Consider the following 53,145-nt stretch of genomic DNA (forward strand, 5'->3'; position numbering starts at 1 on the left):
GCAGGGTGAAGGCGCCGACCACCCGCGCGGCGCTTTCGAGCATGAACCCGACACCCCAGATGATGCCGGCCCGGCGCAGGACGGTGGCGAACCGCGCGTTGCCCTCGAGGCGTTCCCACGCGGCTTCGTGATCGGCCTTGCCATGGGTGAGGAACGGGCGCATGGCCTTGGTCATGATCGGCTGCGCGGTGAACGCGGAGATCAGGATGACCAGCCCGATGAACCCACTCCCGATCGAGTCCTTGGCGATCATCATCCGCGCGTCCCCGGCGACGAAGGTCAGCAGCATGCCGACGACGTTGGTCACGAGGACGACCAGCGCGAGGCCGTTGATGGTGCGGTTCCGGGCGAACTGGAAGAGGGTGCGGGCGAGCGGGACCACGCCGAAGAGGGCGAGCGCGGTGAAGTCGTTCACCCCGAAGGCGTGAAGCCCGTAGTAGACGCCCAGCGGCACGGCGATCTCAACGCCGAGCGTCCGGAGGAGGGAACCGAGGCCTGCTTCGTTCGTGGTCATGGGAAAAGCTTGTCGCTGGAAGGGGTTTCGCGGAGATGCGATCCGCCACGATCGGGGGATGACAGATGTCACGACCTCACGTTCGGCCCGGCTGCGTCGTCGAACGGGTATGGCGACATTTCTGCGTTTCACGATCGGCCTGCAGACCTTGGCCGTGTTTCTCTCGCCGGTTACGGCCGGCCTGTTGTTGACCACGCCCAACGGGCATTCGCTGCACAGCGCGGCCGCGTACACGGTGTTCGTGGTGGCGATGGTGCACGTCGTGGCCGCGGTTCTGGCGTGGCGACCGGGCGGAGGCTCACCCCGGCCGATCGTCTCGGCGGGGGTGTTCTTCGGGCTGGTGCTGGCGCAGGTGGTGCTGGGCATTGCGCACGTGACCGTGGTGCACGTGCCACTGGGAGTGGCGTTGTTCGGGTTCAGCCTGCTGCAGCTCAGCCGCCGCTCAAGAGTTCCGCTCGCGTCGAGGCGGACCACTGGCTTCGCGGCAGGAGGTGCTGGAGCACGGTGAGGCTGCGCGAGCACGACGAAGGGCCAGGCGGGCGTGCCCGGCGAGCAGGTCGTGGCGGTGACCCGGTTCAGCCTCGACGCCGATCATCCTCGAAGGCATTCTCGGCGTGGTCCGCTGGAGGCCGATGCCGCGCCGGCCCGCAGCCGATCACGTTCTCTGCTTCGGTGTTCGGACCGGGCAGGCCCGCCGGCTGCGTCAGGTGCGTCGTCGGCAACGGCTCCGGTCGAGCGTGGTCGGGGTCAACGGTGCCGTTCAGACAGGCCTGCTTCGAGCACCGTGAGGTCGCGCACCGCGTAACGGTGGTGCTCGGCTTCTTCCTTCAGCACCACCTTGAGGCAACGGCGAACCACGTACTCCTGGTCGGGATACATCTCGGCAGGCTTGCGGCCGCACACCCGGTCGAGCTCGGCAGCGGTGAGCCCGTCGACGACACGCCGCATCGCGGCCATGCGGGCGAGCCTGGGCGCGAGCACCTCGTCGAGTTGCGGGTCGGCGCTGAGGGTGAGGCCGAGCTTCGTCGCCTCCTCGGGTGGTGTTCCTCCGGCCGCGAAGCCGAGCGGGTGGTAGGGCGCGTCCTCTTCGAGCACGGCGTTTCCAAGCCAGGCGTCGGAGGCGAACAGGAGGTGTCGTTGGGTTTCGACGAATGACCACTCGCCGTCGACCTGCTCGTGCAGTTTGGCCTGGGGCAGCAGTCTCGCCCGGTCGAGCGTCGAGCTCCACGCGGTCTCGATGGCGTCCCAGGCAGCCCGGTAGTCCTCGGGAGAAGCCGCGTTCCGCGCCAGCACCCGCGCAGGGTGCCGGGCGTCGAGCTCACCCTCGACGTAGGCGGTCACGTCCACGTCGTTGACGACGAGGCGCTCGAAGTAACCACCGAGGTAGACGTCGCTGCCGTAGCAGTCGACGATCTTCAGGCCGTTCACCTCGCAATCGCGGATTTCGAGGCCGGCGAGGTCGCACAGGTGGATGCGAGCACTCCGGAACTGGTCGCTCTGGACGTATTCGGAGACCATCGATGAAGTCTCACCCATCCGCTCCGGCCGCGCCATGTTCGGCAGCAGCAGCGGTGTCGGGCCAGTTCCAGCGAAGCCCGAAACACCCCGGGCGCACGTTGCCCGCCGCGGCCGCGAACTCCGTCGCGGTCCGCCGGACGCCCCGGTGCGGGCCGGGTGCCACGACGGCGACCGCGGCCGGTGTCATCGGTGGTGTGAACACCGCCGTCAGCCGCAGATCCCGCACCGTGCGGTGGGTCCGGAGGAACCAGTGGTCATTGCGGACGTCGTCGTCGAACAGCACCTCGTACTCGATCCGGCCGGTTTCGGCCGCGAGCAGCGGCCGGTCCAGCTCCAGCTCCATCAACGCGAGCCCTTGCCCGGCGACGACCCGGTAGCTGCGCAGGACACAACCGCGCGTTCTGCCGAGCACGGGAATCCGCTCACGCGAAGCACCTCGCACCAGCACGACGGCACTGCGGGCTGCCCCCGCGGCGAGCAGCGTCACGGCCGCGACCAGTCGCTGGTTCACGCCCTCGCGGTCGAGGTACAGGGTGTCGTGACGGGTGACCGTGCGCACCGGCGGCACAGCGCATTCGGCCAGCGCGTCGCGCAGGGAAACCGGTGCGCCCCAGGCGTTTGCCATCCGGTGTACGTCCTGAGTGGACCGTGCCGCCCGGCCCCGGCCACGGCGGGCGCCGAGCAACGCGGACAGTTCGCCATCACGCAGCCGCAGAACCTCCTCCAACGCGGCCAGCGCCGAATCCACGTCACGTTCGGGCCGGCTACGACCGCTGCCCCAGTAGCTCAGAGTCGCGACGCTGACCTTCGTCCCCCGCATTTCGAGGGCACGCTGGAGCTGGCGCAAGCTGAGCCCGGCACGGCTGATGGCGGTGCTGAGCGCGCAGGCGAAGGACGTCTCAGGCATGCGTCGATGATCCACGTTTCGGTCGCGGAGTACGAGTCCCGAATAACTGTTAACGACTTTCGCGGGGTACCTCGCCGAGGCGACGCTCGTAGCATCGTTGACGTCAAAACCCGCTGCGGCACAACGAATCGCCGCCGATCACGAAGGACAACACCATGCGGAAAACCGTTGTCACCCGCGTCGCTGCGTGCGCGCTGGCCTGCGTCGCCGTCGCCGCGGGAGCCGCCGCGCCCGCCTCGGCGAGCGGGCTGCCGAGCTTCGAGACCTGGCTCGCCGACGTCCACCAAGCCATGGCCGGCGGGACCGGCTACCTCGACACCCGGGTTTCGCGGGGCGGTTCGAAGCTCGCCATCGTGACCGACATCGACAACACCGCCCTCGAAACCCACTACCGGCCCGGCCACGCCACCCAGGACGTCCTCGACTTCGCCCGGCACGCCAAAAGTCTCGGCGTCAGCGTGCTCGTCGCCAGTTTCCGCAGCGACGCATCGGATGCGAAGGAGGCTCTGACGAGCGTCGGCTATCCCGTCGACCGGGTGTGCGTCCGCAAGAGCGGCGAGCAGCACGCGACCGACACGAAACAGCGCTGCCGCAAGGAGTACGCAGTCGCGGGCTACACGATCATCGCGAATGTCGGCAACCGCCCGGGCGACTTCACCGGTGAGAACTACGAAAAGGGCTTCAAGCTGCCCGACTACGACGAGCAGCTGTCCTGACTCGTGCGGGTGGTTCAGCCGCCGGAGTGCATGTCTTCCGCCTCGGGGACGCAGTCGTCGTCCGGGTCGTCCAGCCAGCCGTGGGGCAGCGTGACCTTGCCCGGCGATCCCTGGCGGCCTCGCGGGCCGTCGGCGTTGTCGGGGAACGGCGCGTCGTGGTCGAGGCGGCCGATCAGGTCGTCGAGCTCGGTCAGGCTGGACACCATCGCGAAGCCGCGGCGGAGCTCGGAGCCGACCGGGAAGTTCATGAAGTACCACGCCATGTGCTTGCGCAGATCGCGCAGGGCCTTGGTCTCGCCGTCGTGCCCGATGAGCAGCTCGGCGTGGCGGCGCAGGACCCGCGCGACCTCGCCGAGGTTCGGCGGTGTCGGCAGGGCACGGCCGGCGAAGGCCGCCTCCAGCTCGCCGAACAGCCACGGCCGGCCCAGGCAGCCGCGGCCGACGACGACGCCGTCGCAGCCGGTTTCGGCGACCATGCGCAGGGCGTCGGCGGCGCTGAAGATGTCGCCGTTGCCGAGCACCGGGATGCTGGTCACGGCCTCCTTCAACGCCGTGATCTTGGTCCAGTCGGCCTGGCCGGAGTAGCGCTGGGCGGCGGTGCGCGCGTGCAGGCTGACGGCGGCCGCGCCCTCGGCCTCGGCGATGCGGCCCGCATCGAGGTAGGTGCGGTGGTCGTCGTCGATGCCGATGCGGAACTTGACCGTGAACGGCACGTCCCCCGCCGCGCGGGCTGACTCCCGGACGATCGCCTCGAACAGCTTCCGCTTGAACGGCAGCGCCGCCCCGCCGCCCTTGCGCGTCACCTTCGCGACGGGGCAGCCGAAGTTGGAGTCGATGTGGTCGGCGAGCCCCTCGCCGACGATGATCCGGACGGCTTCGGCCATGGTCTTCGGGTCGACGCCGTAAAGCTGCATCGACCTGGGCTTCTCGTCGGCCCCGAAGGTCATCATGTGCATGGTCCCGGGATGCCGTTCGACCACGGCGCGGGCGGTGATCATCTCGCAGACGTAGATCCCGGCGCCGTACTCGGCGCACAGCTGCCGGAAGGCGACGTTGGTGATGCCGGCCATCGGAGCGAGCACGACTGGGGGATCGACCTGGTAGGGGCCGATCTTCAGGGCGGGCTTGCTCAGGGTGGCGGTCACGTCTCCATTGTCGCCTGTGGTGTCGATCACGTCGACCAGGGGCCGGATCGGCTCACGCGATGAGGTCGTCCCAGCGGACCAGGATCGCCGCCGCGAGGACTCCGGCGGCCAGGATCTTGATGATCACCAGCCCGCCGCTCACGCCGCTGAACGACAGGAGGTCCAGCACCGCGCCGACCACGAACGCCACGCCGAACACCCGCGCGCCCCAGCGGCGGCGGAAGGCCAGGGCCACCACCGCGACCAGCTGGACCGCGGTCGCGAACAGGGCGAGCAGGAACCACGGTGACGTCTCGCCGCCGTGGGCGAGGTCGTCGGCCAGGACCGTGGTCCCGGCGACCAGCAGGACGATCGTGCCCAGGCCGAAGACGACCAGCATCACCGGCAGGAAGATCCGGCCGGCGCCGGCCGGGGTGGCGCGTTCAGGCAGACGACGACGAGGCACGATGAGCCTCCGAGCGAGTCGGGAACCCCCAACCCTGCCCCGCCTCACGGCCGGCGTCCACGGTGCTTTTGCCGCCACCGCCGTAGGGTTCGGACCATGACGAACGAACCCCTGCGCTGGGGAATCATGGGCACCGGCGGCATCGCGGGCGCCTTCGCGGAAGACCTCCGGCTGACCGGCTCCGGCGTGGTCGCCGCGGTCGGGTCCCGGACGGCCGCGAGCGCGGACCGGTTCGCCGACCGGCTCGGCGTCACCACCCGGCACAGCAGTTACGAGGCCCTCGCCGAAGATCCCGGCGTCGACATCGTCTACGTCGCGACGCCGCACCCGATGCACCACGGCAACGCCCGGCTCGCGCTCGAGGCCGGGAAGCCCGTGCTGGTCGAGAAGCCGTTCACGATGAACGCCGAGGAGGCGCGGGACCTCGTCGCGCTGGCTCGGGCGCGCGGGCTCTTCCTGATGGAAGCCATGTGGACGCGCTTCCTGCCGCACATCCGGCACGTGCGGGAGCTGCTGCCGCGGCTCGGCGACGTCGTCACCGTCACCGCCGACCACGGGCAGTGGTTCGCCGAGGACCCCGAGTTCCGGCTCTTCGCCCCTGAACTCGGTGGTGGTGCCCTGCTCGACCTGGGGATCTACCCCGTCTCGTTCGCGTCGATGGTGCTCGGCGCGCCCGACCGGATCGCCGCCATGGCCACCCCCGCCTTCACCGGCGTCGACGCGCAGATGTCGATGCTCTTCGGTTACGCGGGCGGCGCGCAGGCGCTGCTCGGCTGCACGCTGAGCGCCGTGTCGCCGACCACGGCGGCCATCGTCGGGACGGCCGCGCGGATCGAGATCGAGGGGCCGTTCTACGCGCCCGCGTCGTTCACGTTCATTCCGCGCGAAGGCGATCGAGCCCGCTACGAGTACGTCGACGAGGGCTTGGGCCTGCGGCACGAGGCCGACGAGGTCGCCCGGCTGCTCGCCGCCGGGGAGACCGAAAGCGCGCTCATGCCGCTGGACGAAACCGTGTCGATCATGGTGACGATGGACGAGGTGTTCGCCGCGACCAGGACGTGACCCGGGTTTGAGTAGTGCTACGGATCCGCAGGTGGGGGCTCATGGCCGACTCTGTCCGGTATGACCACCGATGCAGATGTGCTCCTCCGGCTCGCCGGCGAGATCGACGACCTGGGGCGTCGTCTCGCCCTGGTGGGCTCCGAACTGCGGACCGCCCGCGCCGAACAGCCGAAACCGGCCCCGGAGCCCGAGCAAGCCGCGCCGCAGCCGCAACAGCCGCAGCCCCAGCCGCAGCAGTCTCAGCCGCAACAGCCGCAACCCCAGCCGATGCCGCCGCCGCAGCAGCAGATGCCGTGGCCGCAGTACCAGTGGCAGCCGCCGCCTCAACGGCCGTACTTCCCGCCGCCGCAGCCGCCGTACCAGCCCGTTCCGCGTCAGACGCTGGGTGAGAAGCTCGGCAAGGAGGGCGCGGGCAGCCGCGTCCTGGCCTGGGTCGGTGGCGCCGTGACGCTGCTCGGCGTGGTGCTGCTGCTCGTGCTGGCCGTCCAGCGGGGGTGGCTCGGGCCGCTGCCGCGGGTGTTCGTCGGCGCCGCGTTCGGGCTCGCGCTGACCGGCACCGGTGTCTGGCTGCACCGCAAGCCCGCCGGCCGCACCGGGGCCTTCGCGCTGGCCGCCACCGGCATCGCCACGCTCTACCTGGACGTCGTCGCGGCGACAACCCTCTACGACTTCCTGCCGGTGCTCGCCGGGCTCGCCGCCGGGCTGGTGATCACCGTCGGCGGCCTGCTCGTGGCCGTGCGCTGGGACTCGCCGCTGCTCGCCTCCGCCGTGGTCATCGGGTGTGTGGTCTGCGCGCCGATGACCACCCGAGGGTTCACCCCCGAACTGGTCACGTTCCTGCTGATGGTCCAGCTCGCGACGGCGCCGGTGCAGCTGCGCCGCGACTGGTCGTCGCTGACCCTGTCCGCCGGCCTCCCGCCGCTCTTCGCCGCCGTGATCAGCACGGCGGTCGTGGGCGGTGGCGGCAGCTGGGCCAACACGGCCGCGGCCGGCGCCGTCTCGCTCGTCGGTGTCACGCTGGCGCTGATCGTCGTGCGCCGCCGCGAGAACGACGCCGCCGCGCTGTCCGTGCTGGCGACGTCCGTGCTGCCGACGCTCATCGCCGCGGCGCTGTTGCCGAAGGTGCAGGCCGTGCCGATCGCGGCCGGCGCGGGCGTGGTGCTGCTCGCGGTGTGGGCGGCGCGCCGCTGGTGGCCCGGGCTCGCCGGGCAGCTGGCCGGGCTGGCCGGGTTGCTGGCGATCCTGCAGGCGACGGTCACCCAGTTCGACGGTCCCGCCCGCGCCGCGGTGCTGCTCGGCGAGGCCCTGCTCCTGGTCGTGGCCGCGCTCGGCGGGCGCAACCGGTTCGCGCTGGGCGCCGCGCTCGGGTTCGCCGCGCTCGGCGGCCTGATCGGCGTCGTCTTCGACGTCACGCCCGTGCTGCTGATCGTGTACCGGACGCAGACGGCGGGTGACCTCGCCGGCGCGCTGGCGGTCGCCGCGCTGCTCCTCGCGGTGTCGGTCGCGCTGCCCTGGGCGGCGATGCGGCTGGCGGTGTTCCGCGGGCCGTCCGACGACCTGCCGGTGTGGCTCCTCGCCGGCGTCGCGGCCCTCTACGGCGCCGCCGGCGTGGTGCTGTGCGGTTCGCTGCTGGCGATCCCGGGCCGCACCGGGTTCCTGGTCGGCCACGCTCTGATCACGGTGTCCTGGACGGTCGCGGCGCTGGTCCTGCTGCTGCGCGGGATCGAGGTCGTGGCGCTGCGGGTGACCGGCCTGGTCCTGGTCGGCGCGGCGGTGCTGAAGCTGGTGCTGTTCGACCTGGCTGCCCTGGACGGCCTGGCCCGGGTCGGCGCGTTCCTCGGCGCCGGTCTGGTGTTGCTGGCCGCGGGTTCGCGGTACGCGCGGCGCGTCGCCTCCCGGTAGACCGGGAAGAAACTGTCAGTGCCCCGTGGTTGTCCTGATCACACGACCGACGACCAGGGGGCACCGACATGGCCACACCGAAGCTTTCCGACCGCGCCGACGAGAAGATCGGCTGGCTGACCACCGTCACGCCGAAAGGGCGGCCCGCGCCACGACCGGTGTGGTTCGTCCTCGACGGTGACGACGTGCTCGTCTTCAGCCAGCCCGGCACCGCCAAGCTCCGGCACCTCGAAGCGAACCCCGAGGTGAGCTTCCACCTCAACAGCGGCGAGTCCGGCGGCGACATCCTCGTGGTGAACGGAAAGGCCGTCGTCGAGGCGGGCAAGGCTTCCGAGGCGCCCGGGTACCTCGGCAAGTACGCCTCGTCCTACCCCGGCATCGGCTTCACGGCGGAGTCGTTCGACGCCGAGTACTCCGTCCGCATCCGCGTGGTGCCCGAGCGCTCCTGGGGGTTCTAAAAGGCCACGTCGAGGCAGGCCAGCCGCGCGCCCGCCGTTCCGGCGTGGCCGGGGTCGGTGTGCGTGTGGGTTTCGTGCACGACGACGGAGCCGGCCCGCCGCGCGCCGAACGTCCAGTCCACTGTGGACCGACCGCGGCCGGTGCCGAGGCGGTCGGTGGTGAAGTCGAGCCAGATCTCGTTGCGGGGGTTGGCGTAGGCGGGGTCGACCGACGGCTTGACCGGGTCCGGCACGTGCTGGAAGTGCGGCCCGGCCGCGTCACCGGTGGCGCCGCACGGCTTCTCGTGCGCGTGGGCGCCGTAGGCCCGGTTCGGCAGCAGGCCGGTGACCACGAGGGTCGTCTTCGTGCCCGAGCCGGCCGACAGGCTGAAGACGTGCGCGCGGGCGCCGGCCGGGACGAGGTCGGGGCGGTAGGTGGTCAGCGGGCCGTGCGCGGTCACCACGCGCACGGGCGAAGCGGAGGCGACGGCAGGGGCCAGCACAACGGCGGCAGCCGCGAGAGCGAGAGCGGGGAGAAGACGCATGGTCCTTCTCTAACCAGCGCGAACGAGCGCAGCCATGATCTTCACGCGAAAGAGTGACCGCTTGGGGAGATAAAGTCACTTTTCTCCCATTCAGTGGGAGGTTCTCGACGAGGTTATGGTTTCCGGATGGCCGAACAGACCGGCGAAACCCGCAACCAGCAGCTGACGCGCAACATCGGCGAGCTGCTGCAGGAGCTGCGGGTTGCCCAGGCGGGCGTGCAGATCCTCTTCGGCTTCCTGCTGTCGGTCGTGTTCACCGACCGGTTCCACGACGCCAGCGGGTTCGAGAAGTCGCTGCACCTGGCCGCGGTGGTGCTCGCGGTGGCGGCGACGGCGCTGCTGACCGCGCCCGCGGCGTGGCACCGGCTGCTCTTCCGCACCGGCAGCCGGGAGCGGATCCTGACCGTCGGCAACCGGCTCGTGCTGGTCGGGCTCGTCTGCCTCGCGCTCGCGATCACGTCCACCGTCGCGCTGATCGCGAAGGTGGTCTACGGCGAGGCCGCGATGATCGTCATGGCCGTGCTTTCCCTGCTGCTCTTCGGGATCCTCTGGTTCGTCATGCCGGTCAGGCTGAACCCGGAGAACGGCGATCAGCCGACGGGACCGCCGAGGTAGAGCGTGTCCTCCTGGACGAAGCAGAGCGGGTTGCCGAACGGGTCGTCGGCGTAGAAGGAGCGTTCGCCCCAGAACTGCGTCTCGATGGTGTCGTCGATCCAGCGCGGGTGGGCGGCGCACACTCGCCGGAACGTCTCGTCGACGTCGTCGACCGCGAGGTAGACGATCCGCGGGTCCTTCCGCGGCCGCGGCTCGCGGTGTTCGAGCGGCGCCTCGACGCAGGCGAGCACCACCCCGCCGCAGGTGAAGTAGTGGCGGTTGAGCGCGATCCGCTCACCGGGGTCCCCGAAGACACCCGCGTAGAAGGCGGCCGCGACCTCGATGTCGTCGACGGGCTGGATCAGCCGGAAGACCCGCGGTCCGCTCATGCGCGCACAGTACCGCTGTTCATCCCTCGTTCGGCGGCCGTTGCCGGTGCGGACGGCCGGCGCCCGTAGCTTCCGGCCCGTGACTGACACCTCTCGCCGGACCTTCCTCCTCGGTGCGGGCGCGGCCGCGGCGGCGACCCTGCCGAACGTCCTCGCCGCGCCCGTCGCCGAAGCCACCGGCCGGCACCGCCCGGACGCCGAAGATCCGCGGTTCACGCTCGTGGTCATGCCGGACACGCAGTACCTGTTCGACGAGGACCGCGGGGACGCGGCCCCGCTGGACGCCTCGCTGCGCTACGTCCTCGACGAGGCGGATGACAACGTTGTCTTCCTCGCCCACCTCGGTGACCTCACGCAGAACGGCCGCGCGGACGAGTTCGCCCGCATCAGCCGGTCGTTCCAGACGCTCGACCGGGCCCGGTTCCCGTACAGCACGCTGGCGGGCAACCACGACATCGACGGTTCGAAGGACGACCAGCGCGGCCCTTCGCCGTACCTCGACGCGTTCGGCCCGCAGCGCCAGCGCTCCTCGCCGACGTTCAAGGGCGCGTCCAAGGACGGCTACAACACCTACCACGTCTTCCGCGGCGGCGGCCGGGACTGGCTGCTGCTGGCGCTCGACTGGCGGCCCTCGGCCGGCGGCCTGAACTGGGCGAAGCAGGTTCTCGCGCAGCACCCGACGCTGCCCGCGATCCTCACCATCCACGAGCTGGTCTGGGCCGACGACGACCACCAGGCCCAGTTCTCGACGTTCGGCGAGCTCGTCTGGAAGGAGCTCGTCGACGGCAACGACCAGATCTTCCTGACGCTCAACGGCCACTACTGGCCGACCGGGCGCACGGTCCGCAAGAACGCCGCCGGGCACGACGTCCACGTCCACCTCGCGAACTACCAGGACCGGTACTACGGCGGCAGTGCGATGATCCGGCTCTACCAGTTCGACCTCGCGCGTGGTGTGGTCGACGTCCGGACGCTGTCGCCCTGGCTCGCCGCGCAGGACCACCTGAGCGAGCTGCAGCGGATCGAGGTCGAGCGCAGCGGCGCGGCCGACTACTTCAGCCTGGAGATCGACTTCGCCGAGCGCTTCAAGGGCTTCGCGCCGGTGCCGGTCCCGCCGGCGCGGCCGGCGAAGCAGCTGCTCGTGCCGGGCACGGTCGCGTACTGGCGCTTCGAGGGCGGGCAGGACGGCAAGCCGGTGCCGGACGACGTCGTCGTGCGCGACCAGAGCGGCCGCGGCAACCACCTCACGCGGGTCACCGCGCCCGGTAGCGGACCGGACGCGCTGAAGTTCTCCAGCGAGTTCTCGCCGCGGCAGCCGTCGCGGGCGAGCCTGCGGTTCGACGGCGGCCGCGACCCGAGCCGCGGCGCGTACCTGCGCACGGTCGACGTGGCGCCGATGAACCGGCTGAAGTTCGAGCGCGGGTACACCGTCGAGGCGTTCTTCCGGCTGCCTGCGAACTTCAAGGACGGCCACCACGGCTGGTGCGGGCTGTTCGCCCGGCAGGGCAGCGGCGCGGCCGCCGGCAAGACCGGCGACGACCCGAAGGAGCCGGCCGCCACACTGTCCCTTTCGGACGGTGGCGAGCTGCAGTGGGCGGTGTTCCCGCTCAACCAGGACCGGATCTCGACGAACTGGGGCCACGAGCTGCCGGTCGAGAAGTGGTGGCACGTCGCGGTGGTCAACGACGGCCGCCGCACGACGGTGTTCGTCGACGGCTGCCCGGTGGTGCGGAACCCGGCCACCCCGGCGGTCGGCCTCGCGAACCCGGGCGGCTCGTGGCTGGTCGGCGCTTCGTCGTACGAGGGGAAGGTCGACCGGAGCTTCGCCGGGCTGCTGGGTGACGTGCGGGTGGTGGACCGTCCGCTGAGCGTGCGGGAATTCATGCTGGGCTGAGCTGCTCTTGACAGCGGGTGGACAATAAAAAATCGACGTGCCTTCCGAGAACAATAGGAAGACCCGCCGAATGTAGCGTCAGTCTAACCGCTGTGAGGGGAATTTGTCAAACCAGGGGTACGACGAGGAATTGCGGGCCGAGCGCGCGTACGTCGAAAGGTTGTACGCGCGCCTCGACCGCGAACGTGAGCAGGCGTGGGCCCGCTACCGCACCGCGCTCGGGGAACCGGGCACCACGCTGGTGGAGCGCGACGCCGACGTCCGGATCCGGGGCCGGGAGACGGCCCGGCTGAACGTCGCCGACAACGGGCTCTGCTTCGGCCGGCTGGACGCCCTTTCGGGCGACCGGAGCTACATCGGCCGGATCGGGCTTTTCGACGGCGAAAACGACTACGAACCCCTTCTGCTGGATTGGCGGGCGCCGGCGGCGCGGCCGTTCTACGTCGCCACCGCGGCGTCGCCGGAAAACATGCGCCGCCGCCGTCAGTTCCACACGATGGGGCGCCGGGTCGTCGATTTCACCGATGAGGTCCTCGGGCGTCCCGGTGACGGCGAACGCGGGGACGCGGCGCTGCTCGCGGCCGTTAACGCGCCGCGCGGGGAGGGCATGCGGGACATCGTCGCGACGATCCAGGCCGAGCAGGACGAGATCATCCGGCTCCCGCACGCGGGTGTGCTGGTCGTCGAAGGAGGCCCGGGCACCGGCAAGACGGCGGTCGCGCTGCACCGGGTCGCCTACCTGCTCTACACGCAGCGCGAGCGGATGTCGCGCAGCGGGGTGCTGGTCGTCGGGCCGAGCCCGCTGTTCCTCGACCACATCGGGCGGGTGCTGCCCTCGCTCGGCGAGTCGGACGTCGTCTTCCGGACGACCGGCGGCCTGGTGCCCGGGCTGAGCGTTATCGCCGAAGACCCGCCGGAGGTGGCGGTGCGCAAGGGATCGCTGAAGATCCTCGACGTCCTCGCGGCCGCGGTCGCCGACCGGCAGAAGGTGCCGGAGGAGCCGGTGCCGGTCGAGCTGTCCGACGTCACCGTGGACTTCGACGCCGGGATCGCGGCCGAGGCCCGGCTCGAAGCCCGCCGGTCGGGCCTGCCGCACAACGAGGCCCGCGCGGTGTTTCGCGAGCACGTCGTGGCAGGTGTCGCCGAGCGGGCGCTGGCGAAGATCGGCGAAGGCTGGCTGACCAGCGAAGACCGGGGCGCGTGGGCCGATCTGCGCATCGACGTCCTCGAGGAGCTGGCGGACCACGAAGAGCTCGGCGCGGTCCTCGACGGGCTCTGGCCGGAGCTGACGCCGGAGACGCTGCTGGCGCCGCTGTACATGTCACCGCGGCGGCTGCGGGCGGCCGGCTCCGACCCGTCGCTGTTCCGCGCGGACGGCGCGGCCTGGACGGTGTCGGACGTGCCGTTGCTCGACGAGCTGGCCGACCTGCTCGGCCGGGACGAGTCGGCCGAACGCGCGGCGGCGCGCCGGCAGGCGGAGGAGGACGCGGAGTACGCCGAAGGCGTCATGGACCTCATCAAGCTGGACCGGGAAGAGCAGGACGAGGACCTCGGCTTGGTCGCCACCGACCTGCTCTACGCCGAGGACCTGGCCGGCCGGTTCGCCGAGCGCGACACGCGTGACCTCGCCGAACGGGCGGCCGCGGACCGCGACTGGACGTACGGGCACGTGGTCGTCGACGAAGCGCAGGAACTGTCCGAAATGGACTGGCGGGTGCTGATGCGGCGGTGCCCGAGCCGGTCGTTCACGATCGTCGGCGACCTCGCGCAGCGCCGCAGCGCGGCCGGGGCGACGTCGTGGGACACGATGCTGGCGCGCTACGCCGGCGACCGCTGGGTGTACCGCGAGCTGACCGTGAACTACCGGACCCCGGCGGAGATCATGGTGGTCGCCGGCGCCCTGCTCGCGCAGTTCGCGCCGGGCGCGCGGCAGCCGGAACCGGTGCGGGCGAGCGGCGCCCGGCCGTGGTCCAGACGAGTTGCGGACGGCGAGATGCAGGACGCCATCGACGATTTCGCCCGCGACGAAGCCGGTCGTGCGGGCACCAGCGTCGTGCTCGGCCCGCCGGGGGTGCCGGGCACGATCCCGCCGTCGGCCGCCAAGGGCCTCGAGTTCGACGCGGTCCTCGTCGTGGCGCCGGAGCGGATCCTGGCCGAAGGCGCGCGTGGCGCGGCGGAGCTGTACGTCGCGCTCACCCGCGCCACGCAGCGCCTCGGGGTGCTGCACCGGGATCCGCTGCCGGCGGCGCTGCGCGGGCTCGCCGAAGCGGGGGCGCCGGTGCGGGCCGGCCATCGCCGGTTCCTGTAGACCGGCCGGGGGTGGCGGGCGAGGGCCCGTCATCCCCGGCCGGTCACGCCGTGAGCCGGCCCCAGGCGTAGTTCTGCTTGGCCAGCTTGAGGTACACGAACAGCTCGGTCCCGGACACGCCCTCGATCTTGCGGATCTCGTCACCGAGGACTTCGAGCATGTGGTCGTCGTCCCGGCAGACGAGCTCGGCCAGCAGGTCGTAGCGCCCGGCGCACAGCACGACGTAGTGCACGTTCGCCAGTTCCGACAGCTTGTTCGCTACCTCGCGCGGATCGGCGCCGTCGACGCTGATGCCGACCATGGCCTGCCGGGTCAGGTCGACGTTGGCGGGGTCGGTCACCGCGACGATCTGCATCAGGTCGTCGCGCAGCAGCCGCTGCACCCGCTGGCGGACGGCTCCCTCCGAAAGCCCGACCGCCTTGGCGAGCGCGGTGAACGAGGCCCGGCCGTCCTGCTGCAGCAAGGCGATCAGCGATCTGTCCGTATTGTCCAGCGCGCGCGCACGTGATTCGTCACCCATGCCGTCCCTCCCTGTGTTTCGGCATGTGATTTGTCAAGTGCGCAGCGTATCGAGACCTGACCAGAAAGCGAGACCCTCAGGCCAGCTTCACGTGATCCGGCGCCAGGATCGCGATTCGCCGAGGAATCGGTGGCGACGCCGGGGCGTCACGAGGCATTCCGAGGCGGTTTGCGGGCACGTGCACCGGCTTCGGGGCGTCGGGGCGGAGGTTCGGCACCGGGACGGCGTCGATCCGCTGGGCCTGGGGGTGCTCGCCCGGCCGCCGGAGGCCGCCGTGACACCGTCCACATCGGACTTGCGCGACGACCTCAGCCCAAGTCACGGCGGCTGAGGTCCTCCTCGGTCTCGCGGCGCACCAGCAGCGTCGCGACGCCGTCCCGGACCCCGACCAGCGGCGGCCGGCCGACCTGGTTGTAGTTCGACGCCAGCGAGTGGTGGTACGCGCCGGTGCACGGCACGGCCAGCAGGTCACCGGCGTGCAGGTCGCCGGGCAGGAGGATGCCGTCGGCGAGGACGTCGCCGGACTCGCAGTGCCGGCCGACCACGGTCATCGGCGTGCGCTTCGCCTTCGACCGGCGCCCGACCAGGCGGGTCGTGTAGCGCGCGCCGTAGAGCGACGGCCGCGCGTTGTCGCTCATGCCGCCGTCGACCGCGACGAACGTGCGGCTGCCGCGCTTGACCGCGCAGACGCGGTAGACGGTGATCCCGGCCGGCCCGACGATCGCCCGGCCCGGCTCGATCGTCAAGCGGGGCAGGGGAAAGCCGTGTGTCGCGCACTCGTAGCCGAGGGCGACGCGCAGCCGTCGTGAGTACCCGCCGAGGTCGAACGCGGGCTCACCGCCGACGTACGGCACCGCGTGCCCGCCGCCGAGGTCGAGCTCCCGCAGCGTGAGGCCGTGGACGTCGCGGATCCGGACGAGCACCTCGGCCATCCGCCGCGCGGCCGCCTCGTACCGGTCGACGCGGGTGACCTGCGAGCCGATGTGGCAGTGCAGCCCCGCGAGCCGGAGCCCCGGCTGGGCCCGAACCGCCCGCACGGCCGCGTCGACGTTGTCCGGGACGCCGTCGAGCAGCGAAAACCCGAACTTCTGGCCCTCGGCGCCGGTGCTGATGGCGCTGTGCGCCCCGGCCGCGACACCCGGCGTCACGCGGATCATCACCTGCTGCGCGCCGTGGGCGAGCGTGCCGAGCTGCTCGATCTCGTCGAGCGAGTCGACGACGATCCGCCGGACGCCGTACTCGAGAGCGGCCTTCAGGTCTTCGGGTGTCTTCGCGTTGCCGTGCAACAGCATGCGCTCCGCGGGGAAGCCGACTCCGCGCGCGACGGCGATCTCGCCGGCGGAGCAGGTGTCGAGCGCCAACCCCTCTTCGGCGACCCAACGCAGTACGGACCGCGTACACAGCGCCTTGCTCGCGTACGCGACTTCGACGTCCGGGAGTGCGCGCCGGTACTCGCGCGCGGTGTCGCGGACCTGCTGCTCGTCGATGAGGTACGCCGGCGTTCCGAAGCGGGCGGCGAGGTGGCTGACCTTCGCGCCGGCGAGGAGCAGCTCGCCGTCTTCGCCGAGTCGGGTGCTTCGCGGCCAGACTCCTGGCTCGAGGTGATCGGCGGCTTCGCAGCCGAGGCTGGGAAGAAGCTCGCTGAGCGTCACGGGTGCCTCCGGGCATCACGACGGATCGGACTCCGTCAGGACACCGCCCTTCGTGCGCCCGGAGATCACCCGTGAATGCCGTCCTGACGGCTTTCGGCAGGCCGCTGACGCCTTGTTAACGCGCGAGTAACCTCGGCCACACGTCGGCTGACCTGCGAAGAACTCCCGGTCGTCAGCGTGTCTTCGCGGCGGGGGTGCCACACACGCAGCCGCGGTCGGTCGCCTGGCTCGCGGCGGTGGCAGCGCAGTACCGGCGGGCGATCGCGTCGTGCGTGCCGAGCGGGTGCGGGCAGCTCGGGCACCCGGTGCCGGGGTGTGCCACCTCGGGTGCGTCCGGCGCCGGGGTGGTCACGTCGTCGGCTCCGCCCGCTGGCGCCGAAGGGGTTCGCTCGCTTCGTGCAGGTGCTGCAGCACGTAGCCGTAGGACCGGGCCCAGCTGCACTGGGCGTAGGAGATCGAGTGCCGGGCGCAGAAGTCCCGGACGATCACCTGCGCGTGCTTGAGGTTCGGCCGGGCCATGCTCGGGAACAGGTGGTGCTCGATCTGGTAGTTCAGCCCGCCGAGGGCGAAGTCGACCACCGGGCCGCCGCGGATGTTGCGCGAGGTCAGCACCTGCTTGCGCAGGAAGTCGAGCTTGTGCCCGGCCGACAGCATCTCCATGCCCTTGTGGTTGGGCGCGAACGAGCAGCCCATGTACAGCCCCCACAGGAACTGGTGCACCAGGATGAAGATGATCCCGGTCAGCGGCGAAAGCACGATGAACACGGCGGCGAGGTAGGCCACCAGGTGCGCGATCAGCAGCGCCGACTCCAGCTTGCGTCGCCGGAGGTCCTTGCGCAGCACGGCTTTCACGCTCGACACGTGCAGGTTGAGGCCTTCGAGCAGCAGCAGCGGGAAGAACAGGAACGCCTGGTACTTCGCGACCCAGCGCAGGAAACCGCGCTTCTGCGCGCTTTGGGCCTTGCTGAAGGCGAGCGCGGCGATGTCGACGTCCGGGTCTTCGTCTTCGTGGTTCGGGTTCGCGTGGTGACGCGCGTGCGTGCCGATCCACCAGCCGTAGCTCAGCCCGGTGAGTCCACCGTGGACGAACCCCGTCGCGTCGTTCGCCTTGCGGCTGCTGAAGATCTGCTTGTGCCCGGCATCGTGGCCGATGAACGACAGCTGCGCGAACATCATCGCGAAGAACGCAGCGAGGAACAGCTGCCACCACGAGTCCCCGAGGAACACGAACGCGACCCAGCCGCCGCCGAAGGCCGCGAGGTTGAGCCCGATCCGCACGGCGTAGTAGCGCCTTCGACGGCGCAGGAGACCGGCGGCCTTGATCAGTCGCGACAGCTCAGCGAAGTCACTGCCCGCCGTCGCCGGCGAATCCGGAACCTGGATGGATGTCATCGGCGTCACCGCTCTGGGATAAGTCATTGAAGGCTTGTCCAGCAACGGTTTCCGGCCCCGACGGGGTCCGGGTCCGGTCCGGGAAAGGGCACTGGGGCCTGGTCGCGGTGGTACCGCGTCCTCCGCCCAGCGTCCCACCCCACCGCCCGATTGGCAATCGCCCGCTGGCCGCCGAAGAGGTGTACAGTCGGCCACATCGGGATTGACGGTGACTTACGACACACGTGACCTTCCGGTCGGATCGCTCCGGCCGGGGACAGGAGCCGAGCCCGGGCCGGGAACCCGCTCGTACTGCAGCCGTGCCGGTCGATCGACCGGCGAGCAGCCGCCCGCAGTCGCGTGGAGTGACGCCCGAGGTGCCCAACCAGGTTGCCACAGCGGGGTTTCTGGTCGGCTCAGCCCTTGTCGGTGGCTCGCCGGCGGTCCGGCGTCACGACGCCCGGACGGACCGGCGAGCTGCCGCCGTCACGAGAGTCCCCACGAAGAAAGCAGGCCGAAGAGCTGCTCCCGCTCGCCCGCGGTCAGCAGCCGGCTCGGCGGCCGGACGTCGGGGCGGCACAGCCCGAGCTGGCCGAGCGCGTCCTTGACCACACTGACGTTGTTGGCGTTCCCGTTGGCGGCGCGGAGCTCTTCGAACGGACGGATCCGCTCCCAGACCGTCATCGCCGCCGGATAGTCCCCTGTGGACAGTGCGCGGAACATCTCCAGCGAGATCGCCGGGTCGACGTTCACCAGACCCGAAGTGAAGCCGGTGGCGCCGACGGCGAAGTAGCCGGGCGCCGAAAGCTCGGCCAGGCCGGCGATCCACACGAACCGCCCGAAGCCCGCGTCGCGCGCGACCGAGCCGAACCGCACGGGATCCGGCACCGCGTACTTCACCCCGATGACGTTCGGCGCGGCTTCGCCCAGCGCCCGCAGCTGCTCGCCGGAGATCGCCGGGTTGCGGACGTAGAGCACCACCCCGAGCTCCGGCACCGCGGCGGCGATCGCGGCGTGGTAGTCGACCCAGCCGTCACCGGAGATGTACGGGTGCACCGGCTGGTGGATCATGATCATGTCCGCGCCGGCGTCCCGCGCGTGCGCCGCGGCCCGCGTCGCCGACGCGACGTCGTGCCCGATCCCGGCGAGCACGCTCGCCCGGCCGGCGGTGGCTTCGACGGTGGCTTCGAGGCATTGCCGCGCTTCGTTGGCGTCCAGCGCGTAGAACTCGCCGGTGTTCCCGTTCGGCGTCACGACCTCGATGCCGCCGGTGATCAGCCGGTCCACGAGCTTCGCGTACGTCGGGCTGTCGACGGCGCCCTCGGCGTCGAACGGCGTGACCGGAATGGCCACCACCCCGGAAAGCCGCCGCTTCTGCTGCTCGAACGTCATCGAGCCCCCTTCGGATCGTCGGTCGGTGCGGCACGCTCGCCCGTGAGCCCGAAGGCGACCCGGTCGAGGAAATCCGTGATGTGCCTGCGCAGCAGGTGTTCGGTCTGCCGGGCGTTCCCGCTCTCGGCGGCGGTCAGGATCGCCCGGTGTTCGGCGGCTTCACCCTGCCACGTCGGGCTGATGCCCCAGCCGGTGACGGTGACCAGCGCCGCCTGGTCACGCAGCCCGTCCAGCGTTTCGACCAGCAACGGGTTCCCGCACCCGGCGTAGAGCGCCCGGTGGAACAGCCGGTTGGTCAGGCTGGCCTTCGCGCGGTCGACGGCCGCCGCGCCGGTCCCGACCTCGACCAGCACCCGCCGCGCGCCACTGAAGTCCGCCCCGCGCTCGACGGCGCGCCGGACGGCTTCGGGCTCGAGCAGTGCGCGGAGGTCGTACACCGCGCACGCGCTCTCGGCGTCCATGACGCGGACCGCCGCCCGCTTGTACGTGCTCATCGTGACCAAACCGGAACCGGCCAGGATCCGCAGCGCCTCGCGCACCGGCGTCTTCGACACCCCCAGCGAGGCTCCGACCTCGGCCTCGACGAGCGTTTCGCCCGGCCTGAACTCCCCGCTCAAGATCGCTTCCTTGATCGTGTCGCGGACAAAATCGGTGCGCGAGACGGGCGGCGGCGGCCTCCGCGCCGAAGAAGTGCTCGCCACTGGCATGTCCGATCTGATATACGATGCGACATACAACATTATCACGGACCCAGGGAGCAGCCATGCAGCGTCGCACCGGCTTCCGATTCCGACGAGTGCTGCTCGCGGCCGGCCTCGCCGCCGGGCTGGCAGCCTGCGGCGCCCCGGGCGGTGACGGCGGCCAAGCGGCGAACCCGTCGGCCGTGCCCGACAAGCCGGCCAAGCCCGTCGACCTCAACATCCTCGACATCGCGGGCAACCTGCAGCTCACCAAACAGATGATCGAGAACTTCAAGGCCGCGCACCCCGAAGTGCTCTCGAAGGTCACCTATTCGACGGCGCCCGCCCCGAGCATGGCGGGCAAGCTCAAGGCGGAGCAGGACGGCGGAGTCGCCCAGACGCACCTGGTCCTCAGCGGCACCGACGGCCTCTCCGCCGGCATCGCGAACGGCACCCTGGCGAAGGTCCTCCCGGACTTCGCCGGCCGGTTCCCGAACCTGATGCAGAACTACCTCGAGCCCGCGGCCAAGATGCAGGAGCTGGCCAACGGTTACGGCGTCGAAGTCGTCTACTACCCGTCCGGCCCGCTGCTGGAGTTCAACCCCGGCGCGGTGCCCGCGGCGCCGGCGTCCCCGCAGGAGCTGCTCGACTGGGCCAAGGCGCACCCGGAGAAGTTCCAGTACGCCCAGCCGTCGAACTCGGGCCCGGGCCGGACCTTCCTGATGGGCCTGCCGTACCTCCTCGGTGACAAGGACCCGAAGGATCCGGACCAGGGCTGGGACAAGACCTGGGCGTTCCTGCAGGAGCTGGGCAAGTACGTGAAGTACTACCCCTCCGGGACGACGGAGACGATGAAGAACCTCGCGTCCGGTTCGGTGGACATGGTCATGTCGACGACCGGCTGGGACATCAACCCGCGCAAGCTCGGCACCGTGCCCAACACCGTCAAGACGGCGATCATGCAGCCGATGCACTGGGTCACCGACGCCCAGTACGCCCTGATCCCGAAGGGGCTTTCGCCCGACCAGGAGTCGGCGATCCTGCAGCTGATCGCGTGGATGCTGAAGCCGGACCAGCAGGCCATCGCCTACGACGACGGCTACTTCTACCCCGGACCGGCGGTCAAGGACGTCACCCTGCAGATGGCGCCCCAGAAGAGCCAGGACACGATCAAGCAGTTCGGCCGCCCGGAGTACGAGCAGTGGATCGCCCAGTACCCCAAGGAGACGTCGCTGCCCGCCGAGCAGCAGGTGAAGGCGTTCGACAAGTGGAACCAGCTGGTCGGCGGCTCGAAGGTCGGCAAGAAGTGACGTTCGGGCAGCTTCGCCTGGACGGTGTCTCGCGCAGCTTCGGCTCCGCGAACGCGCTGAGCGGCCTCGACCTCGCCATCACCCGCGGCGAGTTCGTGGCCCTCCTCGGCCCGTCCGGGTGCGGCAAGTCGACCGCGCTCAACTGCCTCGCCGGCCTGCTCCCGCTGACCGGCGGCAGCATCTGGCTCGACGACACCCGCATCGACGGCCGCCCACCCGAGCAGCGCGGGTTCGGGATGGTCTTCCAGAACTACGCGCTGTTCCCGCACCTGTCCGTGCGCGCCAACGTCGGCTTCGGCCTCAAGATGCGCAAGGTCGGCCGGGCCGAGGCCCGTCGACGGGTCGACGAAGCGCTCCGCCTGGTCCAGCTCACCGAGCACGCGGCGAAGTTCCCCGCCCAGCTTTCCGGCGGCCAGCAGCAGCGCGTCGCCATCGCCCGCGCCGTTGTGCTGGAGCCGGCGGTCGTCCTGATGGACGAGCCGCTGTCCAACCTGGACGCCAAGCTCCGGCTCGAGATGCGGATGGAGATCCGCCGCCTCCACCAGACGCTCGGGCTCACCACGGTGTACGTCACCCACGACCAGGAGGAGGCCCTTTCCCTGGCCGACCGCCTCGTGGTGCTGCGTGACGGCGCGGTCCAGCAGGTCGGCACCCCCGAGGAGGTGTACGCCCAGCCGGTGAACAGCTACGTCGCGTCGTTCATGGGCTACCGCAACCTCCTGGACCTGACGGTCACCGGCGCCTCGGGGTCGTCGGTGACCGTCGAGGGTGACGGAGTCCGCCTGTCCGGCCGAGGCGCGCTCGCGGAGGGCCCGGCGAAGGTCGCGATCCGCCCCGAGGACTTCGTCATCGGCGACGCCGCGGAGAACGCCCTCGACGTCACGGTCGAGATCGTCGAGTACCACGGCCGCGAGCTGTCCGTCTCGGCCCGGTTGCCCACCGGGACACCGGTCTACTTCCGGACCGACAAGCGCCTCGCCCCCGGCGACACGGTCCGGATCGGCGTCCCGGCCGACCGCGTCCTGGTGTTCGCGCCATGACCGCCACCGGCGCCGCCCGCCCCGCCCTGCGTCACCGCCTGGCCGAACGCGGCATCGACCGCACCCTGCTCCTCCTGGTGCCCGGTCTGCTGGTCACCGCCTGCCTCTTCCTGTCCCCCTTCCTCTACGGCCTCCAGTTGTCGTTCGCCCCACGCCAGGGCGGTGTCTTCGCCAACTACGCGCGGTTCTTCGGCGACCCGTACCTGCGCAACACGGTCTGGACGACGCTGGGTATCGCGCTGCCCGCGACGTTCATCAACGTGCTCGCCAGCATCCCGATCGCGTACGTGATGCGCGGCCGCGTCCGCGGCAAACGCCTCCTGACGACGATCCTGGTCGTCCCGATCACGCTCGGCACGGTGCTCACCGCGCAGGGCCTGATCATGTACGGCGGCCCGGCGGGCTGGCTGAACAAGGTGCTCACCGTCCTCGGTGTCACCGACCAGCCGCTCCCGCTGATCCACAACTACACCGGCGTGCTGCTGTCGCTGGTGATCACCGGCTTCCCGTTCTCCTTCCTGCTGACGTTGTCCTATCTGTCGGGCATCGACCCCTCCCTGGAGAAGGCCGCCGCGACGCTCGGCGCGAACTGGGTCCAGCGCTTCCGCCGCATCACGCTGCCCCTGCTGGCGCCCGGCCTGGCGATCACCTTCTGTCTCTCGTTCGTCATGGCGTTCTCGGTGTTCCCCTCCGCGCAGCTCGTCGGCGACCCGGCGAACGAGACCCGCGTCATCTCGATCGCGGCCTACCACGCCGCCTTCGAGGAGTACGACTACTCGATGGGCTCGGCCGTCGCGATGCTCATGGCGGTGGTCATGCTGATCGTGATCGGCCTGGTCATGGCGTGGCGCGGCACGCTGTACCGCGGAGCGACCGGAGGCAAGGGATGACCGGTTGGGTCGCGCGTCCCGGACGTTGGGTCGTCTGGGCCGTCGTGGTGTTCTTCTTCGTCAACCTCGCTGGCGTCGTGCTCTCGGTGGTCGTGGACTCGTTCGGCACGCAGTGGTTCGGCTCATGGCTCCCGGACGGCTTCACCACCCACTGGTACGCCGACGCCTGGCGCGAGTTCGGCCTCTCGGACGTCCTCCTCACGACGGCCGTCGTCGCGCTCGTGGTCATCGCCGTCTCGGTGGCGGTCGGCGTCCCGGCCGCCTACGCGCTGGCTCGCCGCTCGTTCCCCGGCAAGCGCCTGGTGATGCTGCTGTTCGTGCTGCCGATCCTGATCCCTCCGATCACCTACGGCATCCCGCTCGCCACCGTGCTCTACAAGTTCCACCTCGCCGGCACGACGACCGGCGTCATCCTGGCGAACCTGGTGCCGTCGGTGCCGTTCGTCGTGCTGACCATGACACCGTTCATCGAGCAGATCGACCCGAAGATCGAGGCCGCGGCCCGCATGTCCGGCGCGCGGACGGTCTCGGTGTTCACCCGGATCCTCGGCCCGCTGCTGCTGCCCGGGATCCTGGCCGCGTCGATCCTCGTGCTGGTGCGCACGGTCGGCATGTTCGAGCTGACGTTCCTCACCGCCGGCCCGGACTCGACGACGCTCGTGGTGGCGCTCTACAACTCCGTGTTCGCCGCGGGCATCCGGGCCAACCAGTCGGTGGACGCGATGGCGACCATCTACACGGCTTCCATGCTCGTACTCCTCATCGTCGCGTTGCGGTTCGTGAACCCCACCCAGCTGGTCACCAGGATCCGGGAGGAGGCCTAGGTCGTTCGCTCATGTGATCGACTGTACCGCCGATCATCGAACAAGTGATCGACACGATCGGGTGTAAGTCAGGCTTGCGGCTCCCCCGAGGGGAGGTGCCAGGCTGGCGGCATGCGGTATTCGATCGGCGAGCTGGCCGGGCGCACCGGGCTGACGACCAAGGCCGTCCGGTACTACTCCGACCGCGGCCTCCTGCCGCCGTCGGGGCGCAACACCGCAGGTCAACGCCGTTACGACGACGCCGCGCTCGCCCGGCTCGACCTCATCCGCACCCTCCGCGACCTCGGCCTCGACCTCGCTTCGATCCGCCGGATCACCGACGGCGAGACCACGGTCGCGGAGGTCGCGGCGAGGCACGCCGAGGCCCTGGACGTGGAGATCCGCGTCCTGCGAATGCGCCGCGCGGTGCTCACGGCGGTGGCCCGGCGCGGCTCGACCCCCGAGGAGACAAGCGTGCTGAACAAGCTGGCCCAGCTGTCCGAAGTGGAGCGTCGACGCCTGGTCGCCGACTTCCTCTCCGACGCGCTGGGTGACCGTCCCGACCTCGCCGGCGTCGCCCGCACGCTGACCCCCGAGCTGCCCGAAAACCCGAGCCCCGACCAGATCGAGGCCTGGGTCGAGCTGGCCGAGCTGACGCAGGACCCGGGGTTCCGCGCGGTCCTGCGCCGGCTCGTCGAGCAGCACCGAGGTGGCCTGCGCCGCGACCTGGCCGCCGACGTGCGCGACGCCGTCACGCCCGCGCTCGAAGCCGGGCTGACCCCGGCTTCGGCGCAGGCGGCGGCGATCGTCGACGGCCTCGGGCGCACCCCCGCCCAGCTGCGGGACTGGCTCGGCACCGTCAACGACCCACGCCGTGAGCGCTACCTGGAGCTGCTCGCGGTGGTCAACGGCTGGGCCGCGCCGGAAAGCCTGACCCCGGCGCTCGACTGGCTGGCCGCCGCGACAGCTCGCTGATCCGGGCCAGCGCTTCCGCCACGGGCTGCGCGTCGAGCCGGCTTCCGTCGCGCAGCCGCAGGGAAAGCTGTCCCGCGGCGGCCTCCGCCGGCCCGATCACGGCTTGGAACGGCACCAGCCGTCCCTCCCGGATCCGCGCGCCCAGACTGCCTTCCGACACGACCTCCGCGCGCAGTTGTCCACAGCCGTCGAGAACCTCGTATGCGTAAGGCAGTTCCGCGTCGGACAGCGGCAGCAACCGGAGCTGCACGGGCGCGAGCCACGCCGGGAACGCACCGCCGTGGACCTCGACGAGCTGGGCCATCGCGCGTTCCACACTGCCGATGATGCTGCGGTGCACCATGACCGGCCGGTGTTTCGCCGCGTCCGCGCCCACGTATTCGAGGCCGAACCGCGCGGGCTGGTGGAAGTCGACCTGCACGGTGGACAGGGTCGACTCGCGACCGGCGTGGTCGGCGATCTGGACGTCGATCTTCGGTCCGTAGAAGGCCGCTTCGCCCGCGACAGCGTCGTAAGACAGCCCGCTGCGGTCAAGCACCGACCGCAGGATGTCCGCGGCGCGGTCCCAATCACCCTCGACGTACTTCTCGCCGTCGCCGGGCAGGGAAAGGCGGTAGCGCGCCGGGCTGATGCCGAGAGCGTCGTAGGCCTGCCGGATCAGCGAGAGGGCGGCGACCGCCTCGTCCTCCACCTGGTCGAGGGTGCAGAAGATGTGCGCGTCGTTGAGCTGGATCGCCCGCACCCGGCTCAGCCCGCCGAGCACCCCCGACAGCTCGGCGCGGTACATCCCGCCGACCTCGGCGATCCGCAGCGGCAGCTCGCGGTAGCTGCGGCCGCGCGAACGGTAGATCAGCGCGTGGTGCGGGCACAGGCTCGGCCGCAGCACGAGCTGCTCACCGCCGACGTCCATGGGCGGGTACATGTCGTCGCGGTAGTGCGCCCAGTGCCCGGAGATCTCGTACAGCTCACGTTTGCCGAGCACCGGCGAATGGACGTGCCGGTAGCCCGCACGCCGTTCGAGGTCGCGGACGTACTCCTCCAGGCTGTGCCGGACGAGCGCGCCGTCGGGCAGCCAGTAGGGCAGGCCGGCGCCGATGAGCGGGTCGGTGTCGAACAGGCCGAGCTCGCGGCCGAGCTTGCGGTGGTCGTGCATTGTGGACTCCTCGTGACGGGCGAGGCGGGTGACCACAAGACGAAGCCCGGGGCAACCGCCCCGGGCTTTCGTGACCATGGATCAGCGCGCCGGGACACTCTCCGGCGTCGTCGTGTTCGCAGCGCGCTTCATGGGATCGACGGTAGCAGCAACCGTGATCCCGGTCCCGGTTCTTTTAGGGCTTGGTTGCGTTGTCGGTGGTCCGAAGTAGGGTGCGGGTCGGGCACGTTCCGTCAGGGTGATGGAACTCGGGGTGAGGGGGTTGGGATGGGTGACGTGGTGATGCGGTCATGACCGCACCGCACCGCGATCTGGGGCTGTTGCAGCGACAGGCCGCCGAACTGGACACGCGGCTCGCGGCTGCCCGGCACACCGCGAAATCAGCCGATCAGCTGGTCACCGCGGTCGTGACGGGGCAAGCGAAGCTGCTCGACCTGAGGATCGACGATCGAGCCTTGACCGGGCCGCACACCTCGATGCTGGGGCTCAGCATCGTCGAAGCGGTCCGCAACGCGCGGAACGCGGCGCGGGCTTCGTCGCTACCGCAGCTGAACGCACTGTTCGGCGGGCAACCTCCGCACCCCGTGACCGGGGCCGCCCCGCCGGTGCGCGAACCCGTCCAACGCCGAGCGGAGCCGGACGACGAGAGTTTCGAGGAGCTCGATTTCCTGACCGACGAGGAACCGGAAACGGGAGGCGGGCGCTGGTGAACAGTGAAGAGCGGCTTTATCACCTGGCCAAGGAGATCGACGCGCGGGTGGCCGCTGTCGAGCAGGCGGCAGCGACGGCCCGAAACCTGCCGATGCCGGTGAACATCGGTGCGGGCCTGGGCACCGTGACGGTCGACGGTACGGGAAACCTGGTCTCCGTGGACCTCGTCCGCGGCGCGGTGGCCGGCCAGAGCGGTGCCAGCTTGGCGGGGCATGTGTTGCGCGCGATCACCAACGCGGAGTCGGCGGCCTCGACCCGCCGGAAGACCATGACCGACGAGGCAGCGCGTGTGGGGGAAGCCCGATGACCGGTGGCGGTTTTGATCCCCTGGGTGGTGCCTCCGGTTTCGAGGTTTACCCGCAAGCCCTCCGGGCGGCGACGAACGAGGTCTTCGCGGCGCGGGAGAAGGTCACCGAGTTCGCGGTGGGGGATCTCGCGCCGATGACCCTTCGCGACGAAGACGTCGGTCTGCTCGGTGCTCGGTCGGGCATCGTCCAGGTGTTCAACGAGGTGTTCCAAAACCTGCGGGAGAAGAGCGAGCGGGGAGCCGAACGGCTCACCGCGCTGGCGGAGGCGTTGGACAAAGCAGCCGACTACTACGAGACCCAGGACGAAGAGAACTACCGGCGGCTGCGCGCGAAGGAAGAAGGCTTGAACTGACCATGGTCAACGCCACCGCCTCCGCGGCACAGCCGCAGCACACGCCGGCACCTTATCCCGAGGACGCCGACGCCAAAGTCCGTCAGATCGCCGAGATCTTCGGGCGGAACGACATCCTCCACTTGCTCGACGATCTGCGGACGAAACTGCTGGGTGACGTACTCAGCGTGCAGAAGCTGGCCCGGCAGTTCGCAGCGGTCAGCACCCTCGCCGAGGCCAAAGCCGACATCGGCGCCGCTGTCCAGGCTGTCAGCGGTACGTGGTCGGGACGCGCCGCGAGCCAGTTCGGTGCCTACACCACCAGAGTGAGTGAGGCGCTCGACAAGCAGAACTCCGCCGTCGGCACAGTGTCGTCGATCCTCACCGACATGACGAACCTCGTGGTCGACACCTACGCGAAGGCGATCAAGTTCCTGGGCACCTGCGCCGCCGAGCTGGCCAAGATCGACATGAAGGCGATTATCGCCGCCTTGACTTCGGTTATCCCGATCGTGGACATCTTCACAGCCGGCGACGTGATCGACACGGTGGTCGAAGCTTTCGGCACTCTGGTCAAGGACTTCGTGGACCTGCTCGCGGACGCGCAGACCAAGATGGGCGACTTCTGGAGCAAGGCGAACGCCCTGATCCGTGGTGACGCCGACTTCCCGGAGATCCCGGACCTCCCCGGCGGATCGGGGATCGACAACCAGAAACAGTGGCGGGTCGACCCGTCGGCTTGGCCGGAGTGAACGATGCGAATGCGCTTTTTGCCCTTTGTTCTCGCCGGGGTACTGCTCGCCGCCTGTGGGCCGTCCGGATCGAAGAAGACTCTTCTCGAACCGCCGTCGCCCCCGCAGACCGGCCCGGCATTGCCGTTGACGCCGGTTCGGCAGCCGCTCGACCTGGCGAAGTTCGACGCTGACCCGTGCAGCCTGCTCACCAAGGAGCAGGTCGCCGCCGTCGTCGCCGATCCGCCGAGCATCGTGACGCAGAGGAGGTCGGCCACAACGGACGCCGACGGCTGCATCTGGGCCAGCGGGAAGTCGCCGGCAGTCTCCGTGCTGAAGTCGCTCACGGAGCCCAGGACGCTCGAGGCGCTCAAAAACTCACCACGTCGCAAGTCCGGCGCGATGGACCCGTGGACCGAGGTGTCGATCTCCGGGTTGCCGGCGGCGGTCTTCCACGAGATGCCGGGGCCTGACAACTGCGACGTCGGCGTCGCGGTCACCGACGACGACATGCTGATCTTCAGCTACCACGGCAACGGTGCGCCCTCGGTCTACTGGGACAAAGACCGCTGTGGGGGCGTTCTGAAGACCGCCGAGTTCGTGCTCGGCAATCTCAGGAACGGCTGAGGAACACCTCCAGCTGCTCGACGACGAAGGCGTGGTCATCGGCCTGCGGGAGGCCCGAAACGCCGACGGTGCCCACCACGCCCACGTCGCGCACCAGCACCGGGAACACCCCGCCGTGGGCGGCGTAGACGTCCGGGTCGAGGCGGGAGTCCGCCTCGAACGTGCTGCCCTTCGCGCGGGACCGCGTGCCGATCATGAACGAGCTGTGCCCGTAGCGGTCGACGACACGGCTCTTGCGCTCGATCCAGGCGTCGTTGTCGGCCGACGTCCCCGGTAGCGCCGCGTGGAAGAGCCGCTGGCCGTTGCGGCGGACGGAGATCGTCACCGGCAGCCCGCGCTCGCGCGCCGCGGCCAGGAGCTGCTGGCCGAGGGCGAGCGCGGTCTCGTTGTCGAACTTCGTGAACTGGAGGCGTTCTTCCTGGTCGGCGAGCTGGGCGAGGCGGTCGGTTTCGGTCATGCGCCTATTAAATCAACACTGTTGTTTAATTACCAGCGAACTCGGTGAGGGAGAGCACGTTGCCGTCCGGATCGGGGAACCAGGCGATCCGCCCGCCCGGTGTGGTCCAGATTTTGTCGGTGTCCTGTGGCAGCGTGTCGAACGTGAGGAACTCCACGCCCCGGCCGCGCATGGTGCCGCCGCTCCGGAACACGACCGCGAAGGGGGACTGCTCGATGAACTCGAGGCCGGCGACGTCCGTGTAGAAGGCGCGTGAGCGCTCGAGGTCGGTCGACGGCGCGAAGGCGACCAGATCCGCTGAGCCGAGCATGGGCACCACCTCTCTCGGCGGAAAAGGTACTCCTTGTCAGGCCCGCTGACAGGGGGACGAGGAGGTGGCATGGGCCGGATCCGGCGACGCACGGTGCTCGGCGGCGCGGCCGCGGTCACCGTGGCCGGCGCGCTGCCCGCGGCCTGTGCCGTCCCGGCGCGGACGGGCACGATCGACGACGTCCGCCACGTCGTGGTGCTGATGCAGGAGAACCGGTCGTTCGACCACTACTACGGCACCATGGCCGGCGTACGCGGCTTCGGCGACCGCGCGGCGCTGCGCGACGTCTTCCGCCAGCGCGGCCGCGACGGGCCCGTGCTGCCGTTCCGGATCGACACGTCCGTCGTGGACGGTCAGGACCTCGGCGAGCTGCCGCACGACTGGAACAGCACGCACCGCGCGTGGAACAACGGCGCGTACGACGGCTGGGTCGCGGCCAAGAGCCCCATGACGATGGGGCACTTCGCCCGCGACGACGTCCCGTTCCAGCACGCCCTGGCGAGCGCGTTCACGCTGTGCGACCACTACTTCTGCTCGATCCAGGGCCCGACGCAGCCGAACCGGCTGTTCCACTGGACCGGCACGATCGACCCCGACGGCCGGGCCGGCGGGCCGGTCACGCACAACTTCCCGGACTACGAGCCGTCGTTCCGCTGGACGACGTACCCGGAACGTCTGGAAGCGGCCGGGATCAGCTGGCGGATCTACGCCAACGACGAGGAGCGCGGCGTCCCCGAGCACTTCGTCGGCGACTACGGCGACAACCCGTTGTGGCTGTTCAAGAACTACCACGATGCGCTGTATTCGATGGATCCGGTGAAGCGGCGGCTGGCCGAGCGCGCGAACCTGCGCAAGAAGCTCAAGCCCGACTCGGGACAGGGCGAGGACCTCGACCACGTGCTGGCCGAGTTCCTCGCGGACTGCGCGGCCGGGACACTGCCCGCGGTGTCGTGGGTCGTGGCGCCGTACGGCTACTGCGAGCACCCCGCGGCCCGGCCGGTCGACGGCGCCGCGTACATCCAGCGGATGCTGAAAGCGTTGTGGGACAAGCCGGAACTGTGGGAATCAACCGTCGTCTTCCTCAACTACGACGAAAACGACGGCTTCTTCGACCACGTCCTCCCGCCGACGCCGCCGCCCGGCACCCCCGGGGAGTTCCTGCCCGCGCACCAGCCGTGGCAGGGCAAGCCGTCCGGGGCGCCGACGCCGATCGGGCTGGGGCCGCGGGTGCCGATGACCGTCGTCTCGCCGTGGAGCCGGGGTGGCTGGGTGAACTCCCAGGTCTTCGACCACACGTCGGTGCTGCGGTTCCTCGAGACGTGGACCGGGGTGCGCGAGCCGAACATCTCGGCCTGGCGCCGGGCCCTCTGCGGCGACCTGACCAGCTGTTTCGACTTCCGCACGCACGACACGTCGATCCCGCTGCTGCCCGACGCGGACGTGCTGCGCGCCGAAGCCGACCGCACGCAGGCACGCCTGCCGAAGCCCGGGCTGCGGCCGGGCGCGCTGATGCAGGAGCCCGGCACGGCGAAGGCGCGCCCGCTGCCGTACCAGCCCGTCGCCTGGGTTTCGGCCGAGCCGTCCGCGGTGAAGCTGCACCTGGCCAACCACGGCACGCAGGCGCTGCAGTTCGCCGCGTACGCCTATCACACAGGCGGGACGTCACAACGCTTCGACGTCGGTCCGGGCGGCTCGGTGACGGGCGAAATCGCGCACGGCGGCACGTACGACGTCGCGATCCACGGTCCGAACGGCTTCCTCGTCGAGGCCTCCGGCGGCGTGGGCCTCGACGCCGCCGTCACGTTTCTGCCCACGCCCGCGCTGCGGGTCACGGTGACCAACAGCGGCGCGGCGCCGGTCGTGCTCAACGACGTCACCCTTCCGCCCGGCGGCTCGCACGACTTCCCGGTGCCGGCGAAGAACGGCTGGTACGACGTCACTTTCGAGACGCCGGAGTGGCGCCGCCGCTTCACCGGCCACCTGGAGGACGGCGGCCCGTCGCGCACCGGGCCTTAGCGGAGGGAGTCCAGCGCGAAGGCGGCGAGCATCGCCACGCCGGTCGGCATCGCGTCCTCGTCGAAGAGGACGCGGTTGGAGTGGTTCGCGGGCGCCTCGGCCGGGTCAACGCCGGGCGGGCAGCCGCCGAGGAACGCGTACGCGCCCGGAACGCGTTGCAGGACATAGGAAAAGTCCTCGGCGCCCATCAGTGGGTCGGCCATCAGCTCGACGTTCTCCGCCCCGAGGACGCTCGCGGCGAGCCGCAGCACCTCGCCCGCGACGCGGTCGTCGTTGACGGTCACCGGGTAACCCGGCTCGACGTCGGCGACCACGCGGCAGCCGTACGCCGTGCCGACCGCCTCGCACACCTTGTACAGCTCGTCACGTACGAGCGCGCGCGTCGTCTCGGACAGCGTGCGGATCGTGCCCTGCAGCTCGGCGGTCTCCGGGATGATGTTCGTCGTCGTGCCGGCCTCGATGCGCGTCACCGAAAGCACGGCGGGGTCGAACACGCTGACCCGCCGCGTGATCATCGTGTGCAGCGCCCCGACCATCGCCGCGGCCGCCGGCACCGGGTCGATCGTGTGCTGCGGCGCCGAGCCGTGGCCGCCCTTGCCGGTGACGCGCACGGTGAACGAGTCCGCCGACGCCATCAGCGGGCCGGGCTTCAGCTGCAGCAGCCCGCTGCGCGCGTTGGCCAGGATGTGCACGCCGAACGCGCGCTCGACCCGCGTCCCGGCGGCGTCGAGCACGCCCTCGTGGATCATGAAGCGGGCGCCGTGGTGGCCCTCCTCGCCCGGCTGGAACATGAAGACGACCGAGCCGGCCAGCTGGTCCTTGCGCTCCGAGAGCAGCCGGGCCGCGGACGCGAGCATCGCCACGTGGGTGTCGTGTCCGCACGCGTGCATCGACGTCTCGTCCTCGGACGCGAAGTCCAGCCCGGTCTCCTCGGTCAGCGGCAGCGCGTCCATGTCCCCGCGCAGCAGCACCGCGGGGCCGGGCCGGGCGCCGCGCAGGACGGCCGTGAGCGAAGTCGTGGCCTTGCCTTCGGTGATCTCCAGCGGCAGGCCGTCGAGCGCCTCCCGGATCGCCGCCTGGGTGATCGGCAGGTGGAGGCCCTGTTCCGGGTGCCGGTGCACGGAACGCCGGAGGGCGACGGTGCGGTCCTGCAGCGCCCGCGCGTCGTCGAGGAGGCCGGCGAACGGCGCACCGGGCAGCGTGGGCAGGTCAGTGGGGCCGGTCATGCTCTCGATAGTGCCCCATGGGGCGCTTCGGGCGCACCGTGCGTGCGCTCGGTCGGGCAGCGGAATACGGTGTGCGCATGGCGGTGGATGAGCCGGTCACGGGCTTCGCGGTAGCCGTGGTCCGGGAAGACGGTCGGTGGCGGTGCAGTGCGCTCGACCCGGGGGCGCTGACCGAGCTGGACGCGGCGATCACTGAACTGGGCAAACTACGTTCCACCGGTGCGGCCTTCGGGCTCCTGGCGGTCGATGACGAGTTCTTCGTGATCGTCCGGCCGAGCCCGCGGGGGCCGTCGTTGCTGCTGTCGGACGCGGCGGCGGCACTGGACTACGACATCGCGGCGGACGTCCTCGACGTCCTGCGCGTCGACCCGCCGGACGAAGAGGACGACTCCGTCTGGCCCGAGGGCGACCTGGAGATCCTGACGGACCTCGGGCTGCCCGGACCGGAGCTGGAGGTCATCGTCGGCGAGGTCGACCTCTACCCGGACGAGCAGCTGCAGATGATCGCGCAGCGCGTCGGGTTCGGCAGCGAGTTCGCCAAGCTCCTGGACGAGCTCTGAGACGCCCGTCCGACACCGAGGCCGTGGAGGCCGCGCTGGAAGCGGCGCGGGCCCCCGGCGCGGACGTGCCGATCGGGGCGGTGGTCTTCGACCCCGACGGCAAACCCCTCGCGGCGGCCCGCAACGCGCGGGTCGAGCTGGGCGACCCGACGGCGCACGCGGAGGTCCTCGCCCTGCGTGCGGCGGCGCGCGTGGCGGGCGACGGCTGGCGCCTGGAGGGCTGCACGCTGGCGGTGACGCTGGAGCCGTGCACGATGTGCGCGGGCGCGCTGGTGCTGGCCCGCATCTCGCGGCTGGTGTTCGGAGCGTGGGAGCCCAAGACGGGAGCGGTCGGCTCGCTGTGGGACGTCGTTCGCGACCGCCGGCTGAACCACCGTCCGGAGGTCCACGGAGGCGTCCTTTCGGCGGAGTGCGCGGCCATCCTGGAGACGTATTTCGCCACGCGGCGCTGACCACCGTGGTCCGGTGGGTACCCAGTGGACATGACTATGAAGGACAAGGTCCAGCAGGCGGTCGGCGGCGCACGCTCGAAGCTCGGAGCGGCGACGGGCAACCGGCGCCTGGAGGCTTCGGGTCGCATGCAGCGCCGCCGCGCCCAGGTGGCCGAGGTGGCCCACGACCTGCGCGACCGCTTCCGGGAGGCCCAGGTCAGGCGCCGTTCCCCCCGCCCCGGCGACCCCTCGTGAGGCTCGAGCGGGTGCTCCGGTATTGTTCTCGGCGGTGGCGTGTCCGAGCGGCCGAAGGAGCACGACTCGAAATCGTGTGACGGCTAATCCCCGTCCGTGGGTTCAAATCCCACCGCCACCGCTCTGCCGGACCCCCGGTCAGCCCAGCTGACCGGGGGTCCGGCGTTTCTCGAGGGTCTCCGGCTACTTGTGGTCGTCGGTGCGCCAGCCGTTCTTCGACTGGCACGTCGTGGGTGTGTTGCCCATGCTCGGGGCATCGGTCGCCGGATAGTGCGTGGCACAGAGTGCCGCGAAAGTTTCAGGCTCTTCGATCTTCACCTTCGATCACCTCCTCTCCGCTCCATCAGCAGGCTTGCCAGGGCTTGCGAGATCGGCAGGCCGGTCGCTTCTTCGATCCACAGCCACTGACCGACCGGATTGACCTCGAGGAAGACGTATTCGCCGTCCTGGTCGACAGCGAAGTCCATCGCGGCGTATTCCAGTCCCAGCTCCTCGAGCAGTTCCCGAGAAGCTTTCGCCAGTCCGTCGGGAAGCTCGTCGACCTCGTACTTCAGCGTGGTGAACACATCGGGATTCCGCCAGTCTTCGATCTCCTCGAAGCCGGGTGCCGAGATGCGGCAGGTGTAGAATTTTCCGCCGACGTAGGTGGCGCGCACCTCGAAGGATTTCCTGATCCAGCGCTGGAACATCACCGGTTGATTTCTGACCAAGTCGATCTTTGCGAGCCGTTCTCCGGTTACGCGAGTGGTCAAAGCCGTATATGTGGAGTCTTCGTACTCGAAGTGGTATCCGCTGATCGGCTTGTAGACGCTCGGGGCACGGGCGCAGAACTCGCGGGCGAGAACGGGGTCGTTCGTGGCCAGGGTCTCGGCGACCTTGAGGCCGCAGCGCTCCGCGGTGGCGAGCTGGTGCATCTTCAGCCTCGAACGCCGGATCGACTGCGGCGGGCTGATCCAGTACCGGTCCCGGAGCGTCTCCCAGATGCCGTCGAGAACGTCTCGGATCTCTTCCTCGGCAACCGACCGCTGCACGGTGTCCTTGATCCGGAAGTCGTACGTGTACGGGCGGCGGAACCAAACTGAGCGCACGGAGCGCAGGTCCTCGGATCCGATCGTGACGAGCGGACCGGAGCCGTGCCCGGTCCGGAAGCCGAGTGTGAGGTCGCCGCGGGTGAGAAGGTCGACGTCGAGTCGCAGGACCCGCCCGCCTCGCGCCAGAATTTCGGTGAGTACCGACTCCGTGTTCAAGCCGTCCCTGGAATGGGTGAGAAGGAGGATCTCCGGGGTGCCTTTCACACAGCCCGGAGTCGGTGGTCCAGATGGTGTTGTTACGCACGCTGTTCGGCGTTGGTGCGTCCGGGTGAACCTGCGTGGTGCGACGCAACGGGAACAGTCGCAAGAGCGAACCGGAGGGAGTCGTGCATCTCGAATCGGTTCCAGGAGAGAAACATGGGTTTCTTCACGCGAAAGCAAAACGACTCTCTGCTGCCGGCGGACATGGTCGACCGGGTCGTGGGTTACTTGCGGACCGAGGTGCGTGCGCCGAACGCGCCCGCTTCGTTCGACACGCCGGGACTGATCTACAGCCTGCATTCGACGGCGCAGGCCGACCCGGCGCTGTTCATCAGAGAGCTCGCCGCGACGGTTTTGCCGGCGGGTGGGGAGGCGTCGCGTGGGGGCGCCCGGGTCGTTTGGGACCTGCTCACGTCCGATCACCTCGGTGATCCGAACTGCGAAGCGATGCTCGACGCCGGGCTGGCCTGGCTCCGTGCGACCGGAACCTCGTCCATCAACCTGTTCGGCTACGAGATCGGTCGCTGGCAGGCGACCCACGGTACTTGGTAGCGGCTTGACTTGAAGGGGACTTGAAGTGTGACCGTGGTCGGCACCAGCTGACCGAGGAGCGCACCATGAAGGTTCTTGTCACCGGGGCCACCGGCAACACCGGCCGGCACGTCGTCAGCGGTCTGCTCGACGCCGGCGTCGATGTTCGGGTTCTTGTTCGTGATCCCGCCAAGGCGCCCGACGGCGTCGAAGTCGTTCACGGCGATATCGCCAATCCTGCCGAGGCCGTTGAAGGCGTCGACGCCGTCTACCTCCTCTGGCCGTCCTACAGAGCCGAAGGCATCGAAGCCGCCGTGAAATCCATGCGGGGCAGGAAGATCGTCTATCTTTCCGCGATGAACGCGGAACATGGCGGGGTCTGGGGAGAGGTCGAGAAGGCCGTCGCAGAAGTCACCGGCGATTGGACCTTCCTCCGCGTCACCGGCCTCGCCACCAACACCCTCGGCTGGGTCGAGCAGGCGAAAACCGGCAAGGTGCGAGCACCCTACGGCCAGGCCAAACGATCCCTCGTCCACGAAAAAGACGTCGCCGAAATGGCGGTCAAAGCGTTCACCGAAGACCACGCCAAGCAGATCTACCTCGTCACCGGGCCGGAAGCCATCAGTCAGGAAGACCAGGTGAAAGCCATCGGGCAAGCACTGGGAATCCCCGTGGAATGGGAAGAACAACCACTCGAAGAAGCAACAACACAGCTCGGCGAGGAATTCGCGAAAAGCGCCCTGCCCTACTGGGCCTCGCTCGTCGACGATCCGGAGCCCGTCTCGCTGGACGTCACCACCGTCACCGGGCATCCGGCGAGGAGCTTCGACGAATGGGCGCGCGAACGCTTCAGCTGAGCTGGACCGCCGGCGCCGTCAACGGCTCCAGTTCCGCGGCCAGCGAAGACAACGACGCGACCTTCGCCGAAACCACCCGCAGCACCGAAGTGCACGCCGCGCTCACCGCGCTCACCACTTCGGCGGACCGGTCGTCCGACAACACCGCCGCGATCGACGGCGAAACACCGGACGCGATGGCGGCCACCTCCTCGGACGCCGAAACAGCCAGCGCGTCCAGCTCCGCAGCGATCCGGACGCCCAGCGCGGCCGTCGACGCGGCCGCCCGGGCCGCTGACGTGTACTGACCGTCCACTGTGTCCGCCCAGGTGCCGAACGTCTCCGCGCTGCCGCCCGTTTCGGCGCGCTCGACGCCGCCGCGGAACTCCGCCTGGGCCGACGTCACCAGCAGGGCTCCCGCGTCGACCGTCGACGCGGACGCGCTGACCGACGCCGGGGCGCAGTCGAGGTGCCGGAGCGCCGCGACCGGGTCCGGGGCGCCGATGCGGCCGGCCGCCGCGCGCAGCGACGCCAGCGAAGCAGCCGCTGACGTCAGCGCCGGGTGTTCGAACAGCTCGAGCGTCACGGCGCCACCGCTAACCGCCCCCGGAAGCCGGTGCTCCGGGTGCTCTCGGCCGCCATGCGCAGCCGGCCGGCCAGGTCGGACGTCGCATCACCGAGGATGCGCGCGTCCGCTTCGCGTGCTGCGAGGGCGGACGCCCAGCGCGCCGCCAGCTCGCGGGCCTGCGGTGAGATGCCGAACGGCGTCGATTCGACGCGGGCTTCGGCGAACCGGCCCGCCGCCTTGTCGTCGGCCGCCGCCGCCTGATCCAGCAGGTCAGCCGCCGTGCGTAGCTGGTCAGGGCGCTTTGGGGGGTTCCGGGTGGCGAAGCCCCCGGCCCCCGGGATGTCACTGTCGATCCGCGAGCCTCTGCCTTCCGGCATGGGGACCTCCGTCGTCAAGGGCGCTCACCCGATCGTGAAGATCTTGCCTCATGGTCCCGTCCGGCCCGCATCGCGGTGACCTGCGGTGTTGATCGCGTTCCACCAAGTGGACGGCTTGACCGCAGGACGGGAAGAAGGTGACCATGAGCGCATGCCCGCCACCTCGGAACGCCTGATGGTCCGGTGGCTCGGCCGCGCCTCCAAGCGGTCGGTCGGGGAAGGCACCGCGGAGCTGCTCCTGCGCCGCGGCCGCCTGGGCTCGCCCCCTGCCTGACGCCGGCCCAGCGTCCGCTTTTCCCGAAAACCCTTGGAGCACAACCATGTCCGTAGATCTGCCTGCCCGGATCCAGCTGCGGGAGGCCGCCACACCCGACGCCGGCATCGTCGAAGGCCCGCGCGTCCTGCACCGCGTCGAAAGCGAACCGTACGAGCTCTTCCGGATCCGGCCGCTCGGCCGGGTGATCGGCGCCGAGGTCGAAGGCGTCGACCTGGCCGAGCCGCTGACCCCTGAGCTGCGCGAAGAGCTCAACCGCGCCCTGCTCGAGTGGAAGGTCGTCTTCTTCCGCGACCAGCGCATCACGTCGGCGCAGCAGCGCGCCTTCGCCGCGAACTGGGGTGAGCTGGAGACCAACCCGTTCATCCCGAAGGGTGACGACGACGCCGTCACGCGCTTCGAGCGCACCGCCGCCATGCCCGGTTACGAGAACATCTGGCACGTCGACGTCACCTGGCGGCCCAACCCCGCCCTCGGCTCGGTGCTGCGGCTCATCGAGGTGCCGCCGGTCGGCGGCGACACGATGTGGGCCGACATGGCCGCCGCCTACGACAACCTGCCCGAAGACGTCCGCGCCCGCATCGACGGGCTCACCGCGGTGCACGACTACCTCCCCGGCTTCGACCGGTTCTCCGATCCTGCGCTCCTCGCGCAGTGGCAGGACCGCTTCCCGCCGGTCGAGCACCCGGTGGTCCGGACGCACCCCGAGACCGGCCGGCGCACCCTGTTCGTCAACCAGGCGTTCACGACGCACATCGTCGGCCTCGACCGCGCCGAGAGCGACCGGCTGCTGCGGTACCTGTTCCTGCAGGCACACACGCCCGAGTTCCAGGTCCGGTTCAGCTGGCGGCCGAACTCGGTGGCGTTCTGGGACAACCGCGCGACGCAGCACTACGCGGTCAACGACTACCACCCGCACATCCGGATCGCGGAGCGCGTCGCCATCGCGGGCGACCGGCCGTACTGAGCCTTAGCCTGGGGGGCATGACCGATGAACCCCAGGCAGTGGTGACCGGTTTCCTCAAGGCCCTGGAAGACCTCGACATCGACCGCGCGCTGACGTTCGCGGCGAGCGACATCGTGTACCAGAACGTGCCGTTGCCGCCCGCTCGCGGCGTCGCCGCCGTCGAAAAACAACTACGCCTCATGGCCCGGTTCGGCTCCGGGTTCGAAGCGCGCACCCACCACATCGCGGCGGACGGCGCCATCGTCCTCACCGAACGCACCGACGTCCTGCGCCGCGGCGCGTGGGAAGCGGAGTTCTGGGTGTGCGGCACTTTTGAGGTCGAAGGCGGCCGGATCGTGCTCTGGCGCGACTACTTCGATTGGACGACGGTCCTGGCGGCGAGCGCGAAAGGCGCCGGGCGGGTGGCACTGGCCGGCGCGCGCACGCTCCTCGGCCGCTACAAGGGAAGGGCGGCGGTCCGCTAGGCCCGGTGCTCGCCGCGGTCGTGGTCCCGAAGGTCCACGACCGCGGCTATCCCCAGCACCAGCACGAACACGCAGCTGAGAACAATCAGCCCCCACATGATGGTTCTCCCTCCCCCACGTGATTGTGCTGGTTGAGCTGTCGGGGGAGTGGTCTGTGCCACTTTTCCGGCGGCTCACGCAGACCGTACCGCCGCTTCACTCGGGTTGTTCCGGTCCTTAGGGAGCATTTAAGGCAGATGCGCCGGATGGGTGATACGGGCGGCGCGAGCCGTCACAGTTCGCGCGCGATCCGTTACGCACCAACACCCAACCCGGCCACGGACGCGATTCCGTTTCGGACAGTGACCGACGTGGAACGCAGCGCGGAGAGGTCCGCGACGTGCCGCAGGACCTTGGCGGCTTCGTCCCCCGCGAGCGGTTCGCACTCGTTGTCGGCGCCGCGCCGCACCGGGATGAGCTCGAGCCGCGGTTCGTCGCCGAACATGCAGCCGGCGAGCAGCCCGTCGAGGTGCCGCCCGCGCATCGCCGGCCAGTCGAAGACGAGGTTGCCGAGGCTGTAGAGGATCGGGCGGCCGCGGTACACCTCGACGGCCTGGATCGTGTGCGGCCCGTGCCCGGCCACCAGGTCGGCGCCGGCGTCGATCGCGGCGCGCCCGTAGGTGACCTGGTACTCGGCCAGGTCGGGCCCCGGCAGGCCCCAGTGCATCGAGACGACGACGTGGTTGTTGCCGGCCTTGGCCTGCTTGACGTCCGCGACGAGCCGGTCGAGGTGCTCGGGCAACGGCGTCGTGCGGACGAGCGGCGGCCGTCCCGGGACCTCCGCCACGCGGGGGTCGGGCTGGTACGCGGTGGTCGCAAACGCTTGCGCGACGCCCGGGAAGTCCGGTTGCGCGACCTGGCCGGGAGAACGGAGTGAGGTGTACGCGAGGAATGCGACCTTCTCGCCGGATTGCTCCACCACGGCGGGCGCGTGCGCGATGTCGGCTTTCGCGCCCGCTCCGCAGTGCGCGATCCCCGCGCGGTCGAGGACCGCGAGGCTCGGCAGGTGGGTGAAGTTGTTGGCGCACGAGATGACGTTGATGCGGGCGGCCGTCAGCGCTTCGGCGAGCGCGGCGTCGGCCGGGCCTTCGAGGTTCACGAACCGGAGGTCGGCGCCTTCGAGCAGGGGTTCCAGGCGGGCGAACGCTTCCGCGGGCTTCGCGCGGCCCTGGACGTTGACGTCTCCGCCGAGTACCAGCGTGATCACGAAGCTTCTGCCGATCGAGTGACGACGAAAGTAGTTGTTACGAATCGTTGCATCTTTGTCTTCCTCCTCCTCATCTGTTCGGGGGACTATGCCACGACTGTTCAAGCACAAAGGGGACTCAGGGTGACCAAGACCCACAGATCCAAGACCGCGCTGACGGTGGCCGTCGCATCGGGCCTGGTGCTCGGCGGAGTGGCCGCGCCGGCCGCCTTCGCGGCACCCAGCGCCGACGCGGTCATCGCCGAGGTCTACGGCGGTGGCGGCAACTCCGGCGCCACGTTGACCAACGACTTCGTCGAGCTCGCGAACCACGGTACCGCCGCTACGAGCGTCGACGGCTTCAGCGTCCAGTACCTGCCGGGCGCGCCGAGCGCGTCCAGCACCTGGCAGGTGACGCAGCTGGCCGGCAGCGTCGCGCCGGGCGGGCGTTACCTCGTCGCCGAGGGCAAGGGTTCCGGGGGCACCGTCGCACTGCCCACACCGGACGCGACCGGCACGATCGCGATGTCGGCGACCGCGGGCACGATCGCCCTCGTCTCCGGCACCACGGCGCTGACCTGCAAGACCGCCGCGGACTGTGCCGCCGACCCGCGGATCAAGGACCTGGTCGGCTTCGGCGCGGCGACCGTGTGCGAGGGCAACCCGACCGCCGCGCCGTCCAACTCGACCTCCGTCGCGCGCGGGACCGCACTCGCCGACACGGACGACAACGCCGCCGACTTCACCACCGGCGACCCGTCCCCGACGAACACCAAGGGCGAGACGACCGGCGGCGGGAACCCGGGCGAGCCGGGCACCCCGGCGAAGATCCACGAGATCCAGGGCACCACGCGCATTTCGCCGTTCAAGGACAAGAAGGTCAGCGACGTCACCGGCGTCGTCACCGCGACCCGGACGTTCGGCTCGGTGCGCGGCTTCTGGCTCACCGACCCGAACCCGGACAACGACCCGCGCACCAGCGAGGGCCTGTTCGTGTTCACCGGCTCGACCAGCCCGGCCGTGGCGGTCGGCGACGCGGTGACCGCGACCGGCACCGTCCGCGAGTTCTACCCGGACGCGCCGGCGACGTCGAACTACCAGTCGCTCACCGAGCTGAGCAGTGCACAGTGGACGGTCGGCTCGCACGGGAACGCCCTGCCCGCGCCGACGGTGCTGAACCCCGACACGGTGCCGACGACGTATGCGCCGTCGCCCGGCGGGAACATCGAGTCGCTCCCGCTGGAGCCGGCGAAGTACGCGCTGGACTTCTGGGAGTCGCACGAAAGCGAGATCGTTTCGGTCGGTGACGCCCGCGTCGTCGGCCCGTCGAACTCCTTCAACGAGCTTTACGTGACGACCAAGCCGGATCAGCACAAGTCCGTCCGCGGCGGCAGTGTCTACCTGGGCTACGACAAGCTCAACAGCGGCGTCCTGAAGGTCCAGTCGCTGATCCCGTTCGAGCAGCGGCCGTTCCCGAAGCTCAACGTCGGCGACCTGCTCACCGGCACCACGTCCGGCCCGGTCGAGTACAGCAACTTCGGCGGTTACACGCTGTTCGCCAGTGTGCTCGGGACCGAAAAGGACAACGGGCTGCAGGCCGAGACGACGCGCAAGCAGCGTTCCGGCGAGCTCGCGGTCGCGACGTACAACGTCGAAAACCTGGCGCCGAGCGACCCGCAGGCGAAGTACGACCGGCTCGGCGAGGCGATCGTGACGCACCTGGCGACGCCGGACATCGTGAACCTGGAAGAGATCCAGGACAACACGGGCGCGACCGACGACGGCACCGTCGCGGCGGACCAGACGCTGCAGAAGTTCACCGACGCGATCGTCGCCAAGGGCGGGCCGCGCTACCAGTGGCGTTCGATCGACCCGGTGAACGACCAGGACGGCGGCCAGCCGGGCGGCAACATCCGCGTGGCGTTCCTGTTCAACCCGGCTCGGGTGTCCTTTGTGGATCGCCCAGGTGGGTCGTCGACCTCGCCGGTGGGTGTTGTCCGTGACCACGGCAAGGCGCACCTGACGGCGTCTCCCGGTCGTGTCGACCCGGCCAACGAGGCCTGGGAAGCCAGCCGCAAGCCGCTGGCCGGCGAGTTCGTCTTCAAGGGCCGCACCGTGTTCGTCATCGCCAACCACTTCAACTCCAAGGGCGGCGACCAGCCGACGCACGGCCGCAACCAGCCGCCGGTGCGCAGTTCCGAGGTGCAGCGGGCGAAGCAGGCCACGGTGCTGCGCGGGTTCGTCGACTCGTTGCTGTCGGCCGACCGCAACGCGAACATCGTCGTGGCGGGTGACCTGAACGACTACCCGTTCTCGCCCGCGGTCCAGACGCTCACCGCCGGTGGCGCGCTGAAGGACCTCATCGCGTCGGTGCCGGAAGCCGAGCGGTACAGCTACGTTTTCGAGGGCCAGTCGCAGGTGCTGGACCACATCCTGGCGTCGAAGGCGCCGCGCGGGGTGGACTACGACGTCGTCCACATCAACGCGGAGTTCGCCGACCAGGCCAGTGACCACGACCCGCAGGTGATCCGGTTCCGGCCGAGCACCGGCAACGCGATCCTGGACGCGCTCAACGACCTGCTCGACTACCTGGAGCAGGTTCTGGGGCACTAGTCCGCGGATTTTCGGGGCCGTCACCGGGTTCGCCCGGTGGCGGCCTTTTTGCGTGTTAGCTCCTTTGGGTGACGAGGAAACCACGGGGCGTTGACGGCCGTCTTACGGTGGACAGGACCACAGGGAGGGTGGCGTGGACGGGTATGCGGTGAAGGTCGAGGAGCTGGGCAAGCTCATCAACGACCTCGACACGGCGGCGGGTCGAATGGCCGACGCGAACAAGAAGCTCGGCGGCGGTGGGGCGTTCGGGTCGCTGGGGACGGCCGACCTGGGCAAAGCGGGTGTCGAGTTCGAGGAGGCCTGGCGGTTCGGTATCGGGCGCCTGGGTGAAGCGGCGGGGGACATCACTGAGCGGCTGAAGGCGGCCAAGGAGAAGTACGAGCGGATCGAGGCGGAGTTCGGCGGTCAGCTGACGAAGTTCGGGTCCGCGGTGCTGGGTGACGAGCCTGGGAACCAACCCCGGGTCGGGCAGCCGTCCGGCGACGGCGGCATGGTGGGCGGCGGCGTCACCGGAGGGGTGCCGGGAATCAACGAGCTGGCCGACCGGCAGGGCCCCGGCGGCGGCATGGTGGGCGGCGGCGCGACGGGCGGCATCACCGGCATCCTGGACGGACTCGACGGATGAGCACGCAAGCCTTCCCGGCCCTGGGCTTCGACCCGGCGCCGGGCGACCTCGACGGCGTCACGGACCTGGCGGCCAAGTACGGCGCGGTGAGCAAGGACCTGACCGAGGCCGACGACGCGGTCCGGCAGATCGTCCGGAAGCAGGGCATCTGGCAGGGCGAGGCGAGCGAGGCGTTCGCCCGGCGCGTCGGCCCGCTCCCGCAGTACCTCGAGGGCGCGGCCCGGTCGATGGGCGAGGCCGCGGACGCGCTCGAAAGGTGGTCCCAGGACCTCGGCAACCTGCAGAAACGCGCGGCCGACCTGGAGGCCCGAGCAGAGGCGGCGGCCAAGGCAGCGGAGGCGGCGCGGGCGAACCCGGACCTGGCGCTGGCGAACCGGACGTTCCCGGACCAGCAGTCCCTGCAGATCGCCCAGAAGCTCCTGGACAACGCGGGCCGGCAGCTCCAGTCGGCGATCGACGGGTGCCAGAACATCCAGGACGCGGCGAAGCAGCTGCAGCAGGAGCACGCGGACGCGGCCGGCCGGGTGGCGGAGGCGTTGCGGAAGGCAAAGGAACTGGCGCCGGACGAGCCGGGGTTGCTCGACAAGCTGGGTGACGCCATGGGGGGTGTCCTGGGTGACCTGACGGACACCCTCGTTGATGGGGCGGACCAGGCGTGGGACTTCGTCCAGGACCACGCGGAGCTGATTTCGAAGGTGTCCGACGTCATGGGCGACATCGGCAACGGCATCGGCGTCTTGAGTGACGTCCTGCCACCACCGGCCGACAAGGTCGCCGGCGGCGTCGCCGCGGCGTTGGGGCTCGGAGCGCTCAGCGGGCACGCGGTGGCCAAGGCGGCCGGAGCCGACGTGGCGCCCGAGACGTTGTTCTTCGACGCGGTAGGCGCCGCCACCTCGGTGGCCGGTCTCGCCGACGTGCTGCCGGACACCGCGATCAAGGTGACGGCGTACGGCCTGGTCGCCGATCAAATCGTCGGAGAGAGTGTCGGAGACAAGGACTTCGAGAGTCCTTGGGATGACTTCCAGAACTACTGGGTGCCCAAGGACGGGGGTCAGCTGGCCGTGGTCGCCGGCACGCTCGTCGCCGGGCCCGCGCCCTGGGCGGTGATGGCGGTGGGCAATGCGGCCGATGCCGGAGTCCAGGCCGACAACGCGCCGGACCGACGACGTGAGCGGGCGGAAGACGAGGTGTGGAACTGATGCCTCTGCAGATCGATCTGCCACCCGGCTTCGCCGGGATGCCGGTGGGCGCCGACGACAAGATGAACCGAGGCCACGCCTGGACCGTCGCCGGGAACCTCGCGGCCGGTGCCGGCACGTCCATCGAGGAGTTCGGCAGCTACCTGATGGCGCTGGTCCCGGCCATGCAGGCCAACGGCATTCACGTGTTCGGCAAGTTCGCGGTCGGCACCCGGAAGGGTGACGTCGCGACCCTGACACTCGGTGTCGCGCAGTGGCCGGAGACCGCACCGGGCAACCGCGACGCCTTGGTGGCGGCGATGGCCGACCAGTATCGAGGCCGCCACAAGCGAGCGGTGGTGCAGCCGGTGCGGTTGCCGATCGGCCCGGCGATCGTCGCGATCAGCGGCGGCGAGTACCACCTGCCCGAGCACGACGTGCGCACCCAGATCAAGGCCGAGTACCAGATCCCGCTCCCGGACGGCCGGTCCGTGGTCATCCTTTCGGTGGTCGCCGAGTCGGAGGATGCCTGGCCCGCGGTTGCCGAGGCGACGGCGAAGGTCGCGTGGAGCCTCCGCAGCGAGGAGGCGTCGTGACCGCCCTGGTGGTGGCCACGGGCGGCCGATCGGTCGCAGACGTGATGGGCCTCGCCCTCGGCGGACTCGTGGTCGTCGCCGGCCTGACGTTGACCACCGTCCGGGCGCTTCGGTCGAGGAAGCCGCGTGATCAGCAGATGGCGAACTTGGCCGCCGAGCTGGACGGCCGGAACAAGGTGTATCTCCGGATGATCGAAAACGGCCTGTCCGTCGAAGAGCTGCTCTGGGTTGCGCGCGGTCGTGGGTACAGCTTGATCGTCCATCGGCATTCGAAGTACTACGAGTTCGTTTACACGCCGAACCAGCCGGGGCAGGTCGCATGATGGTGCTGGCCGCCCATTCGAGTGACGCAGGATCGGTGCTGCTCCTGCTGTTGACCGTTGTGCTCGGCGGCCTGCTGGCTGCCAGCCTGACGGTGACGATCATCCGGGCCAACCGAGGCTCCCAGCCGCGTGAACAGCAGATGGCACGCCTCGCCTCTCGGCTGGACGGCCGGAACAAGGTCACCATCCGCATGGTCGAGTTGGGCATCAGCAAGGCCGATCTCCACTGGGTCGCGCAGAGCCGGGGCTACGCCTTGATCGAGCACCAGTTCGGCAAGTACTACGAATTCGTGTACGCGCCGCGCCAGGCGGGGAGGCCGGGGCCGTGGGCGATTTGAATGTGCTTCACGAGGTCGAGGGCATAAACCTCGCAGGCGACGCGGAGTACTTCGAGACACTCGCCGTTTTGGCCGCGCGTCTCGCCCAGCAGTTGGACGGCCGCCCGCTGGTGTACGTGCCCTACGCCGAATGCGGCCTGCCCGCGCCCGATGTGCTGAGCACCGCCCAGGCCCGGGGTTATGCCATGGCCCCGAACGGGGCGGCTTCACGCTACGAATTCCTGCGACACCAGGGGAGGCCATGAACAACCCGCAGCTGATCGAGGAACTGCGCTGGCAGCTCAGCCAGATCGAGAACCGCAAAGCCGACAACCAGCGCCTCCTCGCGGGCATCGCCGGGAGTGCGCACACCACCGTCGTCTCGCCGGATCGGTCCGTCACCGTGCTGGCCGGGCCCGGTGGTGTTGTCAGCGAAGTTCGGCTCGCGCCCGAAGCCATGCGGCAGGACGCCGTCACGCTCAGCCGGACCATCACCGCCGCCGTGCGGGAGGCCGTGGCCGCCGGTGAGCGAGCGCCCGCCCAGCAACCACAACCGCAGCCGCAACCGGCCAGACAAACGCAACGCAGGCAAACCCCGGCCGACGAAGAAGAGCCCTACGACACCGTCTTCGACGTCTAGTCCGGCGGCTGCTCTCCCCGCTTCCCCGCCGCCCGCTTGGCCCGCCAGCCCAGCGCCAGCACCGCCTGCACCAGCTCCTGGTAACTGGGCTTGACCTCCTCCAGATACCGCTCCAGATACGCCGCCCGCGCTGTCGAGACCGGGCGGGGCTCGTCGCCCGGGTGGAGCCACATCAAGCCCTGGATGTTGTGCAGCGCCATCTTCCACCAGCGCGTTGCGCGCTCGGCCGCTCTGGCTTCGCGGTCCGTTGCCGCCTCGATGGCGGTCTGGGCCTCCTCCAGTTCGCCCTCCAGTTCCTCGGCCCGCCGGAGCTCCCACTCACGCAGGTTCTCCGCCGAGCCCCGGGACAGGGCGATGATCTCCTTGTACCGCATGGCCGCGGTGGCGCCGTCGTCGGTCATGACGCGTTCTCCGGACGCTGGAACGGGATGATCACTTCAGGGGCGCCGTGCGTCGTCCGGTCGAAGAACAACGCGCGGCCGGGCCGCGGTGACCAGTGCACGACCTGGCCCGCCGCGAACGGGGCCAGCTCGTTGCCCTGGACGTCGAGCGCCGCCCACGTGCCGATGTCGTCGGTGCCGGCAAAACCCAGCGTGTCCTTCAACCTCGCGATGCTGCGCCACCAGCCGATCGTGTGGATGCCGTGGCCCGGCCCTTGCTTCAGCACGGTCCGCAGGTGGTCGAGCCCGCTCTTCAGCTGCCCGACGGCCTTGGCCTCCAACACCGGCAGCGCCGCGTCGACGCCGTACAGCAGCAGGATCTTCGCCCCGCCCGACATCGAGCCGGCCAGCGACTCCAGCACCCCGGTCAGGTCCTCCACCAGGGATGCCGCGTGGCCGTCGGCGCGCAGCCGGTCGGCCAGCTCCAACGCCGCCGGTGCGCACGCCTCGATCGCGCAGCCCAGGACGAACTCGACCTCGCCCGGCTCGTACTGGCGGGACAGCGACCGCGCCGCCGAGTCCAAAATGGACAGCGCTTCCGCGGTGGCCGACCCCAGCACCGCGATGTTGCGGCCCGGCGCCCACGAGAGGTCGACGCCGCACGCCGCCTCGGTGACGTCGATCGACTGGCCCAGCAGCGCCCGCGGCCGCGAGCTCGGCTTGAGGTCGAGGTACGCCGGGAACTGTTCCAGGATCGGCGAATGCGCGCCGTCGAACAGGCGCGGCCGCGCGAACCGGCCCGCGTACTCCTCCCACAGCCGGTGCTGCAGCCGGACGAACACGTTCTTGCTGCTCGCGTCCGGGATGTGGGCGAGCTGGTTGCCGTGCGCGATGCCGGAGTCGTGGTTGATCACGCCGTGCCACTTCGGCGCCGCCACCGCGGCGTTGTTCGTCTCGGCCAGCACGCGCCGCGCCTTCGGCATCGCGATGCGCAGCGTGCACTGCTCGAACACCGCCGGCTTGCCCCAGAACGCCTCGATGCCGGCGACGTCCTGGCTGGCCAGCACCATGTGGATGCCCTGCGACCGCCCGCGCCGCGCGATGTCTTCGAGCAGCTGTGTCGCCGTCGCGGTCACCTGGTCGCGGCCGGCGAACAGGTACTGGAACTCGTCGATCACCGCGACGATCCGCGGCCAGTGCCCGCCCGGATCGGCTTCGCGGAGGTCGGCGAGGTTCGTGACTTCGTGCTCCTTCGCCGCCGCCGAACGCCGTCGCAGCTCGTCGGCCAGGAAGCGCAGCAGCGCCAGGCCGAACTCGCGGTCGGTGTTGACGTTGACGCCGACCAGCCGCGCGTGCGGCAGCCAGCTCGCGTCCTTCCGGCCCGGCGCCAGACCGGCGAACGAGACGCCTTCCTTGAAGTCCAGCAGGTAGAGCGCCAGCTCGTTCGGGTCGTAGCGCGCCGCGAGACTGCCGAGCAGCGCGTACAGGAAGTTCGTCTTGCCCGAACCGGACGGTCCGCCGATCAAGGCGTGCGGGCTCGCGTCGCCGATCACGACCTCGACGGGCTCGCCCTCGAAGAACCCGACCGGGGCACGGAGTTCGCGCGCCGAGCTTTCGCGGCCCAGCTCGGTCGGCAGCAGGTCGTCGAACGAGCGCGGCCCGCCCTGCTTCGCGATCAACGCCTTCGCGATCTTGTCGACGGCGCGGATCACCTGCCCGGACGGCATCGGCGGATCGAGGTCGACCACCAGGTCGGTGCCGGTCATGCTGCTGATCGCGTGCCGGTCGTCGACCAGGCTCAGCGTCTCGACCGGCGCGCTCACCGCCGTCGGGACGTCGACCATGACCAGGCAGATCCCGGCGGCCAGCGCGCCGCTCGCGACGCGCTTGAGGTCGCGGGCGCGTTCGGGTTCGAGGGTTTCGCCGTTGCCGTACAACACGACGACGCGGTACGGCTCGCCCCGCTGCTGGGTCGACTTGCGGATTTCGCGCAGCGACGTGAACCCGGCGGCCATGCCGGTCGCGTGGATGCGGCGGATGTGCCCGGCCAGCTCGTCGAGGAGGTCCTCGAGCCGGCCGGGGTCGTACAGCGAGAGCGCGCTGGTGGTGCTCAACGGGTACAGGTCCGGCAGGATCGCGGTCAGCTGCCCGACGTCCCACAGGTGCACTCGCACGGCACCGGGTTCGAACGTCGAGAGCACGCGGATCAGCAGGTTCTGAACGATGCCGTCGATCGTGGGCCGCGTCTTGGGCGCCGACGTGATCACCAGGTGCGACTCGTCGAGCAGCGGCACCGCGACGTCGAACGTGCGGGTGGCGTCCCCACCCGCGGCGGTCGCGGACCCGACGCGCCACAGGCCGGGCGAGGTCAGGCCGGGGTTGTGCCCGACCCGGCCGAGCCAGTCACCCGGCGGCAGGCCCGCCGGGCCCGTCGCGTTCTGGGCGACCAGCTCGCGCAGGGTCACCGGACCCTGGCTCCAGTCGGTGTAGAACGCGCTGCGGACACTGCCGAGCGCGCCGAACACCTCGTGCGCGGCCGGGTGGCGGGCCCACTCGTTCTGCTGTTCGGTGCTGGCGTGGTTCATGCCGACGCGGACGATGTCCCGCTCCAGCTGGAGTTTGGCGAGATCGGCCTCGGCGGCCTGTCGGGCGCCGGCCGCCGCGCCCAGCACCAGCCCGATCTGATGGCGGACGCGGTCGAGTGCGGTTTCGACGCGGTTGCGTTGCTCGGCTGACTTGCTGGCCATCGGCGTCCCCAAGAAAAGTCGTCCCCCGGAAAAAGGATTACAGGCGCGACCGGTATCCGCTCACCAGGTCCTCGGCGGTGCTCAGGCGGCCGAGGAGCTGGTCCAGCCCCTCTCCGGCCTGCGCGTACTGCGTCGGTAGCCAGGGATCGGCCTTGGCCTGGGCGTCCACGAGAGCTTGCCGGGCCTCTCCGAGCAGGCTTGTGGCCCGCTCGGAGTGGGCCCGCGCGTTCGCGAGCCCGTCCACGACGGCGGTGAGCAGCTGGTGGAGTTCGGCTAGCGTCATCCGGTCAGAGCCTGGCCGAATACGAGTCGGCGGAGGAGATGCTGGCCTGGATGGTGCTCTGCATACCGCTTATGTCGTGCAGGGCCTGGGCGAGCAGGCCGTGGGCCTGGCTCACTTCGTGCTGGCTGCTGCCCTGCGTCGCCTGGGCGAGCGACTGCTGGGCTTCTTCGAGAGACTGCGCTGCTTGCTGAAGGGCGGCGATGCCTGCGGACGCCTTTTCGTTGGCGAGCGCGATGCCAGCGCGGATCTCTTCGACTCCGGCCATCGGGCCTCTACTCCTCGGATATCTGGTGTCTTACGGGGGACGGATTCCATTGAAACAGATCCAACGACACAGCGTGATCATCTGATGATGCCGAGTGATCGCGGGCCCGGAATCAGCAAGGCCCCGGACGTGGGACGTCCGGGGCCGGGCCGATCACGGTCTGTGCGGGGGTCGTCCCGACACCAGTACCGCACACTGAAGTCGCTGGCCAGCGCTACCCCAGGTCAGAGCGGTTTTCGTGCCACTGCTGGCCTCTCTTGACGGGGCGGGCTTGGTTGCGGGTGAGAGTAACGCGACCGGAGCAACGGGCTTCGCTCGGGCCTGCTCGTAACTCCCCGTCAACGTGCGGAAAACGCCACAATCGAAGCGATTTCACATTTCGGGCCGCCGAAACTCCCAGACGAGCATCGCCGGCACGCCCTTGGCGGCTGCCCGAGCCGCGTCGGGCACCAGCGCGGCGAGGCTCCACGGCCAGAGCTCCCACGGCCCGGGCTCGGTGGTGGCGGGCGCGGGATCCCGGGGCGGCAGGCCCGGTTCCTCGCAGCGAACGACGGTCAGCCCCGCTGCCAGCGCGGCTCGCAGGTAGTCGCCGACGAGGTGCCGGTGCGAGGCGATCCGCCCGGGCCGGCCGCCGGGTCCGCGCAGCGCCGGGATGGAGCCCCGGGCGACGGATTCGGGGTGGACGTCACAGATGACGACGGTCCCACCGGGCCGCAGCACCCGCGCGAACTCGACGAGCACTGGTCCCAGGTCGGCGACATGCGTCAGGGCGAGCCCGCAGACGACCAGATCCACGGCGGCATCGTCGACGGGTAGTTCGGTCAGCTCACCGAGCCGGAAGTCGCCACCCGCCGCCTTCGCGAGCATCGCGGGCGAACTGTCGACACCGATGACGCGATGACCCCGCCCGGCGAGGATCCGCGCGTACCGCCCGGTGCCACAGGCGGCGTCGAGGGCGTCGCCGGGTGGGAGGTCGTCGAGGATCTTTGCGAGCAGCGGCTCGTCGAGCGCGAAGGCGGCGTTGCCGGGGTTGTCGTAGGAGGGGGCCCAGATCTCGTAGCCGGGCACGGAGTCGAGCCGCTCACTGGTGACTGCTTCGGTCAGTGACGCGTCGTCGAGCAGCCGGCGGACCTCGGTGAGCCGGGCCTCGACGAACTCGCGGTCGAACTCACCGGTGAACCCGCGCAGCAGGGCCAGGCCTTCGATGCCGAGGAGGTAGGCGAGGGGGTGTTCGTAGGTCACGCCTGGGACGGTAGGGGCGGGGAATCGGGGCGGGCCACCGAATTCCGGCGCCGAAACGACAAAACGCCGGGCGCGCGGGCCCGGCGTTTTGCCTGATCAAACGGCGGAGGATACAGGATTCGAACCTGCGAGGGCGTGAACCCAACACGCTTTCCAAGCGTGCGCCTTAGGCCGCTCGGCCAATCCTCCGCAGGAGACGATACCGGATGGTCATCCCATGGCTTGAAGGTGGGTCAGCGCGTGACGTCGGCGACCACGCACGTGATGTTGTCCGGGCCGCCGGCCTCGTTGGCCAGGCGGATCAGCTCCGGGATCGTGTCCGCCGGCTCCGGGATCGATGCCAGGACGTCGCGCAGGGTGGCCTCGCTGACCGGGCCGCTCAAGCCGTCCGAACACAGCAGTACCCGGTCGCCCTCGGTCGGCTTGAACGTCCAGATGTCGGGGTCACCGGATCCCGCCGTCTGCAACGCTTTCATCAGCAGCGACCGCCTTGGGTGGGACTCCGCGTCTTCCGCCGCGACGCGGCCGTCCTCCACCAGTGCCTGGACGAGCGTGTGGTCGCGGGTCAGGCGGCGCAGGCCACCCTCGTGCAGCACGTAACCCCGGGAATCGCCGATGTGGGCCGCCGCGAACTCGATGCCGTCGAACAGCAGCGCCGTCAGGGTTGTCCCCATGCCTTCGGTTGTCGGCTCCTGGGACGCCACCTCCGTCAGCCGCTGGTCGATCGACTTGACCACGCCGGCCATCGTCGCGGCCAGGTCGACACTCGTGAGATCGATCCGGCGCAGGTCGACCTCCAGCTCACGCAGCACGTCCACCGCGGTCGCGCTGGCCACCTCGCCGTGCGGCTGACCGCCGATGCCGTCGGCCACCGCGAGCAGGCGGGAACTCGCGTACAGCGAGTCCTCGTTGACCCGGCGACGCTTGCCGACGTCCGACCCCGCGGCGTACCGCAGGACGTACCGATCGTGTGTCATGCCCCCATGAAAGCATTGGTTGACTGAGTTCACAACCATGACGACTGAATGGAGCATCCTCCGATAGAGTCCTCGCCATGGACGACGACGCCACGGTCAGCGCGGCCGACATCGCGCGGCTCGCCGGGGTCGGCCGGGCCGCGGTGAGCAACTGGCGACGTCGTTACCCGGACTTCCCGCAGCCCGTCGGCGGCACGGCGTCGAGCCCGCTGTTCGGCCTGTCCGACGTCGCCGGCTGGTTCCGTGCCCGCGGCAAGAAGTTCGAGCTGACCGCGGGCGAACGCGCCTGGCAGCGTCTGC

64 protein-coding genes and 2 tRNA genes (2 of these 66 cut by a window edge) are annotated in these 53,145 nt (G+C 70.2%); 37 read left to right on the forward strand and 29 right to left on the reverse strand.

Translation table 11 applies throughout. The annotated features are described in order from the left end of the window. Positions 1–514, reverse strand: the 5' portion of a protein-coding gene (locus ACZ61C_RS39350) for a VC0807 family protein (protein WP_465313016.1). Its footprint begins 149 nt before the window's first position; only the first 514 of its 663 coding nucleotides appear in the window; its start codon is at positions 512–514; the stop codon falls past the left edge of the window. Positions 515–572: 58 nt separating this feature from the next. On the opposite strand from ACZ61C_RS39350, the gene ACZ61C_RS39355 reads away from it, so the two are divergent. After that, the gene (locus ACZ61C_RS39355; protein ID WP_465313017.1) at positions 573–1,022 is read left to right on the forward strand and encodes a hypothetical protein; all 450 of its coding nucleotides are present in this window, start codon (positions 573–575) and stop codon (positions 1,020–1,022) included. A gap of 239 nt (positions 1,023–1,261) precedes the next feature. Here the strand turns inward: ACZ61C_RS39355 and ACZ61C_RS39360 are convergent, their stop codons facing one another. Further along, entirely contained in the window at positions 1,262–2,068 is an 807-nt protein-coding gene (locus ACZ61C_RS39360) for a DinB family protein (protein ID WP_465313018.1), read from the reverse strand. Continuing rightward, entirely contained in the window at positions 2,043–2,939 is an 897-nt protein-coding gene (locus ACZ61C_RS39365) for a hypothetical protein (RefSeq protein ID WP_465313019.1), read from the reverse strand. The genes ACZ61C_RS39360 and ACZ61C_RS39365 overlap by 26 nt, the downstream gene beginning before the upstream one ends. A 155-nt stretch (positions 2,940–3,094) precedes the next feature. Between ACZ61C_RS39365 and ACZ61C_RS39370 the strand changes: the two genes are divergently transcribed. After that, positions 3,095–3,655: an HAD family acid phosphatase gene (locus tag ACZ61C_RS39370; protein WP_465313020.1), complete on the forward strand. Its 561-nt coding sequence runs from the start codon at positions 3,095–3,097 to the stop codon at positions 3,653–3,655. Positions 3,656–3,669: 14 nt separating this feature from the next. Here ACZ61C_RS39370 and dusB read toward each other — a convergent pair whose 3' ends face one another. Together dusB and ACZ61C_RS39380 are read right to left on the reverse strand one after the other, a co-directional pair. Then, on the reverse strand, positions 3,670–4,800 hold the full coding sequence (gene dusB, locus ACZ61C_RS39375) for a tRNA dihydrouridine synthase DusB (protein ID WP_465313021.1): 1,131 nt from the start codon (positions 4,798–4,800) through the stop codon (positions 3,670–3,672). 52 nt (positions 4,801–4,852) lie between these two features. Then, positions 4,853–5,245 carry a hypothetical protein gene (locus tag ACZ61C_RS39380; protein ID WP_465313022.1) on the reverse strand — a complete coding sequence of 131 codons (393 nt, stop codon included), beginning with the start codon at positions 5,243–5,245 and terminating at the stop codon, positions 4,853–4,855. 96 nt (positions 5,246–5,341) lie between these two features. On the opposite strand from ACZ61C_RS39380, the gene ACZ61C_RS39385 reads away from it, so the two are divergent. The 3 genes from ACZ61C_RS39385 to ACZ61C_RS39395 all read left to right on the forward strand — a co-directional run bounded on the left by ACZ61C_RS39385 (position 5,342) and on the right by ACZ61C_RS39395 (position 8,667). Continuing rightward, the gene (locus ACZ61C_RS39385; RefSeq protein ID WP_465313023.1) at positions 5,342–6,307 is read left to right on the forward strand and encodes a Gfo/Idh/MocA family protein; all 966 of its coding nucleotides are present in this window, start codon (positions 5,342–5,344) and stop codon (positions 6,305–6,307) included. Between the two features lie 60 nt (positions 6,308–6,367). Then, entirely contained in the window at positions 6,368–8,209 is a 1,842-nt protein-coding gene (locus ACZ61C_RS39390) for a DUF2339 domain-containing protein (RefSeq protein WP_465313024.1), read from the forward strand. A 68-nt stretch (positions 8,210–8,277) separates the two neighbouring features. Then, on the forward strand, positions 8,278–8,667 hold the full coding sequence (locus ACZ61C_RS39395; RefSeq protein ID WP_465313025.1) for a TIGR03667 family PPOX class F420-dependent oxidoreductase: 390 nt from the start codon (positions 8,278–8,280) through the stop codon (positions 8,665–8,667). Here the strand turns inward: ACZ61C_RS39395 and ACZ61C_RS39400 are convergent. Then, positions 8,664–9,191, reverse strand: a complete 528-nt coding sequence (locus ACZ61C_RS39400) for a superoxide dismutase (protein ID WP_465313026.1) — start codon at positions 9,189–9,191, stop codon at positions 8,664–8,666. The two genes, ACZ61C_RS39395 and ACZ61C_RS39400, sit on opposite strands and share 4 nt — an antisense overlap. Before the next feature lie 126 nt (positions 9,192–9,317). Here ACZ61C_RS39400 and ACZ61C_RS39405 point away from each other — a divergent pair, with 126 nt between their 5' ends. Further along, positions 9,318–9,806: a DUF6328 family protein gene (locus ACZ61C_RS39405; RefSeq protein WP_465313027.1), complete on the forward strand. Its 489-nt coding sequence runs from the start codon at positions 9,318–9,320 to the stop codon at positions 9,804–9,806. On the opposite strand, the gene ACZ61C_RS39410 is transcribed toward ACZ61C_RS39405, so the two are convergent. Next, on the reverse strand, positions 9,782–10,174 hold the full coding sequence (locus ACZ61C_RS39410) for a VOC family protein (protein ID WP_465313028.1): 393 nt from the start codon (positions 10,172–10,174) through the stop codon (positions 9,782–9,784). The genes ACZ61C_RS39405 and ACZ61C_RS39410 overlap by 25 nt on opposite strands. A gap of 79 nt (positions 10,175–10,253) precedes the next feature. Here ACZ61C_RS39410 and ACZ61C_RS39415 point away from each other — a divergent pair, with 79 nt between their 5' ends. Both ACZ61C_RS39415 and helR read left to right on the forward strand, forming a co-directional pair. Continuing rightward, positions 10,254–12,068, forward strand: coding sequence for a LamG-like jellyroll fold domain-containing protein (locus ACZ61C_RS39415; protein WP_465313029.1), 1,815 nt, complete (start codon positions 10,254–10,256; stop codon positions 12,066–12,068). Between the two features lie 103 nt (positions 12,069–12,171). Further along, positions 12,172–14,376 (forward strand): RNA polymerase recycling motor ATPase HelR, encoded by a 2,205-nt coding sequence (gene helR, locus ACZ61C_RS39420; protein WP_465313030.1) that lies wholly within the window; start codon positions 12,172–12,174, stop codon positions 14,374–14,376. A 43-nt stretch (positions 14,377–14,419) separates the two neighbouring features. Here the strand turns inward: helR and ACZ61C_RS39425 are convergent, their stop codons facing one another. From ACZ61C_RS39425 to ACZ61C_RS39450, 6 genes are all read right to left on the reverse strand, one after another. After that, positions 14,420–14,896 (reverse strand): Lrp/AsnC family transcriptional regulator, encoded by a 477-nt coding sequence (locus ACZ61C_RS39425; protein ID WP_465313031.1) that lies wholly within the window; start codon positions 14,894–14,896, stop codon positions 14,420–14,422. 308 nt (positions 14,897–15,204) lie between these two features. After that, positions 15,205–16,548: a diaminopimelate decarboxylase gene (gene lysA, locus ACZ61C_RS39430; protein ID WP_465313032.1), complete on the reverse strand. Its 1,344-nt coding sequence runs from the start codon at positions 16,546–16,548 to the stop codon at positions 15,205–15,207. 172 nt (positions 16,549–16,720) lie between these two features. Continuing rightward, positions 16,721–16,900 (reverse strand): RGCVC family protein, encoded by a 180-nt coding sequence (locus tag ACZ61C_RS39435; protein ID WP_465313033.1) that lies wholly within the window; start codon positions 16,898–16,900, stop codon positions 16,721–16,723. Beyond that, positions 16,897–17,940: a fatty acid desaturase family protein gene (locus tag ACZ61C_RS39440; RefSeq protein ID WP_465313034.1), complete on the reverse strand. Its 1,044-nt coding sequence runs from the start codon at positions 17,938–17,940 to the stop codon at positions 16,897–16,899. The genes ACZ61C_RS39435 and ACZ61C_RS39440 overlap by 4 nt, the downstream gene beginning before the upstream one ends. Before the next feature lie 465 nt (positions 17,941–18,405). Next, on the reverse strand, positions 18,406–19,311 hold the full coding sequence (locus ACZ61C_RS39445; protein ID WP_465313035.1) for a dihydrodipicolinate synthase family protein: 906 nt from the start codon (positions 19,309–19,311) through the stop codon (positions 18,406–18,408). Next, positions 19,308–20,012 carry a GntR family transcriptional regulator gene (locus tag ACZ61C_RS39450; protein WP_465313126.1) on the reverse strand — a complete coding sequence of 235 codons (705 nt, stop codon included), beginning with the start codon at positions 20,010–20,012 and terminating at the stop codon, positions 19,308–19,310. Before ACZ61C_RS39450 ends, ACZ61C_RS39445 begins: the two co-directional genes overlap by 4 nt. Positions 20,013–20,074: 62 nt before the next feature. Here ACZ61C_RS39450 and ACZ61C_RS39455 point away from each other — a divergent pair, with 62 nt between their 5' ends. From ACZ61C_RS39455 to ACZ61C_RS39475, 5 genes are all read left to right on the forward strand, one after another. Next, positions 20,075–21,301: an extracellular solute-binding protein gene (locus ACZ61C_RS39455; protein WP_465313036.1), complete on the forward strand. Its 1,227-nt coding sequence runs from the start codon at positions 20,075–20,077 to the stop codon at positions 21,299–21,301. Continuing rightward, positions 21,298–22,341 carry an ABC transporter ATP-binding protein gene (locus ACZ61C_RS39460; protein WP_465313037.1) on the forward strand — a complete coding sequence of 348 codons (1,044 nt, stop codon included), beginning with the start codon at positions 21,298–21,300 and terminating at the stop codon, positions 22,339–22,341. Before ACZ61C_RS39455 ends, ACZ61C_RS39460 begins: the two co-directional genes overlap by 4 nt. After that, a complete protein-coding gene (locus tag ACZ61C_RS39465; RefSeq protein WP_465313038.1) occupies positions 22,338–23,231 on the forward strand; it encodes an ABC transporter permease in 894 nt (297 codons plus the stop codon). The genes ACZ61C_RS39460 and ACZ61C_RS39465 overlap by 4 nt, the downstream gene beginning before the upstream one ends. Next, positions 23,228–24,055, forward strand: a complete 828-nt coding sequence (locus tag ACZ61C_RS39470) for an ABC transporter permease (RefSeq protein ID WP_465313039.1) — start codon at positions 23,228–23,230, stop codon at positions 24,053–24,055. The genes ACZ61C_RS39465 and ACZ61C_RS39470 overlap by 4 nt, the downstream gene beginning before the upstream one ends. Before the next feature lie 111 nt (positions 24,056–24,166). Continuing rightward, positions 24,167–25,009: a MerR family transcriptional regulator gene (locus ACZ61C_RS39475; protein WP_465313040.1), complete on the forward strand. Its 843-nt coding sequence runs from the start codon at positions 24,167–24,169 to the stop codon at positions 25,007–25,009. Here the strand turns inward: ACZ61C_RS39475 and thrS are convergent. Beyond that, positions 24,939–26,162 (reverse strand): threonine--tRNA ligase, encoded by a 1,224-nt coding sequence (thrS, locus tag ACZ61C_RS39480; protein WP_465313041.1) that lies wholly within the window; start codon positions 26,160–26,162, stop codon positions 24,939–24,941. The two genes, ACZ61C_RS39475 and thrS, sit on opposite strands and share 71 nt — an antisense overlap. Before the next feature lie 290 nt (positions 26,163–26,452). On the opposite strand from thrS, the gene ACZ61C_RS39485 reads away from it, so the two are divergent. The 5 genes from ACZ61C_RS39485 to ACZ61C_RS39505 are packed head-to-tail and all read left to right on the forward strand — an operon-like array spanning position 26,453 to position 28,870. Then, positions 26,453–26,872, forward strand: a complete 420-nt coding sequence (locus ACZ61C_RS39485; RefSeq protein ID WP_465313042.1) for a YbaB/EbfC family nucleoid-associated protein — start codon at positions 26,453–26,455, stop codon at positions 26,870–26,872. Next, entirely contained in the window at positions 26,869–27,180 is a 312-nt protein-coding gene (locus tag ACZ61C_RS39490; RefSeq protein ID WP_465313043.1) for a hypothetical protein, read from the forward strand. Before ACZ61C_RS39485 ends, ACZ61C_RS39490 begins: the two co-directional genes overlap by 4 nt. Beyond that, on the forward strand, positions 27,177–27,533 hold the full coding sequence (locus ACZ61C_RS39495; RefSeq protein WP_465313044.1) for a hypothetical protein: 357 nt from the start codon (positions 27,177–27,179) through the stop codon (positions 27,531–27,533). The genes ACZ61C_RS39490 and ACZ61C_RS39495 overlap by 4 nt, the downstream gene beginning before the upstream one ends. 2 nt (positions 27,534–27,535) lie before the next feature. Then, positions 27,536–28,264, forward strand: coding sequence for a hypothetical protein (locus ACZ61C_RS39500; RefSeq protein ID WP_465313045.1), 729 nt, complete (start codon positions 27,536–27,538; stop codon positions 28,262–28,264). Positions 28,265–28,273: 9 nt separating this feature from the next. Beyond that, a complete protein-coding gene (locus ACZ61C_RS39505; RefSeq protein WP_465313046.1) occupies positions 28,274–28,870 on the forward strand; it encodes a DUF3558 domain-containing protein in 597 nt (198 codons plus the stop codon). Here ACZ61C_RS39505 and ACZ61C_RS39510 read toward each other — a convergent pair. Both ACZ61C_RS39510 and ACZ61C_RS39515 read right to left on the reverse strand, forming a co-directional pair. Continuing rightward, on the reverse strand, positions 28,857–29,327 hold the full coding sequence (locus tag ACZ61C_RS39510; RefSeq protein WP_465313047.1) for a heme-degrading domain-containing protein: 471 nt from the start codon (positions 29,325–29,327) through the stop codon (positions 28,857–28,859). The two genes, ACZ61C_RS39505 and ACZ61C_RS39510, sit on opposite strands and share 14 nt — an antisense overlap. 25 nt (positions 29,328–29,352) lie before the next feature. Further along, entirely contained in the window at positions 29,353–29,637 is a 285-nt protein-coding gene (locus ACZ61C_RS39515; protein WP_465313048.1) for a VOC family protein, read from the reverse strand. Positions 29,638–29,706: 69 nt separating this feature from the next. Here ACZ61C_RS39515 and ACZ61C_RS39520 point away from each other — a divergent pair, with 69 nt between their 5' ends. Next, on the forward strand, positions 29,707–31,653 hold the full coding sequence (locus ACZ61C_RS39520) for a phosphocholine-specific phospholipase C (RefSeq protein WP_465313049.1): 1,947 nt from the start codon (positions 29,707–29,709) through the stop codon (positions 31,651–31,653). Here ACZ61C_RS39520 and ACZ61C_RS39525 read toward each other — a convergent pair. Beyond that, on the reverse strand, positions 31,650–32,879 hold the full coding sequence (locus tag ACZ61C_RS39525) for a M20 metallopeptidase family protein (RefSeq protein ID WP_465313050.1): 1,230 nt from the start codon (positions 32,877–32,879) through the stop codon (positions 31,650–31,652). The genes ACZ61C_RS39520 and ACZ61C_RS39525 overlap by 4 nt on opposite strands. Before the next feature lie 77 nt (positions 32,880–32,956). On the opposite strand from ACZ61C_RS39525, the gene ACZ61C_RS39530 reads away from it, so the two are divergent. From ACZ61C_RS39530 to ACZ61C_RS39545, 4 genes are all read left to right on the forward strand, one after another. After that, complete coding sequence (locus ACZ61C_RS39530) at positions 32,957–33,439, forward strand: tRNA adenosine deaminase-associated protein (protein WP_465313051.1); 483 nt, start codon at positions 32,957–32,959, stop codon at positions 33,437–33,439. A 23-nt stretch (positions 33,440–33,462) separates the two neighbouring features. Continuing rightward, positions 33,463–33,891 (forward strand): nucleoside deaminase, encoded by a 429-nt coding sequence (locus tag ACZ61C_RS39535; RefSeq protein WP_465313052.1) that lies wholly within the window; start codon positions 33,463–33,465, stop codon positions 33,889–33,891. A gap of 30 nt (positions 33,892–33,921) precedes the next feature. After that, entirely contained in the window at positions 33,922–34,125 is a 204-nt protein-coding gene (locus tag ACZ61C_RS39540) for a CsbD family protein (RefSeq protein WP_465313053.1), read from the forward strand. 33 nt (positions 34,126–34,158) lie between these two features. Next, positions 34,159–34,246: transfer RNA gene (locus ACZ61C_RS39545), tRNA-Ser, on the forward strand. A gap of 62 nt (positions 34,247–34,308) precedes the next feature. Here ACZ61C_RS39545 and ACZ61C_RS39550 read toward each other — a convergent pair. Then, positions 34,309–34,443, reverse strand: a complete 135-nt coding sequence (locus tag ACZ61C_RS39550; protein WP_465313054.1) for a hypothetical protein — start codon at positions 34,441–34,443, stop codon at positions 34,309–34,311. Then, positions 34,440–35,420, reverse strand: a complete 981-nt coding sequence (locus ACZ61C_RS39555; protein ID WP_465313055.1) for an MvdC/MvdD family ATP grasp protein — start codon at positions 35,418–35,420, stop codon at positions 34,440–34,442. The genes ACZ61C_RS39550 and ACZ61C_RS39555 overlap by 4 nt, the downstream gene beginning before the upstream one ends. 153 nt (positions 35,421–35,573) lie before the next feature. On the opposite strand from ACZ61C_RS39555, the gene ACZ61C_RS39560 reads away from it, so the two are divergent. Together ACZ61C_RS39560 and ACZ61C_RS39565 are read left to right on the forward strand one after the other, a co-directional pair. Continuing rightward, entirely contained in the window at positions 35,574–35,969 is a 396-nt protein-coding gene (locus ACZ61C_RS39560) for a hypothetical protein (RefSeq protein ID WP_465313056.1), read from the forward strand. A 65-nt stretch (positions 35,970–36,034) separates the two neighbouring features. Further along, positions 36,035–36,805: an SDR family oxidoreductase gene (locus ACZ61C_RS39565; RefSeq protein ID WP_465313057.1), complete on the forward strand. Its 771-nt coding sequence runs from the start codon at positions 36,035–36,037 to the stop codon at positions 36,803–36,805. Here ACZ61C_RS39565 and ACZ61C_RS39570 read toward each other — a convergent pair. Beyond that, the gene (locus ACZ61C_RS39570; protein WP_465313058.1) at positions 36,798–37,370 is read right to left on the reverse strand and encodes a hypothetical protein; all 573 of its coding nucleotides are present in this window, start codon (positions 37,368–37,370) and stop codon (positions 36,798–36,800) included. The two genes, ACZ61C_RS39565 and ACZ61C_RS39570, sit on opposite strands and share 8 nt — an antisense overlap. Continuing rightward, entirely contained in the window at positions 37,367–37,729 is a 363-nt protein-coding gene (locus ACZ61C_RS39575; RefSeq protein WP_465313059.1) for a hypothetical protein, read from the reverse strand. The genes ACZ61C_RS39570 and ACZ61C_RS39575 overlap by 4 nt, the downstream gene beginning before the upstream one ends. Before the next feature lie 151 nt (positions 37,730–37,880). Here ACZ61C_RS39575 and ACZ61C_RS39580 point away from each other — a divergent pair, with 151 nt between their 5' ends. Genes ACZ61C_RS39580 through ACZ61C_RS39590 form a run of 3 tightly spaced genes read left to right on the forward strand, consistent with a single transcriptional unit; the run spans position 37,881 to position 39,434 of the window. After that, positions 37,881–38,003 (forward strand): hypothetical protein, encoded by a 123-nt coding sequence (locus ACZ61C_RS39580; protein WP_465313060.1) that lies wholly within the window; start codon positions 37,881–37,883, stop codon positions 38,001–38,003. 46 nt (positions 38,004–38,049) lie between these two features. After that, positions 38,050–38,970 (forward strand): TauD/TfdA dioxygenase family protein, encoded by a 921-nt coding sequence (locus ACZ61C_RS39585; RefSeq protein ID WP_465313061.1) that lies wholly within the window; start codon positions 38,050–38,052, stop codon positions 38,968–38,970. A 17-nt stretch (positions 38,971–38,987) separates the two neighbouring features. Continuing rightward, positions 38,988–39,434 carry a limonene-1,2-epoxide hydrolase family protein gene (locus ACZ61C_RS39590; RefSeq protein WP_465313062.1) on the forward strand — a complete coding sequence of 149 codons (447 nt, stop codon included), beginning with the start codon at positions 38,988–38,990 and terminating at the stop codon, positions 39,432–39,434. Between the two features lie 292 nt (positions 39,435–39,726). Here ACZ61C_RS39590 and ACZ61C_RS39595 read toward each other — a convergent pair whose 3' ends face one another. Continuing rightward, the gene (locus ACZ61C_RS39595; RefSeq protein WP_465313063.1) at positions 39,727–40,680 is read right to left on the reverse strand and encodes a CapA family protein; all 954 of its coding nucleotides are present in this window, start codon (positions 40,678–40,680) and stop codon (positions 39,727–39,729) included. A gap of 123 nt (positions 40,681–40,803) precedes the next feature. Between ACZ61C_RS39595 and ACZ61C_RS39600 the strand changes: the two genes are divergently transcribed. The 8 genes from ACZ61C_RS39600 to ACZ61C_RS39635 all read left to right on the forward strand — a co-directional run bounded on the left by ACZ61C_RS39600 (position 40,804) and on the right by ACZ61C_RS39635 (position 46,951). Continuing rightward, positions 40,804–43,272 (forward strand): endonuclease/exonuclease/phosphatase family protein, encoded by a 2,469-nt coding sequence (locus ACZ61C_RS39600; protein WP_465313064.1) that lies wholly within the window; start codon positions 40,804–40,806, stop codon positions 43,270–43,272. A gap of 133 nt (positions 43,273–43,405) precedes the next feature. Beyond that, positions 43,406–43,897, forward strand: a complete 492-nt coding sequence (locus ACZ61C_RS39605; protein WP_465313065.1) for a hypothetical protein — start codon at positions 43,406–43,408, stop codon at positions 43,895–43,897. Further along, positions 43,894–45,096: a putative T7SS-secreted protein gene (locus ACZ61C_RS39610; RefSeq protein ID WP_465313066.1), complete on the forward strand. Its 1,203-nt coding sequence runs from the start codon at positions 43,894–43,896 to the stop codon at positions 45,094–45,096. Before ACZ61C_RS39605 ends, ACZ61C_RS39610 begins: the two co-directional genes overlap by 4 nt. Beyond that, positions 45,096–45,671: a hypothetical protein gene (locus ACZ61C_RS39615; RefSeq protein ID WP_465313067.1), complete on the forward strand. Its 576-nt coding sequence runs from the start codon at positions 45,096–45,098 to the stop codon at positions 45,669–45,671. The genes ACZ61C_RS39610 and ACZ61C_RS39615 overlap by 1 nt, the downstream gene beginning before the upstream one ends. After that, entirely contained in the window at positions 45,668–45,994 is a 327-nt protein-coding gene (locus ACZ61C_RS39620; protein WP_465313068.1) for a hypothetical protein, read from the forward strand. Before ACZ61C_RS39615 ends, ACZ61C_RS39620 begins: the two co-directional genes overlap by 4 nt. Further along, complete coding sequence (locus ACZ61C_RS39625; RefSeq protein WP_465313069.1) at positions 45,991–46,332, forward strand: hypothetical protein; 342 nt, start codon at positions 45,991–45,993, stop codon at positions 46,330–46,332. The genes ACZ61C_RS39620 and ACZ61C_RS39625 overlap by 4 nt, the downstream gene beginning before the upstream one ends. Beyond that, on the forward strand, positions 46,320–46,577 hold the full coding sequence (locus ACZ61C_RS39630) for a hypothetical protein (protein WP_465313070.1): 258 nt from the start codon (positions 46,320–46,322) through the stop codon (positions 46,575–46,577). Before ACZ61C_RS39625 ends, ACZ61C_RS39630 begins: the two co-directional genes overlap by 13 nt. Next, positions 46,574–46,951, forward strand: a complete 378-nt coding sequence (locus ACZ61C_RS39635; protein WP_465313071.1) for a YbaB/EbfC family nucleoid-associated protein — start codon at positions 46,574–46,576, stop codon at positions 46,949–46,951. Before ACZ61C_RS39630 ends, ACZ61C_RS39635 begins: the two co-directional genes overlap by 4 nt. On the opposite strand, the gene ACZ61C_RS39640 is transcribed toward ACZ61C_RS39635, so the two are convergent. The 7 genes from ACZ61C_RS39640 to ACZ61C_RS39670 form a co-directional block, all read right to left on the reverse strand. Next, positions 46,948–47,352 (reverse strand): hypothetical protein, encoded by a 405-nt coding sequence (locus ACZ61C_RS39640; RefSeq protein WP_465313072.1) that lies wholly within the window; start codon positions 47,350–47,352, stop codon positions 46,948–46,950. The two genes, ACZ61C_RS39635 and ACZ61C_RS39640, sit on opposite strands and share 4 nt — an antisense overlap. After that, on the reverse strand, positions 47,349–50,078 hold the full coding sequence (locus tag ACZ61C_RS39645) for an FtsK/SpoIIIE domain-containing protein (protein ID WP_465313073.1): 2,730 nt from the start codon (positions 50,076–50,078) through the stop codon (positions 47,349–47,351). Before ACZ61C_RS39645 ends, ACZ61C_RS39640 begins: the two co-directional genes overlap by 4 nt. A 37-nt stretch (positions 50,079–50,115) precedes the next feature. Beyond that, positions 50,116–50,361 carry a hypothetical protein gene (locus tag ACZ61C_RS39650; RefSeq protein ID WP_465313074.1) on the reverse strand — a complete coding sequence of 82 codons (246 nt, stop codon included), beginning with the start codon at positions 50,359–50,361 and terminating at the stop codon, positions 50,116–50,118. Between the two features lie 4 nt (positions 50,362–50,365). Beyond that, the gene (locus ACZ61C_RS39655; protein ID WP_285457569.1) at positions 50,366–50,626 is read right to left on the reverse strand and encodes a hypothetical protein; all 261 of its coding nucleotides are present in this window, start codon (positions 50,624–50,626) and stop codon (positions 50,366–50,368) included. Positions 50,627–50,998: 372 nt separating this feature from the next. Further along, positions 50,999–51,868, reverse strand: a complete 870-nt coding sequence (locus ACZ61C_RS39660) for a class I SAM-dependent methyltransferase (protein ID WP_465313075.1) — start codon at positions 51,866–51,868, stop codon at positions 50,999–51,001. A gap of 104 nt (positions 51,869–51,972) precedes the next feature. Next, a tRNA-Ser gene (locus ACZ61C_RS39665) sits at positions 51,973–52,057 on the reverse strand. A gap of 44 nt (positions 52,058–52,101) precedes the next feature. Next, positions 52,102–52,845 carry a PP2C family protein-serine/threonine phosphatase gene (locus ACZ61C_RS39670; protein WP_465313076.1) on the reverse strand — a complete coding sequence of 248 codons (744 nt, stop codon included), beginning with the start codon at positions 52,843–52,845 and terminating at the stop codon, positions 52,102–52,104. 77 nt (positions 52,846–52,922) lie between these two features. Here ACZ61C_RS39670 and ACZ61C_RS39675 point away from each other — a divergent pair, with 77 nt between their 5' ends. Beyond that, on the forward strand, positions 52,923–53,145 hold the start of the coding sequence (locus ACZ61C_RS39675; protein ID WP_465313077.1) for an HsdM family class I SAM-dependent methyltransferase. It continues 1,469 nt past the right edge of the window; 223 of the gene's 1,692 nt are visible here — the first part of the coding sequence; its start codon is at positions 52,923–52,925; its stop codon lies off the right edge, out of view.

It is taken from the genome of Amycolatopsis sp. NPDC104587 (assembly GCF_055583645.1).

Bases quoted from the DNA above. Each gene is read 5' to 3' on its own strand.
- ACZ61C_RS39500 (WP_465313045.1), top strand. From the start codon at position 27,536: ATGGTCAACGCCACCGCCTCCGCGGCACAGCCGCAGCACACGCCGGCA.
- ACZ61C_RS39410 (WP_465313028.1), bottom strand. From the start codon at position 10,174: ATGAGCGGACCGCGGGTCTTCCGGCTGATCCAGCCCGTCGACGACATC.
- ACZ61C_RS39610 (WP_465313066.1), top strand. From the start codon at position 43,894: ATGAGCACGCAAGCCTTCCCGGCCCTGGGCTTCGACCCGGCGCCGGGC.
- ACZ61C_RS39670 (WP_465313076.1), bottom strand. From the start codon at position 52,845: ATGACACACGATCGGTACGTCCTGCGGTACGCCGCGGGGTCGGACGTC.
- ACZ61C_RS39365 (WP_465313019.1), bottom strand. From the start codon at position 2,939: ATGCCTGAGACGTCCTTCGCCTGCGCGCTCAGCACCGCCATCAGCCGT.
- ACZ61C_RS39580 (WP_465313060.1), top strand. From the start codon at position 37,881: ATGCCCGCCACCTCGGAACGCCTGATGGTCCGGTGGCTCGGCCGCGCC.
- ACZ61C_RS39635 (WP_465313071.1), top strand. From the start codon at position 46,574: ATGAACAACCCGCAGCTGATCGAGGAACTGCGCTGGCAGCTCAGCCAG.
- ACZ61C_RS39400 (WP_465313026.1), bottom strand. From the start codon at position 9,191: ATGCGTCTTCTCCCCGCTCTCGCTCTCGCGGCTGCCGCCGTTGTGCTG.
- ACZ61C_RS39405 (WP_465313027.1), top strand. From the start codon at position 9,318: ATGGCCGAACAGACCGGCGAAACCCGCAACCAGCAGCTGACGCGCAAC.
- ACZ61C_RS39495 (WP_465313044.1), top strand. From the start codon at position 27,177: ATGACCGGTGGCGGTTTTGATCCCCTGGGTGGTGCCTCCGGTTTCGAG.
- ACZ61C_RS39470 (WP_465313039.1), top strand. From the start codon at position 23,228: ATGACCGGTTGGGTCGCGCGTCCCGGACGTTGGGTCGTCTGGGCCGTC.
- ACZ61C_RS39540 (WP_465313053.1), top strand. From the start codon at position 33,922: ATGACTATGAAGGACAAGGTCCAGCAGGCGGTCGGCGGCGCACGCTCG.
- ACZ61C_RS39520 (WP_465313049.1), top strand. From the start codon at position 29,707: ATGGGCCGGATCCGGCGACGCACGGTGCTCGGCGGCGCGGCCGCGGTC.
- ACZ61C_RS39585 (WP_465313061.1), top strand. From the start codon at position 38,050: ATGTCCGTAGATCTGCCTGCCCGGATCCAGCTGCGGGAGGCCGCCACA.
- ACZ61C_RS39440 (WP_465313034.1), bottom strand. From the start codon at position 17,940: ATGACATCCATCCAGGTTCCGGATTCGCCGGCGACGGCGGGCAGTGAC.
- ACZ61C_RS39655 (WP_285457569.1), bottom strand. From the start codon at position 50,626: ATGGCCGGAGTCGAAGAGATCCGCGCTGGCATCGCGCTCGCCAACGAA.
- ACZ61C_RS39575 (WP_465313059.1), bottom strand. From the start codon at position 37,729: ATGCCGGAAGGCAGAGGCTCGCGGATCGACAGTGACATCCCGGGGGCC.
- ACZ61C_RS39645 (WP_465313073.1), bottom strand. From the start codon at position 50,078: ATGGCCAGCAAGTCAGCCGAGCAACGCAACCGCGTCGAAACCGCACTC.
- ACZ61C_RS39615 (WP_465313067.1), top strand. From the start codon at position 45,096: ATGCCTCTGCAGATCGATCTGCCACCCGGCTTCGCCGGGATGCCGGTG.
- ACZ61C_RS39530 (WP_465313051.1), top strand. From the start codon at position 32,957: ATGGCGGTGGATGAGCCGGTCACGGGCTTCGCGGTAGCCGTGGTCCGG.
- ACZ61C_RS39390 (WP_465313024.1), top strand. From the start codon at position 6,368: ATGACCACCGATGCAGATGTGCTCCTCCGGCTCGCCGGCGAGATCGAC.
- ACZ61C_RS39515 (WP_465313048.1), bottom strand. From the start codon at position 29,637: ATGCTCGGCTCAGCGGATCTGGTCGCCTTCGCGCCGTCGACCGACCTC.
- ACZ61C_RS39565 (WP_465313057.1), top strand. From the start codon at position 36,035: ATGAAGGTTCTTGTCACCGGGGCCACCGGCAACACCGGCCGGCACGTC.
- ACZ61C_RS39360 (WP_465313018.1), bottom strand. From the start codon at position 2,068: ATGGCGCGGCCGGAGCGGATGGGTGAGACTTCATCGATGGTCTCCGAA.
- ACZ61C_RS39640 (WP_465313072.1), bottom strand. From the start codon at position 47,352: ATGACCGACGACGGCGCCACCGCGGCCATGCGGTACAAGGAGATCATC.
- ACZ61C_RS39465 (WP_465313038.1), top strand. From the start codon at position 22,338: ATGACCGCCACCGGCGCCGCCCGCCCCGCCCTGCGTCACCGCCTGGCC.
- ACZ61C_RS39505 (WP_465313046.1), top strand. From the start codon at position 28,274: ATGCGCTTTTTGCCCTTTGTTCTCGCCGGGGTACTGCTCGCCGCCTGT.
- ACZ61C_RS39625 (WP_465313069.1), top strand. From the start codon at position 45,991: ATGATGGTGCTGGCCGCCCATTCGAGTGACGCAGGATCGGTGCTGCTC.
- ACZ61C_RS39455 (WP_465313036.1), top strand. From the start codon at position 20,075: ATGCAGCGTCGCACCGGCTTCCGATTCCGACGAGTGCTGCTCGCGGCC.
- ACZ61C_RS39395 (WP_465313025.1), top strand. From the start codon at position 8,278: ATGGCCACACCGAAGCTTTCCGACCGCGCCGACGAGAAGATCGGCTGG.
- ACZ61C_RS39485 (WP_465313042.1), top strand. From the start codon at position 26,453: ATGACCGCACCGCACCGCGATCTGGGGCTGTTGCAGCGACAGGCCGCC.
- ACZ61C_RS39370 (WP_465313020.1), top strand. From the start codon at position 3,095: ATGCGGAAAACCGTTGTCACCCGCGTCGCTGCGTGCGCGCTGGCCTGC.
- ACZ61C_RS39510 (WP_465313047.1), bottom strand. From the start codon at position 29,327: ATGACCGAAACCGACCGCCTCGCCCAGCTCGCCGACCAGGAAGAACGC.
- ACZ61C_RS39475 (WP_465313040.1), top strand. From the start codon at position 24,167: ATGCGGTATTCGATCGGCGAGCTGGCCGGGCGCACCGGGCTGACGACC.
- ACZ61C_RS39650 (WP_465313074.1), bottom strand. From the start codon at position 50,361: ATGACGCTAGCCGAACTCCACCAGCTGCTCACCGCCGTCGTGGACGGG.
- ACZ61C_RS39385 (WP_465313023.1), top strand. From the start codon at position 5,342: ATGACGAACGAACCCCTGCGCTGGGGAATCATGGGCACCGGCGGCATC.
- ACZ61C_RS39425 (WP_465313031.1), bottom strand. From the start codon at position 14,896: ATGGGTGACGAATCACGTGCGCGCGCGCTGGACAATACGGACAGATCG.
- ACZ61C_RS39355 (WP_465313017.1), top strand. From the start codon at position 573: ATGACAGATGTCACGACCTCACGTTCGGCCCGGCTGCGTCGTCGAACG.
- ACZ61C_RS39590 (WP_465313062.1), top strand. From the start codon at position 38,988: ATGACCGATGAACCCCAGGCAGTGGTGACCGGTTTCCTCAAGGCCCTG.
- thrS (WP_465313041.1), bottom strand. From the start codon at position 26,162: ATGCACGACCACCGCAAGCTCGGCCGCGAGCTCGGCCTGTTCGACACC.
- ACZ61C_RS39525 (WP_465313050.1), bottom strand. From the start codon at position 32,879: ATGACCGGCCCCACTGACCTGCCCACGCTGCCCGGTGCGCCGTTCGCC.
- ACZ61C_RS39445 (WP_465313035.1), bottom strand. From the start codon at position 19,311: ATGACGTTCGAGCAGCAGAAGCGGCGGCTTTCCGGGGTGGTGGCCATT.
- ACZ61C_RS39560 (WP_465313056.1), top strand. From the start codon at position 35,574: ATGGGTTTCTTCACGCGAAAGCAAAACGACTCTCTGCTGCCGGCGGAC.